A 54,496-nucleotide genomic window follows, 5' to 3' on the forward strand; every position below is an offset into this window, starting at 1 on the left:
CCGCGCACTGCCCCAGCCCATCAAGATCGATGGCCAGTACGCCCTGGTGCCCCTGCGCCTGTACGACAACAGCGTGCTGAGCGGCGACGTGGCCATGCTCGGCCAGCTGCCCACCGTGGCCGCTGCATCGCAGCCCGCTGCAGAGCCTGCCGCCACGACCCGCACCACGACGACGACCACCACCAACAACCGCGCCCGCCAAGTGCCCAAGTCGGCGGTCAAGTCCACCTCGACCAAGCCCGCGCCTGCCGCGAAGAACTGAAAACCACCATGTCCTACATCCAAGGAGCCTCTGGCATGAGAACCCGTATCGCCCTTGCTGCTGCTGCACCTGCCATCGCGTGCGCGGCGCTCACCCTGACCCTGGCCACCGCGGCCAGCGCCCAGCTGCACGACCCGGCCACCCCGCTGGCCGTGGCCTCCAAGGTCGCCCTGCGCGGCGAAGCCAACAGCATCGCCGTGCGCGAGATGCGCATCGTGCGCAAGAACGACATCCTGGTGGTGCAGGCCGACATGGCCAACATGGGCCGCACCGACCGCACTGTGTTCTACCGTTTCAAGTGGCTGGACAACGTCGGCAACCAGGTGGGCGACGGCGAGTCCTGGAAGCAGATGAGCGTGCTCGGCCTGGGCCAGCAGACCGTCAAGAGCGTGGCCCCTACCGCCGCAGCGGTCGACCTGCGCCTTGAAATGAACGTCGAGCCCCGCTGAACCAGCGTTGCCCATCGAAATATTGTTGAGTGAGGAGTAGAAAACCATGACAAAGAACACCATCCGGCGCAGCGCGCTCGTCCTGGCCTTCGCGGCCAGCACTCTGGCCCTGTCGGCCTGCCAGAACCTGTCTTCGCCCACCGTGCGTTTTGACCGCCAGGTCAACTACGGAGACGCCAAGGCTGTGGAGCTGGTGACCAACGAGTTCGGATCCACCGACCTGCAGATGATTGCCGAGAAGATGACCGGCGGCCTGCTGGAAACCGGCATCTTCCAGGGCCGCCCTACGGTGACGATCTCCACCGTGAAGAACAAGACCAGCGAGTACATCGACACCACCAACGTGATGAACTCCATCCAGACCTCGCTGGTCAAGTCGGGCAAGGTGCGCTTCGTGCGCTCCATCAACGAAATGCAGCAGGGCGTGGACGAACTGCAGCGCCAGAACCAGAGTGGCCTGTACAAGCAGGGCACCACCGCCAAGGTCGGCCAGATGACCGCGGCCAAGTACTCCATGGAAGGCGAGCTGACCAGCATCGTCAAGCAGAACAACGCCACCAAGGACGTGTACTACAAGTTCACGCTGAAGCTGTTCGACGTGCAGGAAGGCACGATCGAATGGCAGGACGAAAAAGAGATCCGCAAAACAAGCAAAAGGTAAGAAGCCCCCCTGAGTCGCTGCGCGCCTTCCCCCGAGGGGGACGCCACCCGTGGCCTGGCGGAGCCAGTTCCACGGTGGCGCTGGCGGGCGGTGCGCTCACTTCATGCGGCGTGGGGTCCCTCCGGCGCCGTCCGAATGAATCATTGAAGACGCTCACAAGGAGCACACCATGCAACGCAGAACCACCCTTCACACGGCCCTGGCCGTGATCGCCGCCACCACCATGGCTTGGGGCGGCAACGCCTTGGCGCAGCAGCCCGGCGCGGCGCCCAAGATCGCCGTGACCGACCTGGCCTACGCCCAGCGCGTGTCCGAGTACTTCCTGGCCGGTACCTACCAGCGCAGCAGCCAGATGAGCGCGCAGGCCAGCCACGGCGGCGGACACAGCCACGGCATGTACGGCGGCTCGGGCTCTTACTCGGGCCAGCAGTCCGTGCAGGCGTCCGAGCAGGCCAGCGGCACCTTCGTGGCCGGCCGCTACAGCTACATCGAGCAGCGCGAACTCGGCGGCTACACCAACGACATCAAGGGCGCCATCCTGCAGGGCACGTACTTCCGCCTGGTGCAGGGCAAGGGCTTTGACGCGGGCAAGCCCCAGCCCAGCAAGGCCGAGCAGGTGCTCAACCAGGTGCAGGGCGGCAAGATGGCCACGCCCCAGGTGCAGCCCCAGGTCAACGACGTGATCAGCCGCATTCGCAAGGGCGAGTTCAATGGCGCTGACTACGTGCTGTTCGGCGTGGTGTCGAGCATCGACTTCACCGACGCGCTCTCGCCCCTGCAAGGCACCACCAGCGCCACGCGCCAGTACGGCCTGCAGCTCCTTGTCGACTTCTCGCTGATCAACACCAGGACCTACGAGATCAAGGCCGCGTTCTCCGCCCAGGGCGAAGGCAACGACACCAAGATCCTGTCGATCCGTGGCGACATCGCTCCACCCAACCGTGCCAAGGTAATGCGCGAGACTTCGCTGTCGCTGGCGCAGGACGTGTACCAGCAGATGGCCATGCAGCTGGGCTACACCGACGCTCACCTGGCGCGCGGCGTGCGCCCGGCTCCGGTGTACCAGCAGGGCGGCCAGCCCATGCCTGTGCCCCAGCCGCAGCAGCCTGAGCAAGTCATTATCTTGAAATAACCCCTTGAGCGGCTTTGCCGCTTCCCCCAAGGGGGACGCCACCCGTGGCCTGGCAAAGCCAGTTCCACGGTGGCACTTGCCTGGGGCGTGCCAGTGCGGGGCGCTGTGCCATAGTGTTTGACGGCATTTCTGAGGACATTGCGGCCATGCCAGACTTCGGTGTGCACCACGCCCGGCAACCACCGCTCCAAACCCTTTCCTTTCGGTCGTCCGCCGCATCGCTGCGGCCCCGGGCCAGCCTTGTGCTGGCCTTTTGCATGGTGCTGGGTGTGGCGGGGCTGCTGACCGGGTGCGCGGCGCCGGTGCAGGTTGATGCATCGGCAGTGTCTGAGACCATGGCGGGCGGGTATGAACCCGCTTCTGCCGATGACGCCGACGCTGCTGCAGTGGCTGCAGCGCAGGGCGAGCACTTCGTGCGCCGGTCGCTGCCAGGTGCGGACGGGGCCACGACGCTGCAGGTCCTCACGCGCGACGCGCGCACCGCGCCGTTACGTTACCGCGTGATCGTCATCCCGGGCTCCGGCTGCGCGGGCATGGGGCCGATCGCCGAGCGCTACTTCGCCAGTCTGCTGCACGCGCAGGTGCTGGTGCTGCACAAGCCCGGTGTGGACCCGCAGGCACGCACGGCCCCGGGCGATTGCGCGCGGGACTTTGTGCTGCACGACCGCCTGTCCGCCTGGCTCGCGCATGCACGCGCTGCCCTGCAGGCCGATGCGCAGCAGCGCGCGCGGGAAGGCGGGCCCGCGCTGCCCCAGCTGCTGGTCGGCATCTCCGAAGGGGCCGAGCTCTTGCCCGCCCTGGCGCCCGAAGTGCCGCAATTGGCGGGTCTGGTGATGCTGTCGGCCAGTGGGCTCGATCCGCAGGAGGCGGGCACGCTGCAGGCGCAGCGCCTGGGCGCGCAGGCGGACTGGGACGCACTGGCCCGCAGGGTGGCCAGCCGCCAGCCCGACACCGTCGTGGCACAGGGCCGCAGCCTGGGCTACTGGCGCGACCTGTGGAGCTGGCCGCTCACGCTGCCGCTGGTGCACAGTCCCTGGCCGCTGCTGCAGGTGTGGGGCGCCGACGATGCGCTGGTGCCTGCTGCGGCCTACGAACGTTTTGCCGGGCTGGCCGCGGTGCGCACCGTGCCGTACTGCGCGCGCAGCCTTGCCGGCGCCGACCACGGCCTGCAGCGCCGCACTGCCGATGTGGCCGCCGACGGTGTGCAGCAGGTCTGGGCCTGGACCGAGCAATGGGCACGCACCCCGTCCGCCGGGCTGTGCGCGCCCCTGGGGCGCTAGCTGGCAATGGCGCAGCACCACGTTGCACCGCAGCCTTGCGATAGAGCGAAAGCGCCTAGCGGGAATGCGCAGCTTGGTTGGCAACACGGTGGACACTGGCGGTTCTGGCCGTGCCGCGGGGGCTTGGGTCAGCCTGGACGCGGCGGCTTGGCGCGCACCGCTGCGCTGTGTTTAAGCCTTGGCCTGGCCCTGCTGGCACCTGCCGCGTTTGGCCAGACCATGCCTGCTCCCACATGCGGTGATTTCCTGGCAACGCTGCGGCACAAGCCGCCGGGCCTGGAATGGACGGGCTGTACCGAAGACCACTTTCACCAACTGCGCGCCCTGATAGCCACCTACCGCGTGCCGGGCGCGCAGGCCGCCGCTGTGGAGCGCTACCTCGCGCGCCGCACCGGCATGGCGCGCCTGCACTTCGTCTGCTGCGGCTGGGAGCCCCGCAGCCGCCGGGGCCGCGAGGGCGCTGGCAGCCTGTCGGGTCCGGCCGAGGCCTACATTGTGGAGATGAGTGCGGGCGAAACCCTGGTCACGCGCCGCAGCGACTGGGCGCAGATCCCGTGGTTCGAGGTGCGCGTCACGCTGCCGCTGGAGTCGCCGTAGCCCCGGCGCTTCCGTTCAGCGCGGCCGGTGCATCTTGAACAACTGCTCCGGCCCCACCGTGAAGTAGTCGGCCGGGCCCCCGGCGCGCAGGATGTGGCCGGCGTTGGCGGTGTCATACACGCCGTCCTTGAGCAGCCGCTTGTCGATGTGCACGGCCACCACCTCGCCCAGCACCAGCCAGGTGGGCACCTGCACGCCATCGGCGCCCTGCAGCTGCAGGATCTGCGTGCTGCGGCATTCGAAGGCCACGGGGCTCTCGGCCACGCGCGGCGGGCGCACCTGCGTGGACGGCTGGGGCGTAAGGCCCGCAAGGGTGAACTCGCTGACCTCGGGCGGCGCGTTGGCGCAGCTCTGGTTCATGGCCTCGGCCAGGTCGCGCGTGGCCAGGTTCCACACGAACTCGCCGGTCTCCTGCACATTGCGCACCGTGTCCTTGAAACCGATGCTCGCAAAGCCCACGATGGGTGGCACGTAGTTGAACGCGTTGAAAAAACTGTAGGGCGCCAGGTTGGTGGCGCCCGCCGCGCTCTGCGTGGAGATCCAGCCGATGGGGCGCGGCCCCACGATGGCGTTGAACGGGTCGTGCGGCAGGCCGTGGCCTTGGCGGGGTTCGTAGCTGTGGATGTCGGTGGCGGTCATGTCGTGCGTCGCAAAGGCAAGGGTGAGTCCATCGTAGGCGCTCGGGGCGCCCGGCGCAGGCCTGGGGTCATGCGGACAACGTATGTGGCCCTATGGTTTGAAATGCTATAAAAATAGTAGCTGGTAGCGCTTGTGCAGCAAGCGCTAGGCCGCATTTTTGCCCATCAAACCGCTTGGCGGCTGTCCCATGGCCGTCTTGAACATCGCCGAAAACGCGCTGTCGCTCGCGTAGCCACTGGCCGCCGCCACCTGGGCCACGGGCTCGCCGCGCGCCAGGCGGGGCAGGGCGTGGGCCAGCACCGCCTGGCGGCGCCACTGCGCAAAACCCATGCTGAACTGCGCGCGGAACAGGCGCGCCAGCGTGCGCTCGCTGGCGCCGCTGTCGGCCGCCCAGTCGTGCAGCGTGGCGTAGCGGCCCGGCGCGTCCAGCACGGCCTGGCACAGCGCACGCAGGCGCTTGTCGCTGCCCGGCCCGGGCAGGGGCACGCCCAGGGCCAGGCTTTCGGCGTGGCCGATCTCATCGAGCACCAGACCGGTCAGGGCCGCCATGCGCGCGGGGCCGGGCGGCGGGCCGCCCACCGGGTCCAGCGCGGACACCAGCTCGCGCAGCAGCGGCGTCACCGCCATCACGCGGCAGTGGGCCCCCACGGCCGGCACTACGCTGGGGTCGATGTACAGCGTGCGAAAGGCCGCGGCCTCCAGCACCGCCACCGCATGCAGCGCGCCGGGGGCGATCCACACCGCGCGCGAGGGCGGCACGATGTACGCCGTGGCGGCGGCCGCGGCGTGCACGCTCACCTGGATCACCCCGCTGGCGCAGTAGGCCAGCTGCCCCCAGGCGTGGCGGTGGGGCTCGAAGTGCATGTCGGCCGGCATGTCGCGCGCCCGCACCCGCACGGGGCTCTCGGGCGTGGGGGTGAACGGGTCGATGTCTCCAAGCGGAGCGGCTTGGCTGGTGCGGGCCATGGCGGGGTTGGCAAAAAAAGCGGTGTGTTGCGCTGGCGGTCTGCCGCAGACCGACGGTTTGGCGCAAATTCGCCGAAACCTGTCGTTCCGTCGCATTCCAGAAACCGGGGCCCAATACTACGATGCCCCCATGACCACCGCAAACGCCACCAGCCTTCCGCCTGCCCCCATCCCGTTGCGCGCTGACGCCAGCGTCATCGGGCTGGTCGGCATCGCCCACCTCATCAGCCACTACAGCCAGCTGCTGCTGGCGCCGCTGTTCCCGTGGCTGAAAGACGCGTTCCAGGTCGGCTACACCGAACTGGGTTTCCTCATGACCATCTTCTTCGTGGTCTCGTGCGCGGTGCAGGCGGGTTCGGGCTTCGTGGTGGACCGCTTCGGGCCGCGGCCCATCCTGTTCGGCGGCCTGGCGCTGTTGGGCTTGGCGGCCTTCGGCTTTGCGGCCAGCACCAGCTACGCCATGCTGGCCGCGTTCTCGGTGCTGGCGGGCATGGGCAACGGCGTGTTCCACCCGGTGGACTACACGCTGCTCAACCGCCGCGTGAGCGCGCCGCGCCTGGGGCATGCGTACAGCGTGCACGGCATCACCGGCAGCCTGGGCTGGGCGCTCGCGCCCGCCATGCTGGTGCCGATCGCCATCGCCACATCGTGGCGCGTGGCGCTGGTGTGTGCGGGCGTGCTGGCGTTCTCGGTGCTGCTGGTGCTGCTGGTCAGCCGCCGCCACCTGGCACTGCCACCCCTGCCTGCGCCGAGCCCTGCGGCCAAGTCCGCCGCCACGGGTGCGGCGGGGCAGGGCGGCAACTTCGCTTTCCTGCGCATCCCGGCCGTGTGGATGTGCTTTGCGTTCTTCTTCTTCTACGCCGTGGCGCTGAACGTGGTGCAGGCCTTCGCTCCCGAGGCCGCGCGCCAGCTGCACGCCGTGCCCGTGGCGTTGGCGGCGATGTGCCTCACGGTCTACATGGTGGCCAGCGCGGGCGGCATGGTGCTGGGCGGCTTTCTGGCGGCTGACCCCACCCGCTGCGAGCGCATCGTGGGCATCGGCTTTGGCCTGGCCGCCTGCGTGGCCGTGGCGCTGGCACTGGTTCAGGTGCCCGGCGTGCTGGTGCCGGTGCTGTTCGGCGTGATGGGCTTTTGCGCGGGCATCGCCGGCCCGTCGCGCGACCTGCTGGTCAAGCGCTCCACGCCCGAGGGCTCCACCGGCCGCGTCTACGGCATCGTGTACTCGGGCCTCGACATCGGCCAGGCGCTGTCGCCGCTGCTGTTCGGCGTGCTGCTCGACCAGGGCCGCTTCACGGCTGTGCTGCTGGGGCTGGCCGTGGTGCAGGGCGTGCTGATCGCCAGCGCGTTCAATGTGCGCCGGGTGCGCAGGACGCTGGCGCCAGCCGCGGCCTGAGCGGGGCCGGGCAGGGCGGCAGCCTGCCACGGGGCCCAGGGGGTGGATCTCGATGAGAATGGCGGCGGCCTCTTTCATTCATCGGCCTGTCCATCCCACTGCCAGGAGATCCACCGTGTCCACCATGCCCCCGTCCGGCGCCGTCGTTTTTGCCAAGGATATTCAGCGGCTCGCTGCGTTCTACGAGCAGCTGTGCGGCCTGACCGTGGTGCATGCCGAGAGCGACCACATCGTGCTGGAGTCGGGCGCGGTGCAGATCGTGGTCCACGCCATTCCGAAGCGGATCGCCCGGACCATCACCATCACGCAGCCGCCCGTGGTGCGTGAGGAGACCCCCATCAAGCTGTTCTTCGCCGTGCCGGACCTCGCCCAGGCCCGGCTGCGGGCTGCGGAGCTGGGCGGGCAGATAGCGCCTGCAGGCAAGGAATGGGAGGCCCGGGGCTTTCGGGCCTGCGATGGCCATGACCCCGAAGGCAACGTGATCCAGCTGCGCCAGCGCCTGGCCTGACGCGGCCGGGCCGGCGCGCAGAAAAAGGCAGGGTGCCAGCACGGAGTGCGCCGATGTGCTGCAATGCGCTCCGGTCCCGGCAGGCAACGAACAACCCAGCCGCCGGGCACTGACCATTCTTTCCCTGTGCTTGACCCCATCCCCAGACCAGAAACCTTGCCATGACCTCTCCCCTGTACAACGCCAGCGTCCCGGTCCTTCGCCAGATGCTGAACTCGCTCAAAGACATCCTGGCCAAGACCGAGGCCCACGCCACGGCCCGCAAGATCGAGCCCGACGCCCTGCTGCAGGCGCGGCTGTTCCCGGACATGTTTCCCCTGGCGCGCCAGGTGCTGATCGCCTGCGACTTCGCCAAGGGCGTGGCGGCGCGGCTGGCGGGTGTGGACGTGCCCTCGTACCCGGACGCGGACCGCCCCGGTTTTGCTGATCTGAACCAGCGCATCGACACCGTGCTCGCCTTCATCGCGAGCCTGCCCGTGGAGGCCTTTGCCGATGCCGCCACGCGCACCATCATCCTGCAGGCCGGCACGCCGAAGGAAAAGCAGTTTGTGGGCGAGCAGTACCTGCTGCACTACGGCCTGCCGCAGTTCTTCTTCCACGTGACCACCGCCTATGCGCTGGCCCGCCACAACGGCGTGGAGCTGGGCAAGCGGGACTACATGGGCAAGGCCTGAAGCCCCCTGAGCCGCTGCGCGGCTTCCCCCTCAGGGGGACGCACCCAGTGGCCCGGCGAAGGTTCTATGGTTTGAGTCAAGCGCTTGGGGTGATGCGATGAGCATCAAACGGCTTGCCCGATCGCCACACAGCAAAGGCAATGCGCAGCAGCTTGCGCGCCAGCACGACCAGGGCCTCGGTGCTCTTGAGACCCCGGGCGCGCAACGCCTGGTAGGTCGCCGCAAACGTGACCGTGTGGCACGCCGACATCGCCGCCATGAACATCTGGTGGCGCAGCGCCGGATTCCCTCGCTTGGACAAGTGCCTGCGCCCCCTGCTACGCCCAGAGTCGTGGGCCCGGGGATCCAGCCCGCTGTAGGCCACCAGCGCATCACAGCTGCAAAACGCCACGCGATCGAGCACGGTGACCAGCAACGCGCTCGATTGGGGACCGATGCCCACGATGCTTTGCAGCAACGTGCGAGCGCGGTGCAACTGCTCTTGCTCTTTGATCAACTGCGTAATGCGCCCATCGATGGTGTGCAGCAAGGTGCCAAAGGCGTCCTCCAGCCCCGCGGCCGCCTGCGCGATGCTCGTGCTGCAGTCGCGCAGCGACTGGCGCAGCGCGGTGCGCTTGGTCACCACCGTCCAGCGCTGGCCCATCAACTGCTCCAGTTCCGCCTGACAGGCGCTGGGGACACAGTGCGGGTGCAGCCGCTCGTGGTGCTCGGCCAGGTAGCGGGCAATGATCCGGGCATCCACCCGGTCGGTCTTGCCGCGCGCGCCCAGGCCCTTGGCGTAGAAGTACACATCGCGGGCGTTGAGCACGAACACCGTCAAACCCATGCCGGCGGCCAGGGTGGCCAGCAGCTGGTGAAAGCGGCCGGTGGACTCCATGGCCAGGAGCGCGCCAGGGGGCAGGGTGTGCAACCACTGCACGATGGCAGTGGACTCGTTAGAGACGGCAAGGCAAGCGTCCTGGCCGTGGGTGGCCACGACCAGCTCAGCCTTGGAGACGTCCACGCCGATGAAACAAAGGGGTACTTGCATGATGAGATTCCTCCAATGAACAATGACGATCGTTGGGGTGGAATCCCGCCACAGGCGTTAGCTTGCTTACAGATCGGCGCTGAGGTGCGGCTCAGTTCCTTATCGACGCTCAGGGGCGGGGTGGGGGCTATCTTCGCCAGTCGGTCAAAGCCGATAGCCGGTACTCAGGCCCTCCACCCCAACACCTCCACCATACAAGCCGGTTCCACGGGAAGGACTGGCTGCCCCCTGAGCCGCTTCGCGGCTTCCCCCGAGGGGGACGCACCCAGTGGCCCGGCGAAGCCGGTCCCACGGGTGCACTGGCGTTGGGGCGCGCCAGTGTTTGAGGGCGTGGAGGAATCGGGCTTGGGCAGCCACGCCTCCCGATATTTCACAACCCGTTCGGGCTGAGCTTGTCGAAGCCGGTGCGCAAACGTTGCACCATCAAGCCCTGAGTTCAGCGAGCAATCTGTGGGTGACGGCGGTTACCTGGCCACGCCAGCGGGACTGCGGCGCACCCAGGCAATCAGCACCCCCAGCACGCGGGGCCGCCACGACAGCGTGAACGCGATGGTGAGCGCCGCGCCCGCGAGCGCCATGAACCATACCAGCGACGCCATCGATGCGTGGTCCACGGCCAGGCACAGGGCCAGGGCCACGAGCAGGCCGGTGGCGCCCATCCAGCGCAGGGTGCGCACGGTGTGGCGCTGCAGTGGCTCGGTGCCGCGCACCTGCTCCCAGTGCGCGTCCATCGACAAGGCCAGCCATCCGAGGCTGATCACATTGACCGCCACGGCGGCGGTCAGCAGCAGGGCGTCAGGCACGGGCGGTCTCCAGCGCAGCGGCGGCGCCTGCATCTGTGCCAGAGGGGGTCAACTGACCCTGAGCGCGGCGATGGAGCTTGCGCGCGGCGAGCACGGCGATGGCGCTGCTGGCCAGGATGGCCAGGTCCACACCGGCCACCGGCCAGTAGCCGTTGCCGATGGTGCGCAGCAGGTGGTCGCCGGTGGTCACCCAGTTGAGCAGCACCGCGGCCACGCCCAGCACGGCGATGGCCCAGCACTGCTCGGCCCAGGCCGGTGCCATGCGGGCGCTGGCGACGGGGGCGGTGCGCCAGATGCCGTGCGCAAACGCCAGGGCCCAGGCGCCCCAGAAGATGGCTTGTTCCCAGTCTCCGCGCCCGGCGAGGTCTGTGGGCAGCAGGCGGTTGCCGATGAGCATGGTCAGCGCTGCGATGACGATGCCCGTCACGGTGGACACCGCGAACGCATCCACCCAGCGCGCACCGGTCACGCCCTGCTTGGCGTGCTGGCGCTTGCGCTTTTCCACGAAGAAGATGAAGCCGGTGGCAATGCACACGCAGCCCGACAGGCCGCCCAGCACATACAGCCAGCGCAGCAGCCAGTGGCGAAAGTGCTGCAGGTGCAGGCCGGTGAGGAAGGTGTTGACGCTGGCCACCGCGGTCTGGGGCGGGTCCTCGCGCAGCACGTCGCCGGTGCTGCCCTTGAAGTGGATGCCGTTGCCCACCAGCGCAATGCGGTCGGTGCCGGCGCGGTAGATGCTGACGTACGCGTTGGCATCGCCCACGTGCCGCACCACCAGAAAGCCCACGTCGCCCGCCATGCCCTGCGCGGCCCATCGGCGCTGGGCTTCGGTCACCATGGTGTCCACGGAGGCCAGGGTGCCCGGCACGTTGGCGCGGTCGTGGGGCAGGCCGGTCTCGGCGGCCTCGTGTTTTTCATGCAGCTCGTGCAACGGGTGCAACTGCGTGTGCGTGATGGGGAAGTACGTGCCGCCAAAGATCACCAGCCCCGAGAACGCGAAGATGAAGTGAAACGGGAGCGCTACCACGCCCGTGAGGTTGTGCAGGTCGAGCGCGCTGCGCTGCGTGTGCTTCTTGGGCCGAAAGGTGAACAGCTCGCGGAAGATCTTGCGGTGCATCACCACGCCGCTGACCAGGGCCACCAGCATCATCAGGGCTGCGAACCCCACGATCCAGGTGCCCAGGCTCTTCCAGTTCAGGTTCAGGCTGTAGTGCAGCGGGTAGAAGAACTGGCTGCCGATCTTGAGGTGGTCATCGGGCAGCGAGGCCCCTGAGCGCGGGTCGATGGTGCGGTTGCCCCAGACCATGTCCTCGGGGTCCTTGGCGTTGGGCAGCTCGTAGCCCGCAAACAGGCCCAGCACCGGATCGCGGTGGGTGGTGTAGGCGCTCCAGGTGTTGATGACCGGAAAGCTCTGCGCGATGGGCCCGTTCACGCGGCTCTTGGCCGCCTCCACGTTGGCCGCATCGGGCTTCATGTCCTGGAACACCGGCTTCAGGATCTTGTCGAACGAGGGCATCGGCTGCGGCTCGAACCGGGTCGCAGGAATCGCCCAGCGGTCGATCTCGCGGTCGAACACCGACAACGAGCCGAAGAAGAAAACGACCATCAGCACGAAGCCCAGCACCAGGCCAAACCAGGTGTGCAGCCAGGCCATGGTGAGCCGGAAATTTTGAAACATGGGACCTATCTCCTCAAGGCGTGCAGGTCACAGAATGGCGCGCTGCACCAGCCAGGCCGCGCCGGTCATCACCGCGCCGCCACCCGCCAGCACCAGCCACACGCGCTTGACGCTCGCCGCCGCAAAGGCCCACACAAAGGCCACCAGAAAGATGATGAAACCCACGATGTAGCCCAGCGCCTCGGCGTCGTGGAACTCCATGCGGGCCGCGAACAGCAGGCCGATGGCCAGCGCGATGAAGCCCCAGGTGAAGGCATAACCGCCCAGCACCCCCGCTGCGATGCGCGAAACGATGTTCAGGCGGGAGACTGCGCTGGTGGCCATGGGTGCGAAGATGCGAGTGGGATTGTGGATGAGACTGATTCGTAATTATGCCGTCCCTCGACCGATTACCCCATGGATGCCATGGTGATTGGGCGTCTTGCGGCGGCTGTGCGGCGCGCCGGAGGCGGGCGCTCTGCGCGCGTTTCGCAGGCCGCGTGCCGTCCTAGAATCGGCATTTCCGGTACCCCGGTCCCGCGCGCCGCCGGCGTGCGGTGGCGCGGGTCTCTTCTCCACCACCTCCTGTCACGCCAATAAGAATGAAACGATTGCCCACCCTTGTGGAAGGTTTGGACGAGATCCTCAACGGCGGTCTGTTCGAGGGCGGCGTGTACATCTTCGAGGGCCCGCCCGGGGTCGGCAAGACCACGCTGGCCAACCAGATCGCCTACACGCTGGCCCGGCGCGAGATCCGCACGCTGTACGTCACCATGCTGGCCGAATCCCATGCGCGCATGCTGCAGCACATGGAGCAGCAGATCTTCTTCGACCAGCAGGAAGTCAGCGCCACCGTGTTCTACGTGAGCGGCTACCGCGAGCTGGAGCAGGGCGGCCTCAAGTCCGTCGTCGAGCTGCTGCGCGCCGAGCTGATGCGCCACCGGGCATCGCTGCTCGTCATCGACGGCCTGGTGGTCAACAGCCTGGAGACCATGACCAACGACTCCGTGCGCCAGTTCGTGCACGAGCTGCAAAGCCTGGTCAGCGCCATGTCCTGCACCAGCCTCGTTCTCACCAGCGGCAACGGCAACGCGCTGAGCGCAGAGCAGACCATGGTGGACGGCATCTTCTCGTTCGAGGACCACGGCTTTCATTGGCGTGCAGAGCGCCGCATGCAGGTGCGCAAGTTCCGCGGCAGCCAGATCATCCGCGGGCAGCACACGTTCTGCATCTCCACGCAGGGCCTGCAGTTCTTTCCGCGGCTGGAGAGCCTGCCGCTCACCGGCACCCACGCGAAACTGGGCAAGACCGCCATCTCCACCGGCATGCCCGCGCTCGACGGCGTCCTACACGGCCGCGGCATCCTGACCGGCAGTGCGTCAGCGGTGATAGGGCAAACTGGCACAGGAAAAACCACATTGGCTCTGGCCTTTGCCGCCTGCTCCACACCCGACGCGCCAGGCTTGGTGCTTTCGTGCACGGAACTGGGCAGCGACCTGCGCCAGCTCGGCTCGGAACTGGGGCTCGGCATCGAGGCCGCGGTCGCCTCCGGGGCCCTGTCGATCAGGAACCTGGGACACGAGGACGAGTCGATGGACGAGATGGGCCACAAACTGCTGCGATTGGTCGATGAGCTGAAGATTCGGCGGCTGGTCGTGGATGGGGTTGCCGGGCTGGCGGACACCCTGGCGTTTCCGGAGCGTGGCTACCGGTTCCTGGGCCGGCTGCTCATCGAGTTGCGGCTGCGCGGTGTGACATCGTTGTTCACGGTCGATCCGGATGCGCTGGCCGTGGCGGCAGGAACGCCGCTTGCAGATGGCGTGACGGGCTGGTTCGACAACGTTTTCACGTTCGAGACGGTGCCCACGCGCGACAGAAAGGTGGACCAGCGTGTCCTCACGATCGGCAAGGTGCGTGGAGGCGGCGGCGGGGCCACGCAGTCGACCGTCGATTTGTTCGTTTCATTCTCCAAGGCCGCTGAGCCCTCAGCCGTTTAAATGAAAGATCGTCTCGATGAAACTAGTTCTGATTGTCGAGGACGAATATGGGAACGCCGAAGTGCTGCAACTCCTGCTCGAAGCGGAGGGCTATCGCGTCGCCGTGGCGTCCAATGGCAAGCACGCGCTGGACATACTGCAAACCGGTGAGCACCCTGCGCTGATCCTGTCGGACTTCATGATGCCCATCATGAATGGCGGTGAGTTCGGCACCGTGTTGAAGCAACATGCCACGCTGGGCCAGATCCCATTCGTGTTCATGAGTGGAACCAGCGAGGACGTGGTGCGGCGCGTCTTCCAGGGCTACGACGCCTTCCTGGTCAAGCCTATCGAGCTCGACAGCCTGCTGGCCGTCGTCAAGCGCTTGGTAGAAGAAGGTCCGCAGCGCCAGTCCAGCGCCGAACGGGTGGAAGCATCGACGCGCCAGGTGCTGCAAGGCATGCGCGTACCACCCCGCGACTGACGCGGCCCCGTGCCGCGCTGGTGCACCCCATCGCGGCGTCACGGCCATCGCCGTGCCATGCCAGAGTGATGTCGGCGATCGCGGCGATCGCATCGCCTGCGTTGACGGGTCAGACCACGCTGCGGTGCCGCTCGATGCAGGTGTCCAGCGTCTCCTCGCCCGTGCGCTGCCACCAGTCCAGCGCCGAGAAAATCTCCACCTCGGAATAGCCCGCAAAGCCCGCAGCCTCCACCCACTGGCGGATCTTCTTTAGCTCGATCACGCCGTCGCCCATCATCCCCCGGTCACTGAGCAAGTCGCGCGTGGGCAGGCGCCAGTCGCAGACGTGAAAGGCCAGCAGGCGCTCCTTGCCGGCGCGTGCGATCTGCTGCTGTAGCTTGGGGTCCCACCACACGTGGTACACGTCCAGGGCCACGCCCAGCGCGGCTTGCCGTGCGTCTCCAGTCGCGCCGGTGGCGAGCGGGTCCAGCGCATCGCAGATGTCGAGCGCGTGCTCCAGCGTGTTGATGCAGGCGCGGTCGGCCGCCTGCATGGGGTGCAGCGGCTCGATGGCCAGCGGCATGCCCACCTGGCGCGCGTACTCCAAGGATGCGGCGATGCCGTCGACCACCTCGCTGCGTGCACGGGCGAGGTCGGTGTAGTGCGGCGTGCCGTCGAGCGCCCCGGGCAGGGCGCCCACCACCAGCACCAGGCAGGCGGCGTTGAGCGTCTTGGCCTCGTCGATGGCGCGGCGGTTATCGTCGCGCGCGGCGCGCAGGCCCGCTGCGTCCGCGGCCGGAAAGAACCCCCCGCGGCAGTAGCCCGACAGCTCCATGCCGTGGGCGCGCAGTTGGCGCGCGGTGGCATCGAGCCCGGCCGCCGCCACCTGGTCGCGCCAGGGGCTGATGGCGCGGATGCCGCGCTCCGCGCACTGGTCGATGATGTGTGCGAGCGGCACTTCCGCACCCTGCTGCTTGCGCACGGTGGCGGTGTTGATGGAGAGCCAGCGGTGGTCTTGGGTGAAATCGCGCATGGTGGTCAGGCGCTCACGCCGTGCAATGCCAGCAGATGGCCCATGCGCTGCACCGCCAGTTCGGGCTGCTCCAGCAGGTCGGCCTGGTCGGCCAGCCGGAACAGCTCGGCAAAGTGCACCAGCGATCGCGTGCTCTGCTGCCCGCCCACCATGGTGAAGTGGCTCTGGTGCCCGTTGAGCCAGGCCATGAAGACCACGCCGGTTTTGTAGAACCGCGTGGGCGCCGCGAAGATGTGGCGCGACAGCGGCACGGTGGGTCCCAGGATGGCGTGAAAGCGCGCCGTGTCGCCCGCGGCCAGGGCGGCCAGCGCCGCGCTGGCGGCCGGTGCGATGGCGTCGAAGATGCCCAGCAGCGCATCGCTCTGGCCCTGGCGCGGCGTGCCGCCCGCGCCGTCGCCGGCGATGAGTTCCGCGTAGTTGAAATCGTCGCCGGTGTACATGCGCACGCCCTGGCCGTCGGTGCCGCCGGTGGCGGGCAGGCGGCGGCGCATGGCGACTTCCTTGTCCTTGTCGAGCAGCGAGATCTTGATGCCGTCGACCTTGTCCGGGTGTGCGGCGATCACGGCCAGGGCGGTGTCCATGGCCGCATCCACGTCGCGCGAGCCCCAGTAGCCCGCGAGCGCCGGGTCGAACATGTCGCCCAGCCAGTGCAGCACTACGGGCTGCTGTGCCTGCGACAGGATTCGGTCGTACACACGCTCGTAGTCGGCGGGGCTCTGCGCCACGCGGGCCAGCGCCCGGCTGGCCATCACGATGAGCTTGCCGCCCAGCTTCTCGATGGCCTCCATCTGCTCTTCGTAGCCGCGGATCACGTCGTCCACGGACTTCACCTCGTCCAGCACCAGGTGGTCCGTGCCGCAGCCCGAGGCCACCAGCGCGCCGGGGCCGAAGTCGCGCGCCGCGTCCAGCGAGCGGCGGATCAGCTCCAGCGACGTCGGCCAGTCCAGCCCCATGCCTCGCTGCGCGGTGTCCATGGCCTCGGCCACGCCCAGGCCCAGCGACCACAGGCGCTGGCGGTAGGCAATCGTCGCGTCCCAGTCCACCGCGCACTGCAGCCACGGGTCGATCGCGGCCAGCGGGTTGGCCACCACGTGGGCGGCCGAGTAGGCGATGCGGTTGAACGCCGCGCCCTGCTGCGGCACGACCGGCGGGCGGCCTTGCAGGGTGTAGGGGCTGATGCGGCCATCGGCCGTGGGCAAGGGGAGGCTAAGGGCCATGGTGTGCTCGCGGATTGAAGTCAAAATGCTGCCTGCCGCTTGGTGGGTAAGCGCTAGCAGCTATTAAATTGATAGTGTTTGCCTTGGAGAGCCGTCACGCCTGCAGTGGCGCCACGTCCACCCAGCGGCGTTCCTTCCAGCTCTCCAGCGCGGCTTCGACCAGCTGCACGCCCTTGGCGCCTTCGGGCAGGGTCCAGCGGTACGGTGCGTCTTCCACCACGTGGCGGATGAAGTGCTCCCACTGGATCTTGAAGCCGTTGTCGTAGACCTGCGAGTCCGGAATCTCCTGCCACTGGTCGAAGAAGTTCATGGTCTGCTTCTCGTCGGGGTTCCACACCGGGCGCGGCGTGGCCACGCGGCTCTGCGCGCGGCAGCTCGACAGGCCCGCGACGGCCGAGCCATCGGTGCCGTCGACGTGGAAGGTCACCAGGTCGTCGCGCCGCACGCGCGTGGCCCAGCTCATGTTCAGCTGCGCGATCACCGGCTCGCCGTTGTGGCCGGTGAGCTCGCAGGTGGCATAGGCCGCGTCGTCGGCCGTGGCCTGGTACGGCTGGCCGGCCTCGTCCCAGCGGGTGGGGATGTGCGTGGCGCCGATGCAAGACACCGACTTCACCTCGCCGAACAGGTTGTCCAGCACGTAGCGCCAGTGGCACATCATGTCCAGGATCATGCCGCCGCCGTCTTCGCTGCGATAGTTCCAGCTCGGCCGCTGGATGGGCTGCAGGTCGCCTTCGAACACCCAGTAGCCGAACTCCAGGCGCACGCTCAGCATGCGGCCGAAGAAGCCCGCGCGGCGCAGCATGTCGAGCTTGCGCAGGCCGGGCAAAAAGAGCTTGTCCTGCACCGCGCCGTGCTTGAGGCCCGAGCCCGAGGCCAGGCGCGCGATCTCCACCGCCTCGTTCAGGTTGGTGGCAATCGGCTTTTCGCAGTACACATGCTTGCCCGCGCGGATCGCCTTGGCCAGCAGGGTAGGACGCATCTGCGTGGTGCCGGCGTCGAAGAACACCGTGTCCTCGGGGTTGGCCAGCGCGGCGTCCAGGTCGGTACCCCAGCGCGCGATGCCGTGGGCTTTGGCCAGCGCCTCCATCTTCTCGGCATTGCGGCCGATGAGGATGGGGTCGGGCATCACGCGGTTGCCGTTGGACAGCACCACACCGCCCTGCGCGCGGATCGCGCAGATGGAGCGGATCAAGTGCTGGTTCATGCCCATGCGGCCGGTGACGCCGTGCATGATGAGTCCGAGTCGTTGGGTTGCCATGGCGGTGGTGCTTTCGTTCAGTTCTAAGGTTGCGAATAGAGAAGAAAAAATGGGCAAAGCGCGGCCCGCACGCCCCGCGAATGCAGGGCGCTGCTGACGGGGTCACTGCATCGCGGTATTCACCGCGCGCTGCGTGCCCTGACGGATCGTGTTTACTGCGCGGGCTGCAAACCTGCGGCTTTCACCAGCGTGGCGTTGCTCTTGATCTCGTCCTTGATGTAGGCATCGAACTGCTCGGGCTTGAGCGTCCAGGCATCGGCGCCGAGCTTCAGGAAGCGTTCCTTCACCTCGGGCGTGGCCAGCGCCTTGACCACCTCGTCGTGCAGGCGGTTGACGATGTCGCGCGGCGTCTTGGCCGGCACCATCATCCCGATCCAGAAGTTGAACTCCGAGCCGGGCACGCCGGCCTCGGCCGTGGTGGGCACATCGGGCAGGGCGGCGGCTCGCTTGGGCGAGCCCACGGCCAGCGCCAGCAGCTGGCCGTCCTTGATCTGGCCGATGACGGGCGCAATGGGCGAGAAGTAGTAGTCCACGCGGCCCGACAGCACCTCGGTCACGGCCTCGGCCGAGCCCTTGAAGGGGATGTTCTGCGCGTCGATCTTGGCGGCCAGCTTGAACTTCTCGGCGTTCAAATGCGTGGCACTGCCCTGGCCGGCCGAGGCGAAGTTCACCGTGCCCGGCTTGGCCTTGGCCGTGGCCACCAGATCCTGCAGCGTCTTGATGCCCTTGGCGGGCGAGATCACCAGCGCGTTGGGCAGCGACGAGATCGGCGTCACGCCCGCGAAGTCGCCCACGGTATCGAACGGCAGCTTGGCGAAGGTCGAGGGGCTCACGGTGTGCGACGACGAATGGATCATCACCGTGTAGCCGTCCGGCGCGGCCGTGGCAACGGCCTGCTGCCCGATGGTGCCGCTGGCGCCGCCGCGGTTGTCCACCACCAGGGTCTGTCCCATGCTCTGCCCCATCTTGTCGGCAATGGCGCGCGCAATGATGTCGGTGGTGCTGCCCGCCGCGAACGGCACGATCACGCGCACCGGCTTGGTCGGGTAGCTGCCTTGCGCCAGGGCGCCCAAGGACAGGGTGGTGAGCGCGACCGCCGCCAGGGCGGTGGCCGCAGCGCGGCGGGTGGTGCGGGTGATGGGCATGGATTTGTCTCCGTTGGCAGGCTTGGACTTGCTCTTTAATTCACTGATTGGTGAATAGAGTGCATTTTTGAGGAATGCGCTGCGCACGTCAACGCGCTGTGACTGCCAAGGTTTAGGGGTTTACCCGGGGCTGCGCCGAAGCCCCGGCACTGCGGTGCCTCGCCTGACCGTCCTGCCGCCTGCCGCGCGCCGCTCAGTGGCGAGGCGAACTGCGGTCCCGTCGCGCAGCGTGCAGTTGTTGAAGGGCCTGCGCCATCAGCGCGCCAGGCGCCTCTAGCCCCGCAGCACGTAGCCGAGGATCACATCGCACATGTGCGACAGCCGCTCGTTGCACGCCTTGGGCGCCATGAGGTCGCGGCCGAAGATGGCCGACAGGGTGTGGTTGTTCGACAAATAGAAATATGACAGCCCGGCAATCGACACGTACAGCTGCAGCGGGTCCACCCCGCCGCGAAAACTGCCGTCGCTGCGGCCGCGCTCCAGCACCTCGGCCAGGGTGGCGATCAGCGGCGAGTTCATCTCCCGTGCACGCTGCGACTCCTGCAGGTGCCGCGCCTTGTGCAGGTTGGCGCTGTTGAGCAGGGTGAGGAACTGCGGGTTCTCCAGGTAGTACGTCCAGGTGAACTCCACCAGCCGCCGGATGGCCGTGGCGGGCGCCAGCTCCAGCAGGTTGAGCTTGCGCTCCTCCTCGCGGATGTGCAAATACGCCTGCTCCAGCACCGCCTGGAAGAGCTTTTCCTTGTCTTCGAAGTAGTAGTAGATCAGCCGCTTGTTCAGCCCCGCCCGCTCGGCGATGCGATCCATGCGGGCGCCGCCCAGGCCGTGCTCGGCGAACTCGTCGCGCGCGGCGCTGAAGATCACGCCCTGCGAGCGGTCGGCATCCCGCTGGCGCTCCTTGGCGGGGGTCTCGGTGTCTTTGGTCATGCCCGAATAGTTCACTATTTGGTTAACAAAATCCAGTCCTGGCTGGATTGCTGGAGGGCGGGCGGCGGCGATGGCGGCGGGCGCGGTGCGGCGCAGTGGCCGGATTGTGCCGTGCGCACGGCGCGAGCGGGCGGACGGGCCGCCGCAGGCCAAGGCGTCACTGCGCGTAGTCCAGCGGCAGCGCCGTGGTGAACTTGATCTCCTCCATCGCAAAGCTGGAACTCACATCCGACAGCGCCACGGCACGGGTCAGCCGCTTGTACACCGCGTCGTACGCGCGGATGTCGGGCACCACCACGCGCAGCAGGTAGTCCACGTCGCCGCTCATGCGGTAGAACTCCACGATCTCCGGGATGCCCATCACCACGTCGCGCAGGGTCTCGAACCACTGCTGGTGGTGCTGGTTGGTCTTGATGGCCACGAACACCGTCACACCCACGTTGACCTTGCGCGGGTCCACCAGCGCGACATGCCGGGTGATGTAGCCCTTCTCGCGCAGCCACTGGATGCGCCGCCAGCAGGGCGTGTTGGAGAGGTTCACCGCCTCGGCCAGCGTGGCCAGCGGCGTCTCGGCGTCGTTCTGCAGCAAGGCCAGCAGTTGGCGGTCGATGGAATCCAGATTCTGTTTCACGGCAAATATGAAAACTCGTTTCTCCTATTTGGCGCCTGCGCGGGAATAAAAGCAAAATGATTTTCATCAATTCGTCACATACTGGACGGGCGTTCTGGCACGGAACCTGCGCTCGCCGTGGCGTGCTTTGCCGGGCTGACGCCAACGTGGTGCGGGGTGCTGTTTCGCAGCGCCCTGCACTGCGGTGCGGTCGGCCCGTTTCCCCTTCCCTCATACAAGGACTTCATTCATGACGGCTTCAGACTTTTCACGCAAACCCGCCCTCTGGGCGCTGAGCCTTGCCGCGCTGGCGGTGCTGTCGGCCTGCGGCGGCAGCGACGGCCCCTCCACCCCGGTCGCCACGCCCGAGCCCGTCGAGCAGTACGTGCCACCAGAGCCGCCCTCGGGCTACACGCCCAAGACCATCAGCTACGCCAACAAGGACATGGTGGCCACGGCCAACCCGCTGGCCACCAAGGCCGGGGTCGACATCCTGGCCAAGGGCGGCACAGCCCTTGATGCGGCCATTGCCGTGCAAATGGTGCTGAACCTGGTGGAGCCGCAGTCGTCGGGCATCGGCGGCGGCGCGTTCATGCTGCACTTCGACAAGGGCGCCAACAAACTGCTGGCCTATGACGGCCGCGAGACTGCGCCCAAGAACGCCACGCCCAACCTCTTCATCGGTGCGGACGGCAAGCCCCTGGCCTTTTTGGCAGCGGTGGACGGCGGCCTCTCGGTGGGCACGCCCGGCGTGCTGCGCATGCTCGAGGCCGCGCACAAGGTGCACGGCAAGCTGCCCTGGAAAGACCTGTTCGAGCCCGCCATCGCGCTCAGCGAAAACGGCTTTGCCATCTCGCCGCGCATGAGCGTGTCCATCGCAGGCTCGGCCGCGCGCATCAAGGCGCAGGGCGAGCCCGGCGCCAGCTACTTCCTCAACAGCGACGGCACGGCCAAGGCCGCCGGCACGCTGCTGAAAAACCCCGAGCTGGCCGCCACGCTGCGCGCCATTGCGGCCGGCGGTGCCGATGCGTTCTACAAGGGCGACATCGCCAAGGACATCGTGGCCAAGGTCGCGAGCCACCCCACCAACCCCGGCAAGCTCTCGCTGGACGACCTGAACAGCTACACCCACAAGGTGCGCGAGCCCGTCTGCGGCGTGTACCGCACCCAGTACCGCGTCTGCGGCATGCCCGCGCCGAGCTCTGGCGGCATCGCCGTGCTGCAGACGCTGGGCCTGCTGCAAGGCTTCGACCTGGCGGCCATGAAGCCCAACACGCTGGACTCGGTGCACGTGGTGTCCGAGGCGTACCGCCTGGCGTATGCCGACCGCGCCGTGTACGTGGCCGACCCTGATTTCGTCAACGTGCCGCAGGCCGGCCTCATCAACGCCGACTACCTCAAGGACCGCGCCAAGCTCATCAGCCTGACCAAGAGCATCGGCACCCCCACTGCCGGCACGCCTCCCGGCGTGAGCGGCGCCAAGGGCCTCGACAACTCGGCCGCCCTGCCGTCCACCACCCACCTGTCCATCATCGACAACGCGGGCAATGCGGTGTCCATGACGACGACCATCGAGAACGGCTTCGGCAGCCTGCAGATGGTGCGGGGCTTCCTGCTGAACAACCAGCTCACCGACTTCTCGTTCACCGCCACCGACGCTGCAGGCTTGCCGATTGCCAACAGCGTGCAGCCCGGCAAGCGCCCCCGCAGCTCCATGGCGCCCACCATCGTCTTCAACGCCACCACCGGCGACCTGGAAGGCGCCATCGGCTCGCCCGGCGGCAGCGCCATCATCCAGTACACCGCCAAGGCCATCCTGGGCATGACGGACTGGGGGCTGAACGTGCAACAGGCGATCAACCTGCCCAACTTCGGCGCGCAGACCAACGCCACCACGTCCATCGAAAAAGGCTCGGTCATCGACACGGTGGCCATCCGCGACGGCCTGAAGGCCCGCGGCCACACCGTGGCGCAGACCGACACCTTCACCAGCGGCCTGCACGGCGCGGTCTACAACGGTGTGCGTGGCAACGGCACCCCCGGCCTGTTCGCGCGCAACCCCGGTGCAGGCACCTTTGCCGGTGGCGCGGACCCACGGCGCGAAGGTACGGCGCAAGGCAACAACTGATCGGTTGATATGCAAAAGGCCGCCGCGCTCCGAGAGGGGCGCGGCGGCCTTTTTTTGTGGCCCGCCCGCTGGGTGGCGATGGTGTGCGGTGGGCAGGCATCGGCCCACCGGCCCACGCTCAGCGCGGCGGAACGACCCGCTGCAGATAGTCCGTGACTGCGCTCTCCCACAAAGTTCTTTCGGTGTGGATGAAGTGCCCGTTGCCGCCCGCGGGCGCGGGCAGTGCGATGAATTGGCCCGTGCCGCCGGCTGCTTCAAAGGCCGCGAAATTCTGCCGGCTGTGTTGCAGAGAGTAGTACGGGTCCTTGTCCCCATAGAGCCACAGCGTTGGCTTGCGAAAGGCCGCGCCCCGGCGGAAGGCCACGGGGTTGATCTGGTCTGCCGCAGGGCACAGGTCGCCCACCCAGCCGCCCATGAAGTTGATCACGCCCGCAAACATCTGCGGCTGGCTGCCTGCGTACGCCACCGACAGGATGCCCCCGCGCGACACGCCGCCGATGAGCAGGCGAGTGGTGTCCACATCCGGCCGCTGGCGCAGGTACGCCATGGTGGCATCCAGGTCCGCGATGGCACGGTCCACACCGGGCAGGGACCGCTCGGGCAGGCACGAGTAGCGCGAGCGGTCGGCTTCGAAACCTTCGTCGTACAGCCCATCGGACTGGCCGCGTCCGCGCCGCTGCGGAAACACCACCTGCCAGCCGCGTTCGGCAAAGTAGCGGCCGACCTCGGGGCTCGCCGAGGTGAACTTGAACCACGCGGGCTGGTTGCCCTCGCCGGTGGAGCCGTGGTTGAAGACCAGCGTGGGCCAGGGCCCGGGCGTCGACACCGGGCGGTACACCACCATCTCCAGCGTCTGGGCCTTGCCGTCCTCCGCCCAGGGCGTGGGCACGCGCTCGGTGCTGCGGCGGTACGGCCGGGCCTGCGCCTTCTGCGTCAACACACCCGCAGACAGCAGCTGCGCATTCGGGCGCCACAGCGACATCTCCATGTCGCCGTCAGCCCGCAGGCGCAGCACCAGCTTCGTGCCGGTCTTGAGCTGCGCGACGAGCTCCCCGTCGACAAAGCGGGCGTCCGTGCGCTCGGTGAAGACCGGTTGCCCGCTGCTGGCCGCTGCGTAGGCCAGGGCGGCGCCCGTGGGCGACAGTTTCTCGACGGCCAGCTTCACATCGCACACCTGGGAGATACAGGCCCAGCCCTGCCACACGCCGCTCCAGCGTGCGATGCCGGGCGGCACGGTGCTGTCGGGCGCGACCACCGCCACATCGGCCGGCAGTGCGGCGTCGATGGGACTTTCCGACACGCCAGCGGACAGGCGCGGCATGTAGTCCGGCCACGCCGTGGGTTCTGCGTGCACCGCGCCTGCGGCAGCCCATAAAGCTGCTGTAGCGACCATGGCGGCCCTCAGCCGCCAGCCCTGTCCTGCCATCGTTGTCCTCCTGTCGAATGATCGAACGACTATAGCAACGGCACTGTGCGCCCCGGCGCTGTCGGCACTTCCTGCGCGGCGTTGTTCGCCGTGGCGCTGCCGCCGGCAGTGCGCCCGCCAGTGTCTTGAGCAGCGTGGTGAAGGTCGCCGTGGGGCCCACGTTGTCGTCGCTGCGGTAAACCAGCGTCAGCGGTACCTCCAGCCGGCCATGGTCCACCAGGTGTCGGTACGCAATCGCATGGCGGTGCACGCCCAGCATGGACGATGGCACCACCGAAATGCCGGTGCCTGCGGCCACCAGGTTCAGGTTGGTCAGCATGCGCGCCACTTCGGCCATCACGCGGGGCTGCACGCCGTGCTCGTCGCACAGTGCCAGCAGGTTGGCGTACAACCCCGGCGCGCCGGTGCGGCGCACGAGGATCATCGGCTCGCCGTGCAGGTCGGCCACCTCGATGGGCAGCGGCTTGCCGCGGCGCTGGCGCAGCGCGAGCGGGTGGTCGATGGGCAGCGCCACCATGGCAGGCTCGTGCTGCAGGGTGTCGAACGCCAGGCCGGCAGGCCGTGCCACAGGTACACGCAGCAGGCCGCAGTGCAGGCGGCCATCGGCCACGGCCTCGGTGATCTCGGCGGCGTTGTTCTCGCCGATTTCCAGCACCAGGTCGGGGTGCCGCGCGCGGCATTCGCGCAGGGCAAACGGCGTGAACTCGTGCGCTGCTGCCGAGCTGGTGAAGGCAATGGACAGCCGCCCGGTCTTGCCTTCGGCCAGCAGCTGCATGCGGCTGTGCAGCGCATCGAAGTCGTGCACCAGGCGCGTGGCGTCGGCCTGCAGCGCGCGCCCGGCCTCGGTCAGCGTCACGCCCTTGGCATGGCGTTTGAAAAGGGCCAGGCCCACTGCGCCTTCCAGCGCTTTGATCTGCTGGCTCAGCGGTGGCTGGGCCATGCCCAGTTGCTCGGCGGCGCGCGTGATGTGGCCTGCATCGGCGACGGCCAGGAAGTAGCGCAGTTGGCGGATGTCCATGTCAGTGGCTGCAGAGTGCGTTAAAGCAGGTCATAGGTGAATCGTATGGCATGCCGCAAATCAGCATATTTGACGTATGGAACGCGCGTTCCTACGATGCGCTGCGACAGCCGATTTCATGACTATTCCAACGGAGACAACCGCATGACTGCAACGCAGCACCCTCCCCTCATCCCGCGCGCGCCCCTGCCCGCACGCCTCACGCTGGTGGCGCTGACCGGCCTGGCGGCCGCCTGCGCCCCGGTGCCACCCCGTGTGCCTTCAGCTGCGCAGGCGGTGCCGGCCCTGGCCACCCGCGAGGCCGCGCCCACGGCAACGGCCTGCCCCAAGGAGCTGGCCGCCATCGCCAAGTGCCTCGTAGGCCAGGATTCCGCCGGGGCCTATTACCTGATCGCCATGCCCACCACTTGGAACCAGCGCCTGGTGCTTCATGCGCACGGCGGCCCGGCCCTGGGCGCGCCCAAGGCCGAGCGGTCGGTGGAGGACCTGGAGCGCTGGTCCATCATGGTCCGCGCGGGCTATGCCTGGGCGGGCAGCACGTTCCGCCAGGGTGGCGTGGAGGTGCGCGCCGCGGCCGAGGACACCGAGCGCCTGCGGCAGATCTTCGTACAGCACGTGGCCCAGCCGCAGCGCACCATCCTGCACGGCCAGTCGTGGGGCGCCAGCGTGGCGGCGCAGGGGGCTGGGATGTTCCAGCGCACGGCCGACGGCAAGCGCCCGTACGACGCGGTGCTGCTCACCAGCGGCGTGCTGGCCGGCGGCACGCGGTCGTACGACTTTCGCACCGACCTGCGCGTGGTCTACCAGTACCTGTGCAACAACCACCCGCGGCCCACGGAGGCGGCGTACCCGCTCAACATCGGCCTGCCGCGTGATGCCACCATGACGCAAAGCGACCTGCAGGCGCGGCTCAACGAATGCCTGGCGCTGAACAAGCCGGCGGCAGAGCGCACGGCGGAGCAGCAGGCCAAGGTCAAGACCATCGCGGATGTGATCCGCATCCCGGCCAGTTCCATCCAGGGCCACATGAACTGGGCCACCTTCCACTTTCGCGACGTGGTGCAGCACCGTACCGGCGGCGCGAGCCCGTTCGGCAACCGGGGTGTGGTCTACAAGGGCTCGCCGGACGATGCGGCCCTGAACGCAGGCGTGCTGCGCTACCAGGCCGACCCGCAGGCCGTGGCGCGCTTCGGTCAGGACACCGACCCCACGGGCCGCATCCCCGTGCCGGTGCTGACGGTGAAGGGTGTGGACGACCCCACGGCCTTCGTCGAGCTGGACGCGCAGTTCAAGACCACGATGGAGCAGGGCGGCAGCGGAGCGCGTCTGGTGCAGACCTTCACGCGCCACAACACCCACAGCTACCTGAGCGACCCGACGTACCCCACGCTGTTGACCGCGCTGCTGCGCTGGACGGATGAGGGCGTCAAGCCCACGCCCGAAGGCATCGCCCAGCAGTGCCCCGCCAACGAGGCTGCCTTCGGCAAGGGCTGCGCGTTTTTGCCGGACTACGTGCCGGCGCCCCTGGCCAGCCGGGTGTACGACCGCACACGACCCTGAACCCCCGACGACAACAGGCGCCACAAAGCAAAAGGCCCTGCTCGTCAGCAGGGCCTTTGTTTTGGTGCGCTATAAAAAATATAGCTGCTAGCGCTTGTTGGGAGCCCGGTAGGGGCTCATTTCATCAATAAATCACCATCTACCTCGCCCTTGGCAACTGGCGCATCCCCTTTCGGGGAAAGCGCACAGCGGCTCAGGGGCGCAGCTCTCAGGCTGCGACGCTTTTCAGCGCGTCGTTCAGCGTCTTGCTGGGGCGCATCACGGTGTCGAGCTTGGCGGTGTCGGGCAGGTAGTAGCCGCCGATGTCGGTGGGCTGGCCCTGCACGGCGTTGAGCTCGTCCACGATCTTCTGCTCGTTGTCGGCCAGTTGCTGGGCCAGGGGCGCGAACTTGGCGGCCAGGTCGGCGTCGCTGGTCTGTGCGGCCAGCTCTTGCGCCCAGTACAGCGCCAGGTAGAACTGGCTGCCGCGGTTGTCCAGCTGGCCGGTCTTGGGCGACGGGTTCTTGTTGTTGTCCAGCAGCTTGCCCGTGGCGGCGTCCAGCGTCTTGGCCAGGATCTTGGCCTTGTCGTTGCCGGTCTTCAGGCCCAGGTCTTCGAACGACACGGCCAGTGCCAGGAACTCGCCCAGCGAATCCCAGCGCAGGTGGTTTTCTTCCACCAGCTGCTGCACGTGCTTGGGGGCGGAGCCGCCGGCACCCGTTTCGTACATGCCGCCACCGGCCATCAGCGGCACGATGGACAGCATCTTGGCCGAGGTGCCCAGTTCCATGATGGGGAACAGGTCGGTCAGGTAGTCGCGCAGGATGTTGCCGGTGGCACTGATGGTATCGAGGCCGCGGATCACGCGTTCCAGCGTGTAGCGCATCGCACGCACCTGGCTCATGATCTGGATGTCCAGGCCGACCGTGTTGTGCTCATGCAGGTACATCTTCACCTTGGTGATGAGTTCCTTTTCGTGCGGGCGGTACGAGTCGAGCCAGAACACCACGGGCATGCCGGAGTTGCGGGCGCGGTTCACGGCCAGCTTCACCCAGTCGCGGATCGCAGCGTCCTTGACCTGGCACATGCGCCAGATGTCGCCGGCTTCCACGTTCTGGGACAGCAGCACTTCGCCTGTGGCCAGGTCGGTGATGTTGGCCACGCCGTCTTCGGCGATCTCGAAGGTCTTGTCGTGCGAGCCGTACTCTTCGGCCTGCTGGGCCATCAGGCCCACGTTGGGCACCGTGCCCATGGTCTTGGGGTCGAACGCGCCGTGCCACTTGCAGAAGTTGATGATCTCTTGGTAGATGCGGGCGAAGGTCGACTCGGGCATCACGGCCTTCACGTCCTTCAGGCGGCCGTTGGCGTCCCACATCTTGCCGCTGTTGCGGATCATGGCGGGCATGGACGCGTCCACGATGATGTCGTTGGGCGAGTGAAAGTTGGTGATGCCCTTGGCCGAATCGACCATGGCCAGCTCGGGGCGGTTTTCGTGGCAGGCGTGCAGGTCGCGCTTGATCTCGTCGCGCTGGCTTTGCGGCAGCGTCTCGATCTTGCTGTACAGGTCGACCATGCCGTTGTTCACGTTCACGCCCAGCTCGTCGAACGTCTTGGCGTGCTTGGCGAACGCGTCCTTGTAGAAGATGCGCACGCAGTGGCCGAACACGATGGGGTGGGACACCTTCATCATGGTGGCCTTCACGTGCAGCGAGAACATCACGCCGGTCTTGCGCGCGTCTTCGATTTCCTTCTCGTAGAACTCCAGCAGCGCCTTCTTGCTCATGAACATGCTGTCGATCACCTCGCGGTCGAGCAGCGCGACCTTGGGCTTCAAGATGATGGTCTTGCCGCTCTTGGTGATCAGTTCCATCTTCACTTCACGGGCGCGGTCCAGGGTCATGGACTTTTCACCGTGGTAGAAGTCGCCGTGGTGCATGTGCGAGACGTGGCTGCGCGATGCCTGGCTCCATTCACCCATCGAATGCGGGTTCTTGCGCGCGTAGTTCTTCACGGCGGCGGGCGCGCGGCGGTCGGAGTTGCCTTCGCGCAGCACGGGGTTCACGGCAGAGCCGATGCACTTGCCGTAGCGGGCCTTGATGTCCTTTTCCTTGTCGTCCTTGGGCTGGTCCGGGTAGTCGGGCAGTGCGTAGCCCTTGCCCTGCAGCTCGGTAATGGCTGCCTTGAGCTGGGACACCGACGCGCTGATGTTGGGCAGCTTGATGATGTTGGCATCGGCCTGCAGCGTCTTCTTGCCCAGCTCTGCCAGCGTGTTCGGCGCGCGCTGGTCTTCCTTCAGGAACTCGGGGAACTCGCCCAGCACGCGGGCGGCCACGGAGATGTCCGATTCCGCCACGTTGATGCCGGCCGGTGCGGCAAAGGTGCGGATGATGGGAAGAAAGGAAGCCGTGGCCAGGCGAGGTGCCTCGTCGGTCAGGGTGTAGATGATGGTCGGTTGCTGAGTCGTCATGGCTTGTCTCACGAAACGAGTATGTGGACGGCCCCTACCGGTGCAGGACAGAGGCCAAACGCGGATGCTCTCGCATTCTCCTTCCTTGGCGCTGGCTTGGCCCCCGGTTTTTGCAATCGAATTCCACTATGCAAAATTTACTGGCGGGTAGGACCATTTTTTTTATCGCTGGTGCCCCCGTACGAGAGCGGTGCGCTACCCAATGCGAGTGCATGCAGGCTGCAAAGGCCTCACTCATACAGGGGCCAAGCAGGACGGCTGCGAGGGGGCAGCAAGCCCCAAAAACGGACCCTTACCGCTCAGGAGCGCCGGTAGCGCAGGCTCTGCAAAACGCCTTGGACGCGCAGCAGGGCTTGCGCCTCCTCGCGCCCCGCGGGTGTGATGAACCGGGAGCGCATCGCGCGCCTCAGGCACTCCCTGGCGCGGGCTGCGGACAACGATGTTCCTGAGCCCTTCAAATGGCACTTTGCCAGTTCGACCCAGGCGTCGCCATCTCCGTCCAGGGCTGCTTTGCGGAACCAATGGAAAGAGCTGCGATGGGCATGCCGCTCACGAAACAAGATGGCCAAGTTGTTGGAGGCTACAAAGTCGCCTGCGTGACGCGCTTTGCGGTACCAGATCTTTGCCAGGTGTTTGCTGGCAGGTGTACCCAGGCCTTCGTCGTAGAAGAACCCCAGATTCATCATCGCGCTCCTAAGACCCTCGTATGCGCAGGACCGAAACAATTGGAATGCGCGCGTGGCAGATCGCCGGCGTCCCACGCCTCGTGGGCCTGTTCTTCTCTGGCATCAACAGGTGTCACTGCAAAGGCTCCTGAGCATGTCGAATGTCTGCGCATTCGATCCGAAGCGTTGACCCGCGTTCGAACACCATATCGTGCACCAGCATGCCCGCGGGATTTATCCAAATCGCATGGGCGAGCAGGTCTCCATGGGCCGTATGCGAGTAGCGAGGCTCGCCATGCCGCGCAGGGCTCTGAAAGGCATATGCCTCCACCGCGGTGTAGTGCAGATGGATGCGCCGATCGTGGTATGGGCCCAAGAGGCACAACCGTACTTCCGTTTGCCGCATTTCCTGCCTACTTCCCTCTGCTGTTTCGCCAATGGTCAGTGACTGCAGCCATGCATCGTGAAGCGAACTGCGGGCGTTGAGATCGTGGTGCGCAGGATCGGACGCGAATTCATAGACATGGACAGGCATGCGCGCCTGGATGGAATCCAGATAGCGCAGGTAACCCGTGAAATCTATGTAGCCTGTGTGAAGGCTGAAAAGGTGTTCAATGGCCATATGTGCTGGGCGGAATGTGACCATGTTAAAGCCCGTTCGCGCGAGCCCAGTGCCTCGTGGACGGTCATCCTGGGTCTGTTCGCGCAGGAACAGCCAGCACCCGGTCCCCCACCACCGCAAACCGCCGGGCCATCGGCGGTACCGATTGGCTCGACGTGCCCGTGAAGGCACCGAACGCCGGCAGCACCAGCAGCCCGGGCGTCAGGGCATAACAGGGCAGGCGCATGGCATCGCGCGCCGGGCCGTACAGCGTGGTGGTGGGGTGTAGATGGCCGGCCAGCACGGTGGCGCCTTCCACGGTCTGCGGGTGGTGGCAGGCGGCCACAGGGGCGCCTGTCATGGGTTGCCAGGGCTCGTCGGCCAGGTCGATGCCCAGGGCGCGCGGCGGGTCGCCTGCGTGCAGGTCGTGGTTGCCGCGCACCAGGGTCATGGCGATGTGCGCGTGGTGCTGGCGCCAGGGCAGCAGTTGCTGCCACAGCCGCTCGTCGGCACCGCTGCGGGCGTGCAGAAAGTCGCCCAGAAAGACCAGGTGCACGGCGCCCGTCACGGCCAGCACGGTGTCAAGCCGGGCCAGGTTGTCGGCCGTGGTGCCGTGCGGCACGGGCTGGCCTGCGCGGCGGAAGGTGGCCGCCTTGCCGAAGTGCACGTCGGCCACGAAGGCCATGCGCGCGGCGGGCCACCACACGGCGCGCTGGGGCAGCAGCCACAGGGCGGTGCCGCAGGGCAGGGTGATGGCGTGGGCGCCAGCAGGTGGGGATGCCAGCGAAGGGGCGGTGGCGGTGGCGGTGGTGTCTGCGGTCACGGGCAAGGTCGGTGTCGTCTTCGTCGTCGTGCTCAGAATCCGTGGCGTCCCCGGGGCCGGCGGGGTGCGCCCTCAGTGTCGCCGCGGCGTGCGCGCCGGGGGGATGCGGTGGCGCCGTCGGGGACGTCCCAGGCCATGTCGGCCGGGGCCACGGTATTGTCGGCGAGGTGGGTGCCGGTGGTGTCGTCGGCGGCCTTCTCCAGCGCCTGCACCATGCGCGCCAGGCGGTCGGCCAGCGTTTCGGTGCTCAGGCGTTCGCGAAAGCGCTCCACCATCAGCGGCAGGGCGAACGGGGTGGGGCGTTGCAGTGCATGGATGGACAGGGTCTGCGCCTGCATGCCGCGCAGCGTGCGGGCCAGCCGCTCCATGTCGAGCTCGTTGGCCAGCAGCTCGGCGCGGGCCTGGGCCAGCAGCAGGTTGTCCGGGTCGTACTGGGCGAACACGTCGTAGTACAGCGACGACGAGGCCTGCAGCTGGCGGCTGCTGCGCTGCTCGCCGGGGTGGCTTTGAAAGATGAGGCCTGCGATGCGCGCGATCTCGCGAAAGCGCCGGCGCGCCATCTCGGTCGCGTTCAGGCTGGCGAGCACTTCGTCCTCCAACCCGCTGCCGATGGTGGTGTGCGTGCCCTCGCCGATGAGGCGCGGCAGCAGCGCGGCCCAGTCCACGGGCTTGGCCGACAGCAGCTCCAGCCCGTAGTCGTTGACGGCGATGGAGAAGGTGTTGGGCACCTGTTCGGACGCGCGCCAGGCCAGCAGCCCCGCCAGGCCCAGGTGCACCAGGCGGCCCGCCAGCGGGTACAGGTACAGGTGCCAGCCTTCGCGCGTGTGCAGGGTTTCGGCCACCAGGCGGCTGGGCGTGGGCAGGGCCGACCAGGCGTGCTGCAGCGCCAGCAGCGGCTGGGCGCACTGCATCTCGGGCGATGCGTAGACGCCGCGCTCGGCCTGCTCCAGCATCTCCAGCATGGCGTCGGCCAGCGTGTTCGACAGCGGCATGCGCCCGCCGTTCCAGCGCGGCAGCGCGGCGCTGCCCTTGGGGGCGATGCGCACGTAGGCCGTCATCTGCTGGGTGCGCACCAGCTCCAGCAGGCGGCCGGCGAACATGAACACGTCGCCCTTGCGCAGCCGCGCGATGAAGCTTTCTTCCACCGAGCCCAGGCGCCCGCCGCTCACGAACTGCACCTGCATGCTGGAGTCGCTCACGATGGTGCCGATGTTGCTGCGGTGCCGGCGCGCGAGCCGCGCATCGGGCACGCGCCACACCCCTTCCTCATCAGGCGCTGCGCGCTGGAAGTCGGGGTAGATGGCCAGCGAGGCCCCGCCCTGGCGCACGAACTGCAGCGCCCACTGCCAGTCGTTGTCGGCCAGCGTGGCATAGGCCGGGGCACGGCGCACTTCGGCCAGCAGCGCATCGGGTTCGAAGCCGCCGCCCAACGCGATGGTGACCAGGTGCTGGACCAGCACATCGAGCGGTGCGCGCGGCGTGTGCCGGTCTTCGATGCGGCCCTGGGCCAGCGCATGGCGCGCTGCGGCGGCTTCCACCAGCTCCAGGCTGTGCGTGGGCACCAGCGTGATGCTCGACGTGCGCCCCGGTGCATGGCCCGAGCGGCCCGCGCGCTGCACCAGCCGCCCCACGCCCTTGGCCGAGCCGATCTGCAGCACCTGCTCCACGGGCAGAAAGTCCACGCCCAGGTCCAGGCTCGACGTGCAGACCACCGCCTTGAGCAGACCGGCTTTCAGCCCGTTCTCCACCCAGGCCCGCACGTCCTGGCTCAGCGACCCGTGGTGCAGCGCAATGGTGCCGGCCCAGTCGGGCCGCGCCTCCAGCAGCGCCTGGTACCAGCGTTCGGCCTGCGAGCGCGTGTTGGTGAAAACCAATGAAGAGGCGCAGGACTCGATGGACTCCACCACCTGCGGCAGCAGTGCCAGGCCCATGTGCCCGGCCCAGGCAAAGCGGTCCACCTTGGCCGGCAGCATCACCTGCACCTTGAGCGCCTTGTCCACGCGGCCCTGCACCAGCACGGCCGGTGGTGCAGCGGGGGCGCCCGGGGAAGGGCGGGGCAGCAGCGTGTCCAGCGCTTCTTGCAGGTTGCCCAGCGTGGCCGACATGCCCCACACCTGCAGTGCCGGGTTCCAGCCCGACAGGCGCGCCAGCGCCAGCTGCGCCTGCACGCCGCGCTTGTTGCCCACCAGCTCGTGCCATTCGTCCACCACGACCAGTTGCACATGGCGCAGGCGCTCGTGGGCATCGGCGCGGGCCAGCAGCAGCGATAGACTCTCGGGCGTGGTTACCAGCAGCGTGGGCAGGCGGCGGTCCTGCGCGGCGCGCTCGCCGCTGGCGGTGTCGCCGGTGCGCAGGCCGCTGGTCCAGTCGGGGGCCAGGTCGGGCATCGGTGCCTGCAGGGCGCGCAGCGTGTCGGCTGCCAGGGCGCGCATGGGGGTGATCCACAGCACGGTCAGGGGAGGGGCGGCTGCGCGGCGCTTGCGCAGGGCGGTGCGGTCGCTGGTGCTGGTGCTGGCCGACGGCGTCGCAGCTTCGATGGAAGCGGCCCCGCCTTCGACAGGCTCAGCCCGAACGGGTGGGGATGTGATCTGACTGGTCGATCCGGCTGTCGGCATCAGCGTGTGCCCGGCCAGCGCCAGGTGCTGCAGCGCGCCCAGCCACACCGCATAGGTCTTGCCCGCGCCGGTGGTCGCGTGCAGCAGGCCCGAGCGGCCCTTGCCCAGGGCGCGCCACACGTCTTGCTGAAAGCCGAAGGGCTGCCAGCCACGCGCCGCCATCCAGCCCGCTGCGGCACTCAACGCGACGGTGGGCAACGGCTTGCGCGGACGGCGGGGCGCGGCCTTGGCAGCGGTGCTCATCCCGGTGCGTCCTGCCCCGGCAACAGCGCCATCAAGGTTTGCAGCGTGTCGGCCTCGGCCACGGTCTTGTCCTTGCGCCAGCGCAGCATGCGCGGAAAGCGCACCGCGATGCCGCTCTTGTGGCGCGGGCTCTTGCCGATGCCCTCGAAGCCGAGTTCGAAGACCATGGTCGCATCCACGCTGCGCACGGGCCCGAAGCTCTCGCGCGTGGTCTTGCGCACGATGGCGTCCACCTGGCCGATCTCCACATCCGTCAGGCCCGAATACGCCTTGGCGAACGGGACCAGTTGGCGCTCGGGGTCGTCCGGCGGGCCGTTCCACACGGCAAAGGTGTAGTCGCTGTACAAACTGGCGCGGCGGCCGTGGCCGCGCTGGGCGTAGATGAGCACGGCGTCCACGCTCATGGGGTCGATCTTCCACTTCCACCACACGCCCACGTCCTTGGTGCGCCCCACGCCGTAGTGCGCCTGGCGGTTCTTGAGCATGAAGCCCTCGGTGCCCATGCCGCGCGCGGCCTCGCGCTGACGCGCGAGGTCGTCCCAGTTGGCGCCGTGCAGCAGCGCGCTCAGTCGCAGGGTGGGTTGCCGTGCGGTGGTGGTCGAGGGCGAGGGTGTGGGTTCGAGGTCAAGCTCCACCAGCCGTGCGGACTGAGCCTGTCGAAGTCCAGCGCCGCGCTTCGACGGGCTCGGCGTGATCGGTTCGGCGGTTGTTGGGAGTGTTCCTTGCGGTGCATCGGCCGACGGTTGCAGCAGCGCCTCCAGCAGCGCACGGCGCGCCTGCTGGGGCTGCTGGCGCAGGTCCTGGCCCGCATGTTCAAGCAGGTCGTAGGTCACCAGCACCACTGGCAGCTCGCGCAGCAGCTTGGGGCCGAGGGTCTTGCGGCCCAGGCGTTTTTGCAGGTCGGCGAAGGGGCGGGGCTGGGGCTCGCCGGGCAGCCACACCAGGATCTCGCCATCGACCACCGAGCCATCGGGCAGCTGCGCCATCGCGGCCCCGGCCAGTTCGGGGAAGCGATCGGTCACCAGTTCTTCTCCACGCGACCACACCCACACCGCGCCGCCGCGCCGCACGATCTGCGCGCGGATGCCGTCCCATTTCCATTCCACCAGCCAGTCGCCGGGCGTGCCGAGCAACGCAGGCATCTCGGCCACGGGCTGGTTGAACGGGTGGGCCAGGAAGAAGGGGTAGGGCTGGCCGGCCATGCCGGCATCCACGGCATCGCCCGCGTCGCCATCCGCAGCCTCGCCCACGGGCGCCACGAGCGCGCTGTAGTCGTCGGCCTGGGGTTGCCGGCCGATCTGCGTGTAGCCCATGAGCCGGTGGGCGATGCGCTTGGGGTCGAGCGCGCTCACCGTGGCCAGCGCCTGCGTGACCTGCAGGCGCGACACCCCCACGCGGAAGTTGCCGGTGATGAGCTTGAAGTACACGAAGCGCTGCTCCGGCGCCAGCCTGTCCCACTGCGCGCGCAGGCGGGCGTCGGCCTCGTCGGGCGGCAGCGCGCGCAGGGGCAGCAACTGGGCCATCCACTCGGCCAGCGGTAGGTCTAAGGGTTGCACCGGCGGAGGCAGCAGCAGGGCCAGCGTTTCGGCCAGGTCGCCCACGGCCTGGTAGCTTTCTTCGAACAGCCATTCGGGCAGGCCGGCGGCCTCTTGCGCCAGGGCCTTCAGGCGCTTGGTGGGCACCATCTGGCGCGGCTTGCCACCGGCCAGAAAGTAGGTGGCCCAGGCTGCATCGGACGGCGGCGCCACACGCAGGTAGGCCACCAGCGCCGCGAGCTTGGCCGACTGCCCGGTGGTGGCATCCAGCGCCTGGAACAGCTCGGCGAACGCCCTCATGGCGCGGCCTCAGGCAGCGCGCCGGCTTCTTCGGCAAGGGCTGCAGGAGGCGCCGCGTTGCTGTCGTCCTCGTTGTCGTCGGCCCCGTATTCGGTCTTGAACACCTGCGCATCCAGGCCCTGCTCGCACAGCCAGCGCACCATTACCTCGGTGCTGCCGTGGGTGACGATGACGCGCTCGGCCCCGGTGGCGCCGATGGCCTTTTGCAGGCTGGGCCAGTCGGCGTGGTCGCTCATCACGAAGCCCCGGTCCACGCCGCGGCGGCGGCGTGCGCCGCGCACCAGCATCCATCCGCTGGCAAAGGCATCGGAATGCTCGCCAAAGCGCTTGAGCCAGGGCGTGCCCGCCGCCGAGGGCGGGGCCAGCACGAGCGCGCGGCGCAGCTCGGCCTTGGTGACGCCCGGGTCCGTCACGCGCAGCGTGGGTGGCAGTGCCACGCCGGCTGCGCGGTACACGCCGTTGAGCGGGTCCACCGCGCCGTGCACGACGATGGGGCCGATGTTCGGGTCCACCCCGTGCAGCAGCCGCTGCGCCTTGCCGAAGGCATACGCATACAGGATGCTGGCCTTGCCCGCCGCGGCATTCGCAGCCCACCAGGCATTGATGTCGGCGAACAGCACCGGCTGCGACGGCCAGCGGTAGATGGGCAGGCCGAAGGTCGACTCGGTGATGAAGGTGTGGCAGCGCACCGGCTCGAACGGCGGGCAGGTGCCGTCGTCTTCGAGCTTGTAGTCGCCCGACGCCACCCACACCTGGCCGCCGTGCTCGATGCGCACTTGCGACGAGCCCAGCACATGCCCCGCGGGATGGAGCGACACGCGTACGCCCTGCTGGTCGATGACGTCGCCATAGGCCAGCGTCTGCAGGTCGATGTCCGCACCCAGCCTATTGCGCAGCGTGCCTTCGCTGTCCGTGTGCGCCAGGTAGTGCGCCGAGCCCATGCGCGCGTGGTCCGAATGCGCATGCGTGATCACAGCCCGGCTCACCGGCCGCCAGGGGTCGATGTAGAAATCGCCGGGCGGGCAGTACAGGCCTTCAGGGCGGTGAACGATGAGGTCGCTGGGCATGGCGTGGGACGGCAGGGTGGCGGCAGGCTCTCAGAAAAAATCAGCGCTACCGCTTAATGGAATAGGTCTTTTTGCTATGAATTAGAGAGCAAACGATGCTGTGCGAGTTGCCCTCATCATCACCACATCGGCCGAGCTGTCTGCAGGCCAACGCCGCATGTTTGTGAGCACTGGATGGGGCCTTCAGGCGCGCGCGCAGCGGGGCGCCGCGCCGTACCATGTGCATTCTTTTGCCAAAAGGAAGGGGTCCCATGCACTTCATCTTGCCCTGGCGCCTGCTGCGCTCCGTGTGCGTCGTGGGCGTCCTGGCCAGCGCGGCGGCTGTCGCCATGGCGCAAGGCGCAAAGGCCCCGACGCCTGAGCGCACCAACGCCTTCAACGACCCCTTCGTGCAGGTCACGTCCGCCATGCCCGCCTGCCCCGTGCCCGAGGGCCCGCTGTATACCGAGACCGAAGTGCGTGATGTGGCGCATGTGCGCGCGCAGCACGGCGGCAGCTGCTACCGCGTGGGCCGATGCCGGCTGCCCAACTCCTACCTGTACGACGCCGAGATCATTCCGCGCGTGCGGCTGTACCTGCGCGAGGACGGCCGGTTTGGCGACACCAGCGTATGGGTGCTGGGCGAGCGCCGCCTGGTCACGCTGATGGGCTGCGTGCAGTCGGCCGAGCAGTCCCTGGCGATGGAGCAGGCCGTGCAGCTGGTGGACGATGTGTTGGGGGTGGTCAACCTGCTGCAGGTGGGCACTGCGCCTGGCACTGCGCGCTACCCGGCATTGCAGCAGCGGTAAGGGGGACGATCCGGTCTGCACCCATGACGTCTCAGCGGGCGCCAGGGCCGGTCAGACAAACAAGGTGGACAGCATGTGCGCCGGGACGGGCAGGCCGGGCGTGGCGTCCGTGGCTTCAAAAAAATCCGCACCTTGCTGGGCTGGGCGGATGGACGAAAAAATGGGCGGGAACACGGGCTGCGTGATGTGGTGCTGGGTCTTGCATTCTTCGCAGGCATGCAGCTTGGGGACGAACTGGCGGTTCTTGCGCGACCCCACCGGGCCCAGCGTGTCCCAGACGACGCGCGAAGCCTCTGCCGACACGGGCTTGCAGTGGTTGCGCCAGTCCACATTGCCCAGCACGGCCACGTAAAAGCCGAGCAGGTTCGACACCAGATCTTCTTCGCTGAAGCCGCTGTCCGTGAAGGCCGACAGCGACGCCTGCACGTCCTCGAAGCCCAGGGAGACTTCCTTGAAGATCGCCAGCGCCACCGAGCGCTGGGTGGCCAGCGGCAGGCCCTTGCGGATGAAGTAGAACTTCGTGAAGTCACGCGAGAAGCCGAACTTGCGCATCCCCTGGCGGTACATCACCAGATGGTGGTCCGGCTTGCCCGTGACCTGCAGGCCGCGCTCCAGCGAGACGTCCTTCCACAGATAGGCGGCGCTCGCATGGCGGTTGGCCGGCTTCTCGACGGACACCAGGTGGCCAATATCGATCCAGCCGCAATTGCACGTGTAGATCAGGCGATTGGGAATGTCCGAGCGAGATGACATGGGTGTTCAACGAGGAAGTGGAGAAAAAAAGGGGGCGCTGCGTGCGCGGCTGCGGTGGGATCAAATCAATCGTAGTGAGTGATTTCAAAGCGGATCAGTGGGGTGCCCCCATCGCTGTCCTGGTAGGTGGTCAGCAACACCAGGTCGCGCTTGTCAGAGGTGTATTGCGCTTCGCGGAGTCCGGGCGAGACGATGTTCTTGTTGCTGGCCACCGCCGATTCATTGCCCGTCGCGCTGACGGAATGCAGCGCCAGGTTCTGCAGCTGGCGGCTCACTTGGTCCCAAACCGCGTCGGCGGTGTCGAGCGGCACCTTGAAGCTCAATTGCGATTGGGGCGGCTTGTTGCCGTCGCCGACCGAGCCGAAGTATTCGCGGCCCTGTGCGACGTCGGGCACCTGTACATCGCGCACCAGCGACGAGATGCCCAGGTAGTACACGGGCGAGCCGGGCCGCGTGACGTAGTCCTCTACGGAAAAGAGGTAGCCCAGCGTCCCCATCGCAGCCAGGACGAGTGCCGTGGTCACGGCGGCGGCCAGTCGAAAGATAGTGCGGAAGGAAAGCCCTGGCATGGTGGGATGGGGGTCGTGCAGAGGGGGGACCGGCGATTCTGGCCGTGAAATTCCCAGGTTCGGGTGTAAGAGATGTAATGGGCCGTATGCAGCGGCAGCTGGTGGCATGTCATGTGCATACGTCCCGGGCCCCTTCACTTTCACTGCGGAAACACCACCCAGGGATTTCCATATCTGCAGAAGCGTGGAGGTATTGCACATTGCGTGCTGACAACAATCTGGAGGTTTGTATGCCCTTGCGTTTCGATCGTTACTCGCTGCTATCTGCGCCCGCACTGGCGGCCGTCCTGGCGTGCATGGTGCCCGCCGTGGCGGGGGCAAAGCCTTTCAAATGGGCCGGCTCCAGCGACATCCAGTCCATGGACATCCACTCGCAGAACAGCGCTTTGGGCAACGGCATCCACGCGGCGGTGTATGAGTCGCTCGTGATGTTCAACAGCCGCACGCTCAAGGTCGAGCCCCTGCTGGCCACGTCCTGGCAGCAGGTCAGCCCCACGCAGTTGCGCCTGAAGCTGCGCCAGGGCGTGAAGTTCAGCGACGGCTCGGCCATGACGGCCGACGACGTGGTGTATTCGCTGCAGCGCGCGATGAGCAAGACGTCCACCTACGCCATCTACACCCAGGGCATGGACCGCATCGCGAAGGTGGATGGCGAGACCATCGACATCTTCCTGAAGAACCCCAACCCGGTGCTGCTCAACCAGCTGACCGAGCTGCGCGTGATGAGCAAGGCCTGGGCCGAGAAGAACAATGCCGTGGAGCCCAAGGACATCAAGGCCAAGGACGAAACGTTTTCGCACCGCAACGCCATGGGCACGGGCCCGTTCGTGCTGAAGGAATGGGTGCCCGACCAGAAGATCGTCTTCGCCGTCAACCCGCTGTGGTGGAGCGCCGGCAAGACCGAGGGCAACGTGACCGAGATCACCTACACGCCCATCAAGTCCGAGGCTACGCGCATCGCGGCACTGCTGTCCGGCGAGGTCGACATGGTGCGCGACACCAGCCTGCAGGACCTGGAGCGGCTTCGGGCCAACCCCAATCTCAAGGTCATGGAGATGGTCGAGAACCGCACCATCTACCTGGCCATGGACCAGTTCCGCGACGAGCTGCCGGGCAGCAATATCAAGGGCAAGAACCCGCTCAAGGACCTGCGGGTGCGCAAGGCGCTGTACCAGGCCATCGATGCCGGTACGTTGCAGCGTGTGACCATGCGCGGCATGTCCAAGCCCACGGGCGCCATCGTCTCGCCGCTGGTCAACGGCTGGACGGAGGCGGTGGACAAGCGCCTGCCTTACGACCCCAGCGCGGCCAAGGCGCTGCTGGCCGATGCGGGCTACAAGGACGGCTTCGAGGTCGACCTGGCCTGCAGCAACAACGCCATCATCCAGGACGAAGGGCTGTGCCAGGCCATCACCTCGATGTGGGCGCGCGTGGGCGTCAAGGCCAAGCTGCGCACGCTGCCGGCCGTCACCTACTACCCCATGGCCCAGCGGCACGAGGCCAGCATCGCGCTGCTCAGCTGGGGCGTGCCCACGTTCGACGCGCTGTACACCCTGCAGTCGCTCACGCGCACCAAGACCACCGGCGGCGACGGCAACTACAACCTGGGCCGCTACAGCAACGAACGCATGGACTACATCGTGGACCGCGTGAAGACCGAGATCGACCTGCCGGTGCGCAACCGGCTGCTCACCGAAGGGCTGCAACTGCAAAACGACACCGTGGCCAACATTCCACTGCACAACCAGATGCTGGCCTGGGCCATGAAGAAGAACGTGGATCTGGTGCAGCGGCCGGACAACCGCATCGACTGGCGGTTGATCAAGGTGAATTGAGGGTTGGCGGGTTGCTGGTTGGAAGGTGGCTGGGGTGAAGCAGCCGTAGTGCGCGGAAGACGGCCCCCTCTCCCCGACCCTCTCCCGCGAGGGGCGAGGGGGTCAAAGCCGGGGTAGGGTACGACTCTGGTGGAAATGGCCTCTGGCGCGCTTTCTAAAAGCGCTAGAAGCTATTATTTGTATAGCATTCTTATCCACTGCATCTCGCCGCACACAACGGCAACAGAGCCGCAGACAGCCCCCCCAAACTCCCTCTCCCCTCGCGGGAGAGGGCTGGCGAGAGGGGGCGTGAGCAGCAGAGCCTCAATACAAACCCCCGCTCTGCGCACGCTGGCAGCCAGCGCGATCGATCCATCCGTCTGCACCCCATCGGTTGCTCACTTCATGGGCTGCCACACGATGATCGCCATGCCCGCCAGCGCCACCAGCACCCCCGCCACATCCCACGGCGTGGGCCGGATGCCGTCCACTGCCCACAGCCAGGCCAGCGCCACGCCGATGTAGACGCCGCCGTACGCCGCATAGACGCGCCCCGCGCCGGCGGTGTCGTGCAGCGTCAGCAACCAAGCAAACAGCGCCAGGCTCAGCGCGGCGGGCACCAGCAGCCATGCCGGCTTGCCCTGACGCAGCCACAGCCACGGCAGGTAGCAGCCCACGATCTCGGCCAGCGCTGTGGCCACGAAGAGTGCGAAGGTCTTCACAGGCCCACCTGCGCTTTCGTTTTCGCATTCGCCAGACGGGGGCGGTGGGCCGTGTCGTTGCTCGCTGCCTCGCCAGCGGCAGGCGCCGTCCATGCGCGCAGGGCCAGCTCGCCCTCGGCCGAGAAGTGCACCACGCGCGAGTCCTTGTCGCGCCGCGCCCAGCCGCGTTCCACCAAGCGCTGCAGCAGCGCGGCACCGAGCGCGCCGCCCAGGTGGTGGCGCCGCTCGCTCCAGTCCAGGCAGGGGCGGCACAGCATGCGCCGCTGGCGCTCCACCACGGCCGTGTCGATGCCTTGCTGGGCAAACCACTCGGCACCCGCCGTGGTCAGCGCGAGGCCGCCATCGGCAGCGTGCAGATAGCCCTGGCGCAGCAACGCCTCGTGCAACTGCACGCCCACTTCGCCCGCCAGATGGTCGTAGCAGACGCGGGCGCGCCGCAGTGCGGGTTCGCGCGGGCTTGCGCGCAAGCGCACGGCGCCTGCACGGAACGCCACGTTCATCAGCGACTCCAGCAACTGCGCCACGTCGCGGTCGGCCAGGCGAAAGTAGCGGTGCCGGCCCTGGCTCTCCACCGACAGCAGGCCGGCGTCGAGCAGCTTGGCCAGGTGCGCGCTGATGGTCTGCTTGGTGACGCCGGCAATGTCCGCCAGCTCGGTGGCCGTGAGGGCGCGGTCGGCCATCAGTGCGGTCAGGACTTCGGCGCGCGCGCTGTCGCCGATGAGCGCGGCAATGCGCGCGATGTGGGGGCCGTCTTTCATGGTTCGATATTGGGCGAACCATCCCGGGCCGTCAAGCGCCTATCGTCAAACCCTCACACACCACACGCATCCCGACCCGGGCATCACACCATGATCACCTGCTTCATCCGCTACGACATCGACCCCTTCCAGCGCGAGCAGTTCGCCGAATACGCGCGCCGCTGGGGGCAGATCATCCCGCGCTGCGGTGGCCACCTGCTGGGCTACTTCCTGCCACACGAAGGGACCAACTACGAGGCGTGGGGCCTCATCGGCTTTGACTCGCTGGCCGCGTACGAGGCCTATCGCGCCCGCCTGCGCACCGACCCCGAAGGCCGTGCCAACTTCGCGATGGCGCAGGAAAAGCGCTTCATCCTGCGCGAGGAGCGCACCTTCACCCAGGGCGTCGAAGGCACGCTGGGCCTGCCCGCGCACGCCGTGGAGTCCGCCCCATGATGGCCGTGATCTTCGAGGTGCTGCCCGCACCCGGCCGCAAGGACGCCTACCTGGCCGCCGCCGCCGCGCTGCGGCCTGCGCTGGAGCAGGTGGACGGCTTCATTTCCATCGAACGGTTCGAGAGCCTGAGCGAGCCCGGCAAGCTGCTGTCGCTCTCGTTCTGGCGGGATGAAGAGGCCGTGGCCCGCTGGCGCCAGGTGGAGGCCCACCGCAGCACCCAGCAGGCAGGCCGCGCTGGCATCTTTGCCGACTACCGCCTGCGCGTGGCCGCCGTGGTGCGCGACTACGGCCTGCACGACCGCGCACAGGTGCCGGTGGATTCACGCCGGGTGCACGGCTGAGCGGTGCGCTGCATTGCGGCCCTGCCTGAGGCGCACGATCTGCGTCAGGGCATGTACCCTGTGCGAAGCGCATGCGCCCAATCCGGCCTCTGCCGCTGCTCGGCGAGCAGCGCCATCGCTTCATGGTTGTAAGCCACGGCGATGTGCTCCACCTGCCACTGGCCGCCGTGCAGCGTGATCAGCGCGTAGCGCGCATCGGGCGTGCCAGATTCCACCGCGTGGTAGACGGGGTGGTCGTCGCTGTACGCCTGCAACCCCACGCTGCCGGGGTTGACCAGCAACTGCGCGCCCAGCCGCACTGCGCGCGGCACATGGGTGTGCCCGCAGGCGATCACAGGCACCGCAGTCTGTGCATCGAGTCGCTCGCGGATCTCTGCGGGCCGCGCCAGGCGCAGGGCGTGGCCGTCCAGCGTCTCCAGCAGGTATTCGTGGTCACTGCGCGGCGAGCCGTGGCACAACATTACGTCGTCGGTCAGGCGCAGGCTGTGCTGCAGCGTGCGCATCCATGCGAACTCGGCCTCTGTGAGCTGCGCGTGCGCATACTGGTCCGATGGGCCTGCGCGCCCGGGCTGCAGGTGCAGCACCTGCCGCTCGTGGTTGCCCGCCAGCGACAGCCATCCCGATGCCATGAGCCACTGCGCCGTCTCGCGCGGCAGCAGCGGGCCCGAGAGGTTGTCGCCCAGGTTCACCACCCGGTCGGCGCCGCGCTGGCGGATGTCGGCCGCCACGGCTTCGAGGGCTGCCAGGTTGCCGTGGATGTCGGAGACGAGGGCGATGCGCATGGTGAGAAAAACTTTCAGCAGGGTGACACGGAGATGCTCCCCATGCCCTGGCACAGGTGTCCGCTCACGCGGGCCTGGTTGAACAGCAGGTCGCACAGCCACGCGTACACCACCGCAATGTAGGCCAACTGGCCCCATCCCACGTAGCTGCCGAAGACGATGGTGGAGAGCCAGTTCTGGCCCCACAGGTACACGCCGCTGCAGATCAGCGTAGCCGCCAGCAGCGTGGCCGCGGCCGGTACCAGCGCCGCCGCTTGTGCACCGCGGCGCCGCCATGCGGCCAGCCCCAGCAAGGCAAACGCGAGCGCATTCGCGCCGCTGAAGATGCGCAGCTCGCGCAGCAGCTTGTCTGCCGTGTCGAGGTAAGCCGTGCGGATCAACGCGTCGAGGCGGGCCTGCATCTGCTGCGCCGTGCCGATCTCCAGCTGCAGGCGCTGCTCGCGCCGCTTGCGGCACTCGCAGGCGGGAATGCCCATCTCGGCGGCTATGGCGGCCACGCGCGCTGGCAGGCCTGCCGACAGCGCCTTGCGGGCGGCTTCGATCTCTTGCTCCTTGCCCTGCCAGAGAAGCCGCGCCCGCCCGGTCAGAAAGCGCTCATCCAGGGCCTGCAGCTTCTCGCCGGTTTTCTTTTCAATGTGCTGGCGGATCATGTCGCGCGCCGTGTGCTCGACCCAGGTGGGTTGCAGCAGGGAGGTGATCAGCAAGGCGCCAAAGAGCAGGCTGCCAAGAAGCGCGATGAGCAGCGTGAACGAGCGAATGAACTGGGGCATTGGCCGAGCATAGATGGGCACGCCCGGGCGGCCGCCGCATGCGGCGCCGCCACCGGATCGCGCCGTGAAATCCATCACTCTTGGCGAGAAAACCTGTGGGATCAGGCCGTACCGACTGGCCTTGCGGCCGGCTCTGCGGCGGACCTCCACCCGGCTTCCGCCCGCGCAGAGAAAGCGGCCACCGCCGTTGCGGCAGCGGTGTGCGCGACCTGCAGCAGCAAGTGTGGAGCCTCGATGCGAACGATCTCCACGTTGGGCAGCGCGCGCTTGATCACCTCCGCCGATGCGCGCTTGATCAACCGGTCTTCCGTGGCTTGCAGGTACAGCACCGGCACTTGCACCGCGCGCAGCTGGGCGACCACGTTCACCCTCAAGAGGGCGCCCGCCCTGGCGCGCAGCGCTGCCCCCGACACCTTGGCCAGAGTAGCGCGCAACAGGCGCCCCAGATCCGGCGACGTATGCCGGCCCATGAGAAGTTTTCGTACCAGCCATGCGGGTGCAAGCTCGAAGGGCGTGATGGCCGCAAGCGCGCTCACGGGGTGCAGCAGCGGCACCGGGTTCGTCGCAAAGGTGGCACACAGCACCACCCCGGCCAGCCCTGGCGGGCAGGACGCAGCCAGCGACAGGGCGATGGGGCCTGAAAACGACTCACCCAGCAGCACATAGGGTCCGTCTTGCGGCAGTGCCTGCCGTGCCACCACTTCCAGTGCTTGGTAGCCGAGCGCACTCTGCGTGGGATAGCGCACCACCACCGTTCTGATCGATGGGCCCAGCGCTGCGACAAACGGGGCGAACAAGTCGCCCGTGCCGTCCATGCCAGGCAGGAGTACGACGGTGACCATGCTCGTTGACAGTGGCTCAGCACACGGCGGCATCCGCACAGCGCCCTGGGATGGCACCACGGCGCGCCTCACACTGCGCCCACAGTGATCACATCGCGAAAATCTTTCCCGGGTTCAGGATGTTCTTCGGGTCCAGCGCCCGCTTGATAGACCGCATCATGTCCACCGCGCCCGCCCCCGTTTCGTCCAGCAGGAAGCCCATCTTGTGGATGCCCACGCCATGTTCGCCGGTGCAGGTGCCGCCCATGCTCAGCGCGCGGGCCACCAGGGTGTGGTTCATGGCTTCGGCCTTCGCGCGTTCTTCGGCGCTGTTGGGGTCGATCAGGTAGCCGAAGTGGAAGTTGCCGTCGCCCACGTGGCCGACAAGGAAGTACGGGATGCCGCTGGCTTCGGCCTCGTCCACGGATTCGAGCAGGCAGTCGGCCAGGCGGCTGATGGGCACGCAGGTGTCGGTGCTGATGGCGCGGCAGCCCGGGCGGCTTTGCACGGCGGCGAAGTAGGCGTTGTGCCGTGCGGTCCACAGGCGGGTGCGTTCCTCGGGCGTGCTGGCCCATTCGAAGGCCTGGCCGCCGAATTCGCTGGCGATGTCCTGCACGGTCTCCGCCTGTTCCTTCACGCTGGAGGGCGAGCCGTGGAACTCCATCAGCAGCATCGGTTCCTCGCGCAGCGAGAGCTTGCTGTGGGCGTTCACCATGCGCACCGTGTGGTGGTCGATGAGCTCCACGCGCGCAATGGGCACGCCGAGCTGGATGGTCTGGATCACGGTGTGCACGGCCGCCTCGATGCTCGGGAACGAGCAGATCGCCGCGCTCACGGCCTCGGGCAGCGGGTACAGGCGCACGGTGATCTGCGTCATGATGCCCAGCGTGCCCTCGCTGCCCACCAGCAGGCGGGTGAGGTCGTAGCCCGCGCTGCTCTTCTTGGCGCGCGTGCCGGTGTGGATGATGTCGCCGCTGGCCGTGACCACCTCCAGCGCCAGCACGTTCTCGCGCATGGTGCCGTAGCGCACGGCGTTGGTGCCGCTGGCGCGCGTGGCGCTCATGCCGCCGATGCTCGCGTCGGCGCCGGGGTCGATGGGGAAGAACAGGCCCGTGTCCTTGATCGCATCGTTGAGCTGCTTGCGCGTGATGCCGGGCTGCACGGTCACCGTGAGGTCTTCGGCGTTCACACTGAGCACCTGGTTCATGCGGCTCACGTCGATGCTGATGCCGCCTTGCACGGCCAGCAGGTGGCCTTCGAGCGAAGACCCCGCGCCGTAGGGGATCACGGGCACCTCGTACTGGCTGGCCAGCTTCACGGCGTCGGCCACGTCCTGCGTGCTCTGGGCAAACACCACGGCCGAAGGCGGGGGCGCCTGCAGCGAGCCCTCGTCGCGCCCGTGCTGCTCGCGCACGGCCTGGGCCGTGGAGCACTGCGCGCCAAAGCGACTTTGCAGTGCCTCGATCAAGGCCTGCGGTACATCGCGCAGGTGGATTTCTGGAAGCAAGTGGACGGTGGCGGTCGGGGCGTTCATGGGTATGTCTCCGTGGTCGGCGTGTGGAAAACATTCTAGGGGTCACGGACCGGGAACGTGCTGGCGACCCACGGTGCAGGCAGGGTCAGCCGGCGAGTATGGCCGAGTGGCTTCGGGGGAAGCGGGAGCTGCGGCGCTAAGCCACGGCCGCGGACCGCCTTTGCATCCGGTGGTTGCCTGCCGGGCACATGAGGAGTGCTAGCGGGACGGCGCGCCGCTGCAGGCGCCCCTTAGACGCCCCGAACTGACGCTGTGATGCCCCAGGGCGGGGCGCGCAGGCCCGATCCGGACGCCGTCAAACCCCTGTGTGCTCCAGCCTGGTGCGCAGAACTTGTATACCAGTTGGCACGGAACCTGCAATCGGTGGAGCGCAATGACCACCGCCAACGACATCAGCAACCGCATCATCGAAGCCGTGATGGCCCAGAAGCTGGCCCCCGGCTCGCGCCTGGGCGAGCAGCAGCTGGCGATGCTGTTCGACTGCAGCCGCACCATCGTGCGCGAGGCGCTCACGCGCCTGTCCACCCGCGGCATCGTCACTGTGAGCGCGCGGCGCGGCTGGTATGTGATCGAACCGTCGGAAGACGAGGCCCGCGAGGCCTTCGAGGCGCGCCGCGTGATCGAACTCGGCCTGTTGCACCAGCTCAAGTCGGTCGACAAGGCCGCCGTGCGCCAGCTCAAGGCCCACCTGCAGCGCGAGAAGGCGGCGCTGGTGGGCAGCGATGTGGGCGTGCGCAGCTTCCTGCTGGGCGACTTTCATGTTTGTCTGGCCGAATGCCTGGGCAACGGCCTGCTGGCCGACACGCTGCGCGACTTCACGGCGCGCACCACACTGATCGCCATGCTCTACCAGTCGTCGCACGATGCGGCGCAGTCCTGTGCGGACCACGTGCGCATCGTCGAGGCGCTGGAGGCCGGCGACATCGCCCGGGCTGAGGCGCTGATGTCCGAACACATCGGCTCGGTGCAGTCGGCACTGCGCCTGCAGGCCAGCACCGACCCGCTGGCGGGGCTACGCGACGCGCTGGCTCCCATGCACAAGAGCCCTGCCGCCGATCCGGGCGCTGCCAGGTCCGCCATTGCTGCCACGCCGGCCCAGCCTGCAACCCCCGTCGCACCTGACAAGAAGCGCCGGCCCCGCAAGCCGCGCGCCGCCACCGCACGTTCCCTTTCCACCGCGTCCGACAACGACGCAGCACCCGCCGACGCATCCACCTACCTAGGAGCCCTGCTATGACCATCCGCCGCACCCCTGCACCATCGACCCGCCGCCTGACCCTGGGCGTGCTCGCCGCCGCCGGCCTGTCGGCCGCGCTCATGGCACCCGCTGCCCACGCGCAGAACGCACTGGACAACATCCTCAAGGCCAAGGAAATCAAGATCGCCATCCCCACCGACTACCCGCCCTACGGCTTCGTCGGCACCGACCTCAAGCCCCAGGGCCTGGATGTGGAAATGGCCAACTACATTGCTGCCAAGCTGGGTGTGAAGGTCGAGCTGATCCCCGTGACGAGCGCCAACCGCATCCCCTACCTGCAGACGCAGAAGGCCGACCTCGTGATCTCCACGCTGGGCAAGAACCCCGAGCGCGAGAAAGTGATCGACTTCACCGCGTCGTATGCGCCTTTCTTCCAGGCCGTGTTCGCCAGCAAGAGCCTGTCGATCAAGAGCTTTGCCGACCTGACCGGCAAGTCGGTCGCCGTGACGCGTGGCGCGATGGAAGACCAGGAGCTGGGCAAGGTCGCGCCCGCTGGCGTGGACGTGAAGCGCTTCGAAGACCACGCCGCCAGCATCTCGGCCTTCGTGTCGGGCCAGACGCAGGCCATCGCCACCAGCGCCTCCACGGCCGGCACCATCATGATGAAGAACCCCAACCTGCAGACCGAATACAAGCTGCTGCTGAAAGACAGCCCCAACTTCATCGGCGTGGCCAAGGGCGAGGACAAGCTGCGCCTGCGAGTGAACGAGATCATTGCCGAGGCGAAGAAGTCCGGCGACATCGACAAGCTGTCGAGCAAGTGGCTGGGCCGCCCCGCAGGTGAATTGCCTCTGTGATCAACGGCGCGTTGTGACTCCTCCCCATCGTTCAGGCTGATGAGCCTGTGGAAGCCGCTCTCTGCGTGCTGTGTGCGCTGTGTGCGCGCCCTGGCTTCGACAGGCTCAGCCCGAACGGGTGTGAGGGCGCTGGCGGAGGCCGTGAAGGTGCTATCCCGCCATCCATGACGCGCACTGCAGGACACAGGCATCCACAACCTAAGCCGCTAGCACCATGTTGATCCAACTCGACTTCTCTGCCGTGCTCTCGTCCTGGCCGCTGCTGGTGCGTGGCCTGGTGTGGACCATCGGCCTCACCGTGGTGGGCACCGTGCTGGGCCTGCTGCTGGGCACGGCCTGTGCCTGGGCGCGTGCCCGCAATCTCGGCCCGCGCGCGGCGCCGCTGCGCTGGGCGGTGGCAACCTATGTGGAGCTGGTGCGCAATACGCCGTTCATCGTGCAGCTGTTCTTCCTGTTCTTCGGGCTGCCGGCGCTGGGCCTCAAGCTCTCGCCCGAGGTCGCGTCGGTGCTGGCCATGGTGATCAACCTGGGCGCGTACTCGGCCGAGATCATCCGCGCCGGCATCGAGGCCACGCCGCGCGGCCAGATTGAGGCTGCGCAGAGCCTGGCGCTCACGCCCGGCCAGACCTTCCGGCGCGTGGTGCTGCCGCCCGCGCTGCTCAAGGTGTGGCCTGCGATGGTCAGCCAGATCATCATCGTGATGCTGGGCTCGGCCGTGTGCGGCCAGATCTCCACGCCCGAGCTGAGCTACGCCGCCAACCTCATTTCAAGCAACACCTTCCGCGCGTTCGAGGCCTTCATCCTGGCCACGCTGGTGTACCTGGCACTGTCCATGCTCACCCGCCGCCTGCTGATGTGGGTGGGAGCGCGTTTTCTGGTGGGGAGGTAGATCGCCATGGTTGACTTTTCGTTGTGGGACATCCTGCGCAACCTGCTGCTGGCCGCGCGCTGGACGGTGTCGCTCTCGCTCATTGCCTTCATCGGCGGCGGCCTGGTGGGCCTGTTGCTGCTGGTGCTGCGCCTTTCCAAGATGCGCGGCACCGAGCGGCTCATCGGCGCCTACGTGCAGGTGTTCCAGGGCACGCCGCTGCTCATGCAGCTGTTCCTCGCGTACTTCGGCATCGCGCTGTTCGGCATCAAGACATCGCCGTGGACGGCGGCTGCGTTTGCTCTCACGCTCTACACCAGTGCCTACCTTACCGAGATCTGGCGCGGCTGCGTGGCGTCCATCCCCAAGGGCCAGTGGGAGGCCGCGCAGAGCCTGGCGCTCAACTTCGGCGAGCAACTGCGCCATGTGGTGCTACCCCAGGCGCTGCGCATTGCGGTGCCGCCCACAGTGGGCTTTCTGGTGCAGGTGATCAAGGGCACGGCGCTGGCGTCGGTGATCGGCTTCGTCGAGTTGACGAAGGCGGGCAGCATGATCTCCAACGCCACCTACCAGCCCTTCCTCGTCTACGCCTGCGTGGCCCTGCTGTACTTTGTGTTGTGCTTCCCGGTGAGCCTGGTCGCGCAGTCCCTTGAAAGGAAACTCCATGGCAACCGCCACTGACACCAGCGCAGCTCCCGTGGCTGCCCAAGACGCAACGCTCGTGGGCCGCCCCATCGTCGAGATCACCGCGCTGCGCAAGTCGTACGGCACGAACGAGGTGCTTAAAGGCATCGACCTCAAGGTGCGCAAGGGCGAGGTGATCGCCATCATCGGCAAGAGCGGATCGGGCAAGAGCACGCTGCTGCGCTGCGTGAACGGCCTGGAGGTGTTCCAGGAAGGCGCGCTCAGCGTCGATGGTCAAAAACTCATGCATGAAAGCGCCATGGCCATGCGCGCGCTGCGCCAGCAGGTGGGCATGATCTTTCAGAGCTTCAACCTGTTTCCGCACCTCTCGGTGGGCCGCAACATCATGCTCGCGCCCACGCTGGTGAAGGCGCGCGACGCCAAGGCCGCCGAGGCCCAGGCGCGCAAGCTGCTTGAGCGCGTGGGCCTGGCCGAAAAGTTCGATGCCATGCCCGAGCAACTGTCGGGCGGCCAGCAGCAGCGCGTGGCCATTGCGCGCGCCCTAGCCATGGAGCCACAGGTGCTGCTGTGCGATGAGATCACCTCGGCGCTGGACCCGGAGCTGGTGGGCGAGGTGCTGCGCGTGGTGGAGTCGCTGGCCCTTGAGGGTATGACGCTGATGATGGTCACGCACGAGATGGCGTTTGCCCGCAAGGTGAGCGACCGCGTGATCTTCATGCACCAGGGCCGCGTGCATGAGTCCGGCGCACCCGCCGAGATTTTTGGCAACCCGCAGACGCCGGAGCTGCAGCAGTTCCTTTCGTCGTTGCACGATTGAGTGGCGCCGAGCTGCCGAGCTCCACTGATCTGCGCGATCGGCCCACGCGCAAGAGCCTGCCCACGCCCTGGAGTTCCAGCGCGGGCAGGCTCACGAACCCGCTCTACAAACGCCGGGCCCGCATAAAACGTGTGGGTAGCGCCGTGGCTCAGGGCGTGGCGGCCCTGTGCGGTGGCGTCAGTGCAGGGGCATCAGGAGTTGGCGCCTTTCTCGAATTCGGCGCGGGACAGGGTGCCGCTCTTGTCGGCGTCCAGCTCCTTGAAGCGCTGCACGATGGCCGGCAGTTTGGCGGCTTCCTGCGTGCTGAGCTGGCCGTCCTTGTTCACATCGGCCCGGTCAAAGGCCGCGGTGGAAGCGGTGGATTGAGGGGCCGGCACGAGGGCCGGTCCGGTGGAATTTTTGGAGCCAGCCTGGGGCGCAGTCTTTTCACTGGGGCCGAACTGGGGCGAAGACGTCTGTGCTTGCAATGCGCCCACGCCGCCCAGAGAAAGGGCCGCGAAAAGCATCACGCTGCGCGTGTCGAACGAATAGGTGCGTCGTTGCAGTGCCTTCATGGAAGTGGATTCCTTCGAAGTTGAACAGGGCTCTATTGCACCGCAGCAAGGGCCTCAGTACCAGCACTCTTGCCTGCTGTTGCCTTACCCAACATTTGCCATCGTGGTGTAACTGCCAGGGCCTGTTTTGTGGAGCAATGCATCGTGCATGTAGCCAAACGTACCGCCTCTCACACCGGCCCCCGTGGCGTTCAAAACGACTGGCTGGCGGGGTTTTCACCGGTAACTGAGCGCCCCGCACGCTGACCAGCGTGACCGCGAAAGTCCTACACCGTGCTGGCGCATCGCTTCCAACAATGAACTCCAAGCCCGCAACAGTTGCGTGCTTCATTCAACCCTGTTGTGTCACTGATCAATCAAGGAGCCATCCATGCAAAAGCAAACCCTCATCGCCGCCCTCGCCACCATTGCCTGCACGGCCGCACTGGCCCAGGCCCCCAATGCCCCACGTCCTCCATCGGAAGTGAATCCTGCCGCATCGGGTGGCCCCGCAGCGGCCAACGCACAAAACAAGGCCGATGACCGCGCTGCACGCAGCACCGCCACCCCTGCCAACCCTGCCGCCGGTGACGGCCGCGGCGCCCCTGTGGCCGAGATCAACCCCAGCGCGTCTGGTGGCAAGGCTGCGGCCAAGGCAGACACCCGCGTCAACGCCCGCCTGATGGACACCAACGGCGACGGCATGGTGTCTCGCGCTGAATGGGATGCGTACCACACATCGTCCTGGAACAACATGAAGCCCACGGGCTCGGGCGTGTCGACCGCCGACATCGACCGCATGAACCGCACGCCCACCACGACCCACTAAAGTCGTGGACGGCTGTTTGCAGGGGGCGCTGGCCAGCTAGCTCCCTCTGCGCAAAGCCCGCACCCACTGATCCACTTTGCGGTGAGTCAGTGGGTGCGGGCATTTTGCTGCGGCGTGGCTGTACAAGTCTTGACGGAGCCTGTGGCGCAAAATTAGGTCTGCACAGTTTCAGGCTGGCAGCTTGCGATGACGCAAGTGCGCAGACCGCCACCCTTTATCTCAAGGCACCCATGGGCAACCGACTCACACAAATCGCCACACGCACCGGCGACGCCGGCACCACAGGCCTGGGCAACAACGAACGCGTCTCCAAAGACAGCCTGCGCATCCACGCGCTGGGCGATGTGGATGAACTCAACTCCCACATCGGCCTGCTGCTGTGCGAGCCCCTGCCCAGCGATGTTCGCACCCTGCTTGTCGAGATACAGCACCAGCTCTTCAACTTGGGCGGCGAGCTGTCGATCCCTGGCTTCGAACTGCTCAAGCTCCAGGCGGTGCTGGACCTGGACGAGGCCCTGGCGCACCACAACGCCGTGCTTCCGCGCCTTCAGGAATTCATCCTGCCCGCCGGCACCCGCGCCGCAGCCCAGGCCCACGTCTGCCGCACCGTGGCGCGCAGGGCCGAAAGGGTGGTGGTAGCCCTGGGCACCGCCGAGCCGCTGAATGACGCCCCGCGCCAATACCTGAACCGCCTGTCGGACTTGCTGTTCGTCCTGGCCCGCGTGCTCAACCGCATGGACGGCGGTGATGACGTGTACTGGAAAAGCGAGCGCCTGGCGAAGCAAGAAAATGCTACTGAATAGATAGCTGCCCGCGCATTTTTTGCGGGCGCTGCAGGCCGATTGATTCAATGGCCGGTAATGCGCAGCACGTTGAAACTGGCGCGCTGCCAACGCCAGAGACACCGTGGAACTGGCTTCGCCAGGCCACTGGTGTCGTCCCCCTTCCCGAATCGCGCAGCGATTCGGGAAGGGGCTGAGGGCCGCGGCTCCGAGCCTGCCTGCGCAGGCTTGGACGGTCCGAAGAGCTGTCGCCTCTGGCGACAAGCACCGAGGCGCAAAGCGCCTCAGGGGGATGTACTTTATCTAGGAGCCAGGATCGCCATCGTCAGCCGCGACACGCAGGTCAGCTCGCCCGCGTCGTTGACCATGTCGATGTGCCACACCTGCGTGGTGCGCCCGATGTGGATGGGCCGCGCGGTCGCCGTCACCCAGCCGCTGGTCGCAGAGCGCAGGTGGTTGGCGTTGATGTCCAGGCCCACGGCGTTGTGGCCTTCGGGGCTGGCGTAGTAGGCGCCTACCGACCCCAGCGATTCGGCCAGGACCACGCTCACGCCGCCATGCAGCAGTCCAAACGGCTGCTTGGTGCGCTGGTCCACGGGCACGCGGCCGCGCAGGAAGTCGTCACCCAATTCGATGATCTCGATGCCCAGGTGCGAGGCAGCGGTGTTGTGGTGGTCGGCGTTGAGACGGGCCAGATCGACAGGCTTTTTCCAGATGGGCATGGTGGCTTCGGTCCGCAGTGGGAAGAAACCGTCCATTGTGCCCATCCCGCATCT

General features: G+C 67.4%; 54 protein-coding genes and 1 pseudogene (1 of these 55 running past the window's edge). 24 read left to right on the plus strand and 31 right to left on the minus strand.

Annotation, left to right across the window (positions count from 1 at the left end; genetic code table 11):
• From ACSQ3N_RS00515 to ACSQ3N_RS00540, 6 genes are all read left to right on the plus strand, one after another.
• A protein-coding gene (locus tag ACSQ3N_RS00515; RefSeq protein ID WP_436145336.1) for a COG3014 family protein crosses the window boundary here: on the plus strand, positions 1–262 show its 3' portion. It extends 1,277 nt beyond the left edge of the window; 262 of the gene's 1,539 nt are visible here — the last part of the coding sequence; its start codon lies off the left edge, out of view; the stop codon is at positions 260–262.
• Between the two features lie 35 nt (positions 263–297).
• Complete coding sequence (locus ACSQ3N_RS00520) at positions 298–711, plus strand: YcfL family protein (RefSeq protein ID WP_056171663.1); 414 nt, start codon at positions 298–300, stop codon at positions 709–711.
• Positions 712–757: 46 nt separating this feature from the next.
• Positions 758–1,372, plus strand: coding sequence for a penicillin-binding protein activator LpoB (gene lpoB / locus ACSQ3N_RS00525; RefSeq protein WP_056171664.1), 615 nt, complete (start codon positions 758–760; stop codon positions 1,370–1,372).
• Positions 1,373–1,541: 169 nt separating this feature from the next.
• On the plus strand, positions 1,542–2,504 hold the full coding sequence (locus ACSQ3N_RS00530) for a hypothetical protein (RefSeq protein WP_056171666.1): 963 nt from the start codon (positions 1,542–1,544) through the stop codon (positions 2,502–2,504).
• A gap of 146 nt (positions 2,505–2,650) precedes the next feature.
• Positions 2,651–3,784 (plus strand): alpha/beta hydrolase, encoded by a 1,134-nt coding sequence (locus tag ACSQ3N_RS00535; protein ID WP_436145337.1) that lies wholly within the window; start codon positions 2,651–2,653, stop codon positions 3,782–3,784.
• A 219-nt stretch (positions 3,785–4,003) separates the two neighbouring features.
• A complete protein-coding gene (locus ACSQ3N_RS00540; protein WP_162241070.1) occupies positions 4,004–4,381 on the plus strand; it encodes a DUF4952 domain-containing protein in 378 nt (125 codons plus the stop codon).
• A 15-nt stretch (positions 4,382–4,396) separates the two neighbouring features.
• Here ACSQ3N_RS00540 and ACSQ3N_RS00545 read toward each other — a convergent pair whose 3' ends face one another.
• Both ACSQ3N_RS00545 and ACSQ3N_RS00550 read right to left on the minus strand, forming a co-directional pair.
• Positions 4,397–5,020, minus strand: coding sequence for a flavin reductase family protein (locus ACSQ3N_RS00545; RefSeq protein WP_056166575.1), 624 nt, complete (start codon positions 5,018–5,020; stop codon positions 4,397–4,399).
• Between the two features lie 144 nt (positions 5,021–5,164).
• Positions 5,165–5,986, minus strand: coding sequence for an AraC family transcriptional regulator (locus ACSQ3N_RS00550; protein ID WP_436145338.1), 822 nt, complete (start codon positions 5,984–5,986; stop codon positions 5,165–5,167).
• Positions 5,987–6,116: 130 nt separating this feature from the next.
• Here ACSQ3N_RS00550 and ACSQ3N_RS00555 point away from each other — a divergent pair, with 130 nt between their 5' ends.
• The 3 genes from ACSQ3N_RS00555 to ACSQ3N_RS00565 all read left to right on the plus strand — a co-directional run bounded on the left by ACSQ3N_RS00555 (position 6,117) and on the right by ACSQ3N_RS00565 (position 8,561).
• Positions 6,117–7,379, plus strand: a complete 1,263-nt coding sequence (locus ACSQ3N_RS00555; RefSeq protein ID WP_436145339.1) for an MFS transporter — start codon at positions 6,117–6,119, stop codon at positions 7,377–7,379.
• Between the two features lie 124 nt (positions 7,380–7,503).
• On the plus strand, positions 7,504–7,887 hold the full coding sequence (locus tag ACSQ3N_RS00560) for a VOC family protein (protein WP_056410568.1): 384 nt from the start codon (positions 7,504–7,506) through the stop codon (positions 7,885–7,887).
• Positions 7,888–8,048: 161 nt separating this feature from the next.
• Positions 8,049–8,561, plus strand: a complete 513-nt coding sequence (locus tag ACSQ3N_RS00565; RefSeq protein ID WP_056166591.1) for a DUF1993 domain-containing protein — start codon at positions 8,049–8,051, stop codon at positions 8,559–8,561.
• Between the two features lie 76 nt (positions 8,562–8,637).
• Here the strand turns inward: ACSQ3N_RS00565 and ACSQ3N_RS00570 are convergent, their stop codons facing one another.
• The 4 genes from ACSQ3N_RS00570 to ACSQ3N_RS00585 all read right to left on the minus strand — a co-directional run bounded on the left by ACSQ3N_RS00570 (position 8,638) and on the right by ACSQ3N_RS00585 (position 12,396).
• Positions 8,638–9,591, minus strand: coding sequence for an IS110 family transposase (locus ACSQ3N_RS00570; protein ID WP_436145340.1), 954 nt, complete (start codon positions 9,589–9,591; stop codon positions 8,638–8,640).
• Between the two features lie 464 nt (positions 9,592–10,055).
• Positions 10,056–10,394 carry a DUF3325 domain-containing protein gene (locus ACSQ3N_RS00575; RefSeq protein ID WP_235503861.1) on the minus strand — a complete coding sequence of 113 codons (339 nt, stop codon included), beginning with the start codon at positions 10,392–10,394 and terminating at the stop codon, positions 10,056–10,058.
• On the minus strand, positions 10,387–12,072 hold the full coding sequence (locus ACSQ3N_RS00580; RefSeq protein ID WP_056166597.1) for a PepSY-associated TM helix domain-containing protein: 1,686 nt from the start codon (positions 12,070–12,072) through the stop codon (positions 10,387–10,389). Before ACSQ3N_RS00580 ends, ACSQ3N_RS00575 begins: the two co-directional genes overlap by 8 nt.
• Positions 12,073–12,099: 27 nt before the next feature.
• A complete protein-coding gene (locus ACSQ3N_RS00585) occupies positions 12,100–12,396 on the minus strand; it encodes a hypothetical protein (protein ID WP_056166599.1) in 297 nt (98 codons plus the stop codon).
• A gap of 257 nt (positions 12,397–12,653) precedes the next feature.
• Between ACSQ3N_RS00585 and ACSQ3N_RS00590 the strand changes: the two genes are divergently transcribed.
• Both ACSQ3N_RS00590 and ACSQ3N_RS00595 read left to right on the plus strand, forming a co-directional pair.
• A complete protein-coding gene (locus ACSQ3N_RS00590; RefSeq protein ID WP_082516871.1) occupies positions 12,654–14,048 on the plus strand; it encodes an RAD55 family ATPase in 1,395 nt (464 codons plus the stop codon).
• Between the two features lie 16 nt (positions 14,049–14,064).
• Positions 14,065–14,511 (plus strand): response regulator, encoded by a 447-nt coding sequence (locus tag ACSQ3N_RS00595; protein WP_056166604.1) that lies wholly within the window; start codon positions 14,065–14,067, stop codon positions 14,509–14,511.
• Between the two features lie 109 nt (positions 14,512–14,620).
• Here the strand turns inward: ACSQ3N_RS00595 and ACSQ3N_RS00600 are convergent, their stop codons facing one another.
• The 6 genes from ACSQ3N_RS00600 to ACSQ3N_RS00625 all read right to left on the minus strand — a co-directional run bounded on the left by ACSQ3N_RS00600 (position 14,621) and on the right by ACSQ3N_RS00625 (position 20,686).
• Positions 14,621–15,523, minus strand: a complete 903-nt coding sequence (locus ACSQ3N_RS00600) for a sugar phosphate isomerase/epimerase family protein (RefSeq protein WP_436145341.1) — start codon at positions 15,521–15,523, stop codon at positions 14,621–14,623.
• Between the two features lie 5 nt (positions 15,524–15,528).
• The gene (locus tag ACSQ3N_RS00605; protein WP_436145342.1) at positions 15,529–16,740 is read right to left on the minus strand and encodes a dihydrodipicolinate synthase family protein; all 1,212 of its coding nucleotides are present in this window, start codon (positions 16,738–16,740) and stop codon (positions 15,529–15,531) included.
• Positions 16,741–16,834: 94 nt separating this feature from the next.
• Positions 16,835–17,998, minus strand: coding sequence for a Gfo/Idh/MocA family protein (locus ACSQ3N_RS00610; RefSeq protein ID WP_056410549.1), 1,164 nt, complete (start codon positions 17,996–17,998; stop codon positions 16,835–16,837).
• Positions 17,999–18,150: 152 nt separating this feature from the next.
• Positions 18,151–19,143, minus strand: coding sequence for a tripartite tricarboxylate transporter substrate binding protein (locus tag ACSQ3N_RS00615; RefSeq protein WP_436145343.1), 993 nt, complete (start codon positions 19,141–19,143; stop codon positions 18,151–18,153).
• Positions 19,144–19,416: 273 nt separating this feature from the next.
• Complete coding sequence (locus tag ACSQ3N_RS00620) at positions 19,417–20,067, minus strand: TetR/AcrR family transcriptional regulator (protein WP_056166618.1); 651 nt, start codon at positions 20,065–20,067, stop codon at positions 19,417–19,419.
• A 157-nt stretch (positions 20,068–20,224) separates the two neighbouring features.
• Positions 20,225–20,686, minus strand: coding sequence for an Lrp/AsnC family transcriptional regulator (locus ACSQ3N_RS00625; protein ID WP_436147901.1), 462 nt, complete (start codon positions 20,684–20,686; stop codon positions 20,225–20,227).
• Between the two features lie 241 nt (positions 20,687–20,927).
• On the opposite strand from ACSQ3N_RS00625, the gene ggt reads away from it, so the two are divergent.
• Entirely contained in the window at positions 20,928–22,805 is a 1,878-nt protein-coding gene (ggt, locus tag ACSQ3N_RS00630) for a gamma-glutamyltransferase (protein ID WP_436145344.1), read from the plus strand.
• A 118-nt stretch (positions 22,806–22,923) separates the two neighbouring features.
• On the opposite strand, the gene ACSQ3N_RS00635 is transcribed toward ggt, so the two are convergent.
• Together ACSQ3N_RS00635 and ACSQ3N_RS00640 are read right to left on the minus strand one after the other, a co-directional pair.
• Positions 22,924–23,970, minus strand: coding sequence for an alpha/beta hydrolase family protein (locus ACSQ3N_RS00635; protein ID WP_436145345.1), 1,047 nt, complete (start codon positions 23,968–23,970; stop codon positions 22,924–22,926).
• Between the two features lie 376 nt (positions 23,971–24,346).
• Positions 24,347–25,249: pseudogene (locus ACSQ3N_RS00640) on the minus strand (LysR family transcriptional regulator); the annotation flags it as partial.
• A 144-nt stretch (positions 25,250–25,393) separates the two neighbouring features.
• Here ACSQ3N_RS00640 and ACSQ3N_RS00645 point away from each other — a divergent pair.
• Entirely contained in the window at positions 25,394–26,809 is a 1,416-nt protein-coding gene (locus ACSQ3N_RS00645) for a hypothetical protein (protein WP_436145346.1), read from the plus strand.
• Positions 26,810–27,017: 208 nt separating this feature from the next.
• Here the strand turns inward: ACSQ3N_RS00645 and ACSQ3N_RS00650 are convergent, their stop codons facing one another.
• From ACSQ3N_RS00650 to ACSQ3N_RS00680, 7 genes are all read right to left on the minus strand, one after another.
• Positions 27,018–29,255 (minus strand): NADP-dependent isocitrate dehydrogenase, encoded by a 2,238-nt coding sequence (locus ACSQ3N_RS00650; RefSeq protein WP_056166633.1) that lies wholly within the window; start codon positions 29,253–29,255, stop codon positions 27,018–27,020.
• Between the two features lie 299 nt (positions 29,256–29,554).
• Complete coding sequence (locus tag ACSQ3N_RS00655; protein ID WP_162241071.1) at positions 29,555–29,938, minus strand: tetratricopeptide repeat protein; 384 nt, start codon at positions 29,936–29,938, stop codon at positions 29,555–29,557.
• Between the two features lie 115 nt (positions 29,939–30,053).
• The gene (locus ACSQ3N_RS00660) at positions 30,054–30,542 is read right to left on the minus strand and encodes a hypothetical protein (protein ID WP_056166638.1); all 489 of its coding nucleotides are present in this window, start codon (positions 30,540–30,542) and stop codon (positions 30,054–30,056) included.
• Between the two features lie 64 nt (positions 30,543–30,606).
• Positions 30,607–31,350 (minus strand): ligase-associated DNA damage response endonuclease PdeM, encoded by a 744-nt coding sequence (pdeM, locus tag ACSQ3N_RS00665; protein ID WP_082516873.1) that lies wholly within the window; start codon positions 31,348–31,350, stop codon positions 30,607–30,609.
• A 26-nt stretch (positions 31,351–31,376) separates the two neighbouring features.
• The gene (locus ACSQ3N_RS00670) at positions 31,377–34,202 is read right to left on the minus strand and encodes a ligase-associated DNA damage response DEXH box helicase (RefSeq protein WP_056166641.1); all 2,826 of its coding nucleotides are present in this window, start codon (positions 34,200–34,202) and stop codon (positions 31,377–31,379) included.
• Positions 34,199–36,037 carry an ATP-dependent DNA ligase gene (locus ACSQ3N_RS00675; RefSeq protein ID WP_056166644.1) on the minus strand — a complete coding sequence of 613 codons (1,839 nt, stop codon included), beginning with the start codon at positions 36,035–36,037 and terminating at the stop codon, positions 34,199–34,201. Before ACSQ3N_RS00675 ends, ACSQ3N_RS00670 begins: the two co-directional genes overlap by 4 nt.
• On the minus strand, positions 36,034–37,104 hold the full coding sequence (locus ACSQ3N_RS00680) for a ligase-associated DNA damage response exonuclease (RefSeq protein WP_056166646.1): 1,071 nt from the start codon (positions 37,102–37,104) through the stop codon (positions 36,034–36,036). Before ACSQ3N_RS00680 ends, ACSQ3N_RS00675 begins: the two co-directional genes overlap by 4 nt.
• Before the next feature lie 329 nt (positions 37,105–37,433).
• On the opposite strand from ACSQ3N_RS00680, the gene ACSQ3N_RS00685 reads away from it, so the two are divergent.
• Positions 37,434–37,892 (plus strand): BON domain-containing protein, encoded by a 459-nt coding sequence (locus ACSQ3N_RS00685; protein WP_056166713.1) that lies wholly within the window; start codon positions 37,434–37,436, stop codon positions 37,890–37,892.
• 51 nt (positions 37,893–37,943) lie between these two features.
• Here the strand turns inward: ACSQ3N_RS00685 and ACSQ3N_RS00690 are convergent, their stop codons facing one another.
• Together ACSQ3N_RS00690 and ACSQ3N_RS00695 are read right to left on the minus strand one after the other, a co-directional pair.
• On the minus strand, positions 37,944–38,645 hold the full coding sequence (locus tag ACSQ3N_RS00690) for a hypothetical protein (RefSeq protein ID WP_056166649.1): 702 nt from the start codon (positions 38,643–38,645) through the stop codon (positions 37,944–37,946).
• Positions 38,646–38,710: 65 nt separating this feature from the next.
• The gene (locus tag ACSQ3N_RS00695; RefSeq protein ID WP_156372033.1) at positions 38,711–39,214 is read right to left on the minus strand and encodes a hypothetical protein; all 504 of its coding nucleotides are present in this window, start codon (positions 39,212–39,214) and stop codon (positions 38,711–38,713) included.
• A 230-nt stretch (positions 39,215–39,444) separates the two neighbouring features.
• On the opposite strand from ACSQ3N_RS00695, the gene ACSQ3N_RS00700 reads away from it, so the two are divergent.
• A complete protein-coding gene (locus ACSQ3N_RS00700) occupies positions 39,445–41,049 on the plus strand; it encodes an ABC transporter substrate-binding protein (RefSeq protein ID WP_436145347.1) in 1,605 nt (534 codons plus the stop codon).
• Positions 41,050–41,426: 377 nt separating this feature from the next.
• Here ACSQ3N_RS00700 and ACSQ3N_RS00705 read toward each other — a convergent pair whose 3' ends face one another.
• Positions 41,427–41,750, minus strand: coding sequence for a YnfA family protein (locus ACSQ3N_RS00705; RefSeq protein WP_056166658.1), 324 nt, complete (start codon positions 41,748–41,750; stop codon positions 41,427–41,429).
• The gene (locus ACSQ3N_RS00710) at positions 41,747–42,508 is read right to left on the minus strand and encodes an ArsR/SmtB family transcription factor (RefSeq protein WP_082485698.1); all 762 of its coding nucleotides are present in this window, start codon (positions 42,506–42,508) and stop codon (positions 41,747–41,749) included. The genes ACSQ3N_RS00705 and ACSQ3N_RS00710 overlap by 4 nt, the downstream gene beginning before the upstream one ends.
• Positions 42,509–42,598: 90 nt before the next feature.
• Between ACSQ3N_RS00710 and ACSQ3N_RS00715 the strand changes: the two genes are divergently transcribed.
• Together ACSQ3N_RS00715 and ACSQ3N_RS00720 are read left to right on the plus strand one after the other, a co-directional pair.
• A complete protein-coding gene (locus ACSQ3N_RS00715) occupies positions 42,599–42,943 on the plus strand; it encodes an NIPSNAP family protein (protein ID WP_056166661.1) in 345 nt (114 codons plus the stop codon).
• Entirely contained in the window at positions 42,940–43,284 is a 345-nt protein-coding gene (locus tag ACSQ3N_RS00720; RefSeq protein WP_056166664.1) for an antibiotic biosynthesis monooxygenase family protein, read from the plus strand. Before ACSQ3N_RS00715 ends, ACSQ3N_RS00720 begins: the two co-directional genes overlap by 4 nt.
• 44 nt (positions 43,285–43,328) lie before the next feature.
• Here ACSQ3N_RS00720 and ACSQ3N_RS00725 read toward each other — a convergent pair whose 3' ends face one another.
• From ACSQ3N_RS00725 to ACSQ3N_RS00740, 4 genes are all read right to left on the minus strand, one after another.
• Positions 43,329–44,066, minus strand: a complete 738-nt coding sequence (locus ACSQ3N_RS00725; protein ID WP_056166669.1) for a metallophosphoesterase family protein — start codon at positions 44,064–44,066, stop codon at positions 43,329–43,331.
• Between the two features lie 14 nt (positions 44,067–44,080).
• A complete protein-coding gene (locus tag ACSQ3N_RS00730; RefSeq protein WP_056166671.1) occupies positions 44,081–44,836 on the minus strand; it encodes a hypothetical protein in 756 nt (251 codons plus the stop codon).
• A 101-nt stretch (positions 44,837–44,937) separates the two neighbouring features.
• A complete protein-coding gene (locus ACSQ3N_RS00735) occupies positions 44,938–45,678 on the minus strand; it encodes an alpha/beta fold hydrolase (protein WP_056166675.1) in 741 nt (246 codons plus the stop codon).
• 88 nt (positions 45,679–45,766) lie between these two features.
• Positions 45,767–47,191 (minus strand): FAD-binding oxidoreductase, encoded by a 1,425-nt coding sequence (locus ACSQ3N_RS00740; protein ID WP_056166679.1) that lies wholly within the window; start codon positions 47,189–47,191, stop codon positions 45,767–45,769.
• Positions 47,192–47,564: 373 nt separating this feature from the next.
• Here ACSQ3N_RS00740 and ACSQ3N_RS00745 point away from each other — a divergent pair, with 373 nt between their 5' ends.
• The 5 genes from ACSQ3N_RS00745 to ACSQ3N_RS00765 all read left to right on the plus strand — a co-directional run bounded on the left by ACSQ3N_RS00745 (position 47,565) and on the right by ACSQ3N_RS00765 (position 51,576).
• Entirely contained in the window at positions 47,565–48,428 is an 864-nt protein-coding gene (locus tag ACSQ3N_RS00745) for a GntR family transcriptional regulator (protein ID WP_056166681.1), read from the plus strand.
• Entirely contained in the window at positions 48,425–49,246 is an 822-nt protein-coding gene (locus tag ACSQ3N_RS00750; protein ID WP_056166684.1) for a transporter substrate-binding domain-containing protein, read from the plus strand. Before ACSQ3N_RS00745 ends, ACSQ3N_RS00750 begins: the two co-directional genes overlap by 4 nt.
• A 214-nt stretch (positions 49,247–49,460) precedes the next feature.
• Positions 49,461–50,135, plus strand: coding sequence for an amino acid ABC transporter permease (locus ACSQ3N_RS00755; protein ID WP_056166688.1), 675 nt, complete (start codon positions 49,461–49,463; stop codon positions 50,133–50,135).
• Positions 50,136–50,141: 6 nt separating this feature from the next.
• Entirely contained in the window at positions 50,142–50,795 is a 654-nt protein-coding gene (locus tag ACSQ3N_RS00760; RefSeq protein ID WP_056166691.1) for an amino acid ABC transporter permease, read from the plus strand.
• The gene (locus tag ACSQ3N_RS00765; protein ID WP_056166694.1) at positions 50,779–51,576 is read left to right on the plus strand and encodes an amino acid ABC transporter ATP-binding protein; all 798 of its coding nucleotides are present in this window, start codon (positions 50,779–50,781) and stop codon (positions 51,574–51,576) included. Before ACSQ3N_RS00760 ends, ACSQ3N_RS00765 begins: the two co-directional genes overlap by 17 nt.
• Before the next feature lie 191 nt (positions 51,577–51,767).
• On the opposite strand, the gene ACSQ3N_RS00770 is transcribed toward ACSQ3N_RS00765, so the two are convergent.
• Positions 51,768–52,130 (minus strand): calcium-binding protein, encoded by a 363-nt coding sequence (locus ACSQ3N_RS00770; RefSeq protein ID WP_056166696.1) that lies wholly within the window; start codon positions 52,128–52,130, stop codon positions 51,768–51,770.
• A 370-nt stretch (positions 52,131–52,500) separates the two neighbouring features.
• Here ACSQ3N_RS00770 and ACSQ3N_RS00775 point away from each other — a divergent pair, with 370 nt between their 5' ends.
• Positions 52,501–52,938: a hypothetical protein gene (locus ACSQ3N_RS00775; protein WP_056166699.1), complete on the plus strand. Its 438-nt coding sequence runs from the start codon at positions 52,501–52,503 to the stop codon at positions 52,936–52,938.
• Positions 52,939–53,168: 230 nt separating this feature from the next.
• Positions 53,169–53,741, plus strand: a complete 573-nt coding sequence (locus ACSQ3N_RS00780) for a cob(I)yrinic acid a,c-diamide adenosyltransferase (protein ID WP_436145348.1) — start codon at positions 53,169–53,171, stop codon at positions 53,739–53,741.
• A gap of 278 nt (positions 53,742–54,019) precedes the next feature.
• Here ACSQ3N_RS00780 and ACSQ3N_RS00785 read toward each other — a convergent pair whose 3' ends face one another.
• Positions 54,020–54,442, minus strand: a complete 423-nt coding sequence (locus ACSQ3N_RS00785; RefSeq protein WP_056163384.1) for a hotdog fold thioesterase — start codon at positions 54,440–54,442, stop codon at positions 54,020–54,022.
• Positions 54,443–54,496: the final 54 nt, after the last annotated feature.

Origin of the sequence: Acidovorax sp. LjRoot194, from assembly GCF_964253015.1 — a bacterium.
GTDB lineage: Bacteria > Pseudomonadota > Gammaproteobacteria > Burkholderiales > Burkholderiaceae_C > Acidovorax.

Excerpts from the sequence above, each read along its gene's own strand:
- ACSQ3N_RS00520 (WP_056171663.1), top strand. The coding sequence starts at position 298 with ATGAGAACCCGTATCGCCCTTGCTGCTGCTGCACCTGCCATCGCGTGC.
- lpoB (WP_056171664.1), top strand. The coding sequence starts at position 758 with ATGACAAAGAACACCATCCGGCGCAGCGCGCTCGTCCTGGCCTTCGCG.
- ACSQ3N_RS00530 (WP_056171666.1), top strand. The coding sequence starts at position 1,542 with ATGCAACGCAGAACCACCCTTCACACGGCCCTGGCCGTGATCGCCGCC.
- ACSQ3N_RS00535 (WP_436145337.1), top strand. The coding sequence starts at position 2,651 with ATGCCAGACTTCGGTGTGCACCACGCCCGGCAACCACCGCTCCAAACC.
- ACSQ3N_RS00540 (WP_162241070.1), top strand. The coding sequence starts at position 4,004 with ATGCCTGCTCCCACATGCGGTGATTTCCTGGCAACGCTGCGGCACAAG.
- ACSQ3N_RS00545 (WP_056166575.1), bottom strand. The coding sequence starts at position 5,020 with ATGACCGCCACCGACATCCACAGCTACGAACCCCGCCAAGGCCACGGC.
- ACSQ3N_RS00550 (WP_436145338.1), bottom strand. The coding sequence starts at position 5,986 with ATGGCCCGCACCAGCCAAGCCGCTCCGCTTGGAGACATCGACCCGTTC.
- ACSQ3N_RS00555 (WP_436145339.1), top strand. The coding sequence starts at position 6,117 with ATGACCACCGCAAACGCCACCAGCCTTCCGCCTGCCCCCATCCCGTTG.
- ACSQ3N_RS00560 (WP_056410568.1), top strand. The coding sequence starts at position 7,504 with ATGCCCCCGTCCGGCGCCGTCGTTTTTGCCAAGGATATTCAGCGGCTC.
- ACSQ3N_RS00565 (WP_056166591.1), top strand. The coding sequence starts at position 8,049 with ATGACCTCTCCCCTGTACAACGCCAGCGTCCCGGTCCTTCGCCAGATG.
- ACSQ3N_RS00570 (WP_436145340.1), bottom strand. The coding sequence starts at position 9,591 with ATGCAAGTACCCCTTTGTTTCATCGGCGTGGACGTCTCCAAGGCTGAG.
- ACSQ3N_RS00580 (WP_056166597.1), bottom strand. The coding sequence starts at position 12,072 with ATGTTTCAAAATTTCCGGCTCACCATGGCCTGGCTGCACACCTGGTTT.
- ACSQ3N_RS00585 (WP_056166599.1), bottom strand. The coding sequence starts at position 12,396 with ATGGCCACCAGCGCAGTCTCCCGCCTGAACATCGTTTCGCGCATCGCA.
- ACSQ3N_RS00590 (WP_082516871.1), top strand. The coding sequence starts at position 12,654 with ATGAAACGATTGCCCACCCTTGTGGAAGGTTTGGACGAGATCCTCAAC.
- ACSQ3N_RS00595 (WP_056166604.1), top strand. The coding sequence starts at position 14,065 with ATGAAACTAGTTCTGATTGTCGAGGACGAATATGGGAACGCCGAAGTG.
- ACSQ3N_RS00600 (WP_436145341.1), bottom strand. The coding sequence starts at position 15,523 with ATGCGCGATTTCACCCAAGACCACCGCTGGCTCTCCATCAACACCGCC.
- ACSQ3N_RS00605 (WP_436145342.1), bottom strand. The coding sequence starts at position 16,740 with ATGGCCCTTAGCCTCCCCTTGCCCACGGCCGATGGCCGCATCAGCCCC.
- ACSQ3N_RS00610 (WP_056410549.1), bottom strand. The coding sequence starts at position 17,998 with ATGGCAACCCAACGACTCGGACTCATCATGCACGGCGTCACCGGCCGC.
- ACSQ3N_RS00615 (WP_436145343.1), bottom strand. The coding sequence starts at position 19,143 with ATGCCCATCACCCGCACCACCCGCCGCGCTGCGGCCACCGCCCTGGCG.
- ACSQ3N_RS00620 (WP_056166618.1), bottom strand. The coding sequence starts at position 20,067 with ATGACCAAAGACACCGAGACCCCCGCCAAGGAGCGCCAGCGGGATGCC.
- ggt (WP_436145344.1), top strand. The coding sequence starts at position 20,928 with ATGACGGCTTCAGACTTTTCACGCAAACCCGCCCTCTGGGCGCTGAGC.
- ACSQ3N_RS00645 (WP_436145346.1), top strand. The coding sequence starts at position 25,394 with ATGACTGCAACGCAGCACCCTCCCCTCATCCCGCGCGCGCCCCTGCCC.
- ACSQ3N_RS00650 (WP_056166633.1), bottom strand. The coding sequence starts at position 29,255 with ATGACGACTCAGCAACCGACCATCATCTACACCCTGACCGACGAGGCA.
- ACSQ3N_RS00655 (WP_162241071.1), bottom strand. The coding sequence starts at position 29,938 with ATGAATCTGGGGTTCTTCTACGACGAAGGCCTGGGTACACCTGCCAGC.
- ACSQ3N_RS00660 (WP_056166638.1), bottom strand. The coding sequence starts at position 30,542 with ATGGCCATTGAACACCTTTTCAGCCTTCACACAGGCTACATAGATTTC.
- ACSQ3N_RS00670 (WP_056166641.1), bottom strand. The coding sequence starts at position 34,202 with ATGAGCACCGCTGCCAAGGCCGCGCCCCGCCGTCCGCGCAAGCCGTTG.
- ACSQ3N_RS00675 (WP_056166644.1), bottom strand. The coding sequence starts at position 36,037 with ATGAGGGCGTTCGCCGAGCTGTTCCAGGCGCTGGATGCCACCACCGGG.
- ACSQ3N_RS00680 (WP_056166646.1), bottom strand. The coding sequence starts at position 37,104 with ATGCCCAGCGACCTCATCGTTCACCGCCCTGAAGGCCTGTACTGCCCG.
- ACSQ3N_RS00685 (WP_056166713.1), top strand. The coding sequence starts at position 37,434 with ATGGCGCAAGGCGCAAAGGCCCCGACGCCTGAGCGCACCAACGCCTTC.
- ACSQ3N_RS00690 (WP_056166649.1), bottom strand. The coding sequence starts at position 38,645 with ATGTCATCTCGCTCGGACATTCCCAATCGCCTGATCTACACGTGCAAT.
- ACSQ3N_RS00695 (WP_156372033.1), bottom strand. The coding sequence starts at position 39,214 with ATGCCAGGGCTTTCCTTCCGCACTATCTTTCGACTGGCCGCCGCCGTG.
- ACSQ3N_RS00700 (WP_436145347.1), top strand. The coding sequence starts at position 39,445 with ATGCCCTTGCGTTTCGATCGTTACTCGCTGCTATCTGCGCCCGCACTG.
- ACSQ3N_RS00710 (WP_082485698.1), bottom strand. The coding sequence starts at position 42,508 with ATGAAAGACGGCCCCCACATCGCGCGCATTGCCGCGCTCATCGGCGAC.
- ACSQ3N_RS00715 (WP_056166661.1), top strand. The coding sequence starts at position 42,599 with ATGATCACCTGCTTCATCCGCTACGACATCGACCCCTTCCAGCGCGAG.
- ACSQ3N_RS00720 (WP_056166664.1), top strand. The coding sequence starts at position 42,940 with ATGATGGCCGTGATCTTCGAGGTGCTGCCCGCACCCGGCCGCAAGGAC.
- ACSQ3N_RS00725 (WP_056166669.1), bottom strand. The coding sequence starts at position 44,066 with ATGCGCATCGCCCTCGTCTCCGACATCCACGGCAACCTGGCAGCCCTC.
- ACSQ3N_RS00730 (WP_056166671.1), bottom strand. The coding sequence starts at position 44,836 with ATGCCCCAGTTCATTCGCTCGTTCACGCTGCTCATCGCGCTTCTTGGC.
- ACSQ3N_RS00735 (WP_056166675.1), bottom strand. The coding sequence starts at position 45,678 with ATGGTCACCGTCGTACTCCTGCCTGGCATGGACGGCACGGGCGACTTG.
- ACSQ3N_RS00740 (WP_056166679.1), bottom strand. The coding sequence starts at position 47,191 with ATGAACGCCCCGACCGCCACCGTCCACTTGCTTCCAGAAATCCACCTG.
- ACSQ3N_RS00745 (WP_056166681.1), top strand. The coding sequence starts at position 47,565 with ATGACCACCGCCAACGACATCAGCAACCGCATCATCGAAGCCGTGATG.
- ACSQ3N_RS00750 (WP_056166684.1), top strand. The coding sequence starts at position 48,425 with ATGACCATCCGCCGCACCCCTGCACCATCGACCCGCCGCCTGACCCTG.
- ACSQ3N_RS00755 (WP_056166688.1), top strand. The coding sequence starts at position 49,461 with ATGTTGATCCAACTCGACTTCTCTGCCGTGCTCTCGTCCTGGCCGCTG.
- ACSQ3N_RS00760 (WP_056166691.1), top strand. The coding sequence starts at position 50,142 with ATGGTTGACTTTTCGTTGTGGGACATCCTGCGCAACCTGCTGCTGGCC.
- ACSQ3N_RS00765 (WP_056166694.1), top strand. The coding sequence starts at position 50,779 with ATGGCAACCGCCACTGACACCAGCGCAGCTCCCGTGGCTGCCCAAGAC.
- ACSQ3N_RS00770 (WP_056166696.1), bottom strand. The coding sequence starts at position 52,130 with ATGAAGGCACTGCAACGACGCACCTATTCGTTCGACACGCGCAGCGTG.
- ACSQ3N_RS00775 (WP_056166699.1), top strand. The coding sequence starts at position 52,501 with ATGCAAAAGCAAACCCTCATCGCCGCCCTCGCCACCATTGCCTGCACG.
- ACSQ3N_RS00780 (WP_436145348.1), top strand. The coding sequence starts at position 53,169 with ATGGGCAACCGACTCACACAAATCGCCACACGCACCGGCGACGCCGGC.
- ACSQ3N_RS00785 (WP_056163384.1), bottom strand. The coding sequence starts at position 54,442 with ATGCCCATCTGGAAAAAGCCTGTCGATCTGGCCCGTCTCAACGCCGAC.